Genomic DNA, 55901 nt, shown 5'->3' with positions numbered 1-55901 from the left:
CGCGGCGAAGTCGGTGTCCTGAATCCGGCTGCGGGCTTGTTGCATGTTGGTGCTGGTGGTAGTCAACGAGCTTTGCGCATTGGTGAAGCGGTTCTGCAATGCGCCCAAGTTGGCGCGCAATCCGTTGATGGTGTTGATCGCGGAATCAACAATCTGCAAGGCATTGTTTGCGCCTGTCGGGATGCCGCCGGTCATCGATGTGACGTCAATGCTGGATACTGCTTGCAGCGAGCTTGATATGGTTGCTGCGGAGAGCAATCCTGTACCGCCTGTGTTGACCACATTGAAGCTGCTCGAAGAGTTGAACGTGATTACGCCACCGACGGTGGAACTGTCGGTACCAACGGCTGCCCCCAATACTGCACCTGCGCCCGAGGCGCCGGTCAAAGTGGTGGTAGCAGCCGCCGTAGTGGAGTTGAGGAAGTTCTCAACAGAGATGTCATAACCTTTTGCCGAGGTTAACGCAATCGAGCCGCTCACCACCGCAGCCGTAATGCCTGTGGTGGTCGATTGGGCGTTGATTGCGGTGACCAAGCTGCCATAGTCGGTTGTATTGGCCATCGTTGCCGAAATAGCCACGGCAGTTGCGTTGGCGCCATACAAGTTGAACGACACCGTTCCGCCTGCCGAGAAGCTACCTAAGGTTGCAGTGGTCAGAGCAGTGGCCGTCACGCCTGTAGTGTTGTTTGCAGCTGTGTTAACCGCTTGTGCCACAGTATAGGCTGAGGAGCCGGCGGGGATGGTTCCTGTGGGTATCGTGAGCGTTGCGCCGTCTCCCGAGATGATCAGAGGCGCCGCAACCGTGTAGCCGTTGGCTGCTTTTGTCGCGCCTGCTGCTGTAGCAACGGCCATGACCGCTGCGTTGCCGGAAGAAACGCTGTTGTTGCCAATCGCGTTGGCTTGCGCATTGCCAATGGAAGCCAAGACGGTTTGGTTGGCATTGGCACCGACTTGGAATTGCACATTGGACAGTGTGCCGTCCAGCAAATTCAAGCCGTTATATTGGGTATTCTGGGCAATCTGTGAGATATCTGCTTGCAACTGGGTGATACTTGCCTGAATGGAGGCGCGGTCACCAGAAGAGTTGGTGCCGTTTGCGGCTTGGACAGACAGGTTGCGCATGGTTTGCAGGTCGTTGGTAACTTGTTGCAACGCCCCTTCGGCAGTTTGGGCCAGAGAAATACCATCATTGGCATTTTGAGCAGCCTGAGTCATGCCGCCAATCTGTGAAGTCATGCGCGCGGCGATCGCCATGCCTGCCGCATCGTCCTTGGCGCTATTGATGCGCAGGCCGGAAGACAGGCGCTGAATCGAAGTGGCCAATGCGCTTTGCGAATTGGCAACGTTGTTCTGCGCATAGAGCGAGGCGATGTTGGTATTGATGAATAGGGACATTTTAATTCTCCTTAGTGTGGCACTTTGATCCGGTTTTTTGCCGTTTACCTTGGTTGGTGATGCACATCAACCGCGGTATGAACCAGTTATCGGAGATTTATGGGAAAACTTTAGGGCTGAACAGGATTGCGTGCCGGATAGGTGTCTCATTCGGCAGCCACCACGCGATTCTTCCCGGTCTGTTTGGCCTTGTACATGGCCTTGTCGGCACGGCCGATGAGGTCTTCGCTGTCTTCGTTCTCGCGCCGCAGGGCAACGCCGGCGCTGAACGTGACCAGAACCCGCTCATTGTTGTGCAGGAAGAACTTCTTGGTCAGATCCCGTTGCAGGCGCTGCATGGCCTCGATCCCGGCTTTCAAATCGGTATCCGGGAGCACGATGAGAAATTCCTCGCCGCCGTAGCGTCCTACACTATCGGCAGGGCGCAGCGTTTCTTTAATGACCTGGGTCAAATGTTTCAGTGCGCGGTCGCCGGCCTGGTGTCCGAGCGCGTCATTCAGTTGCTTGAAGTTGTCGATGTCGAGCAGGGCAACGCTGACGGCCGACTGGCCGCGTTCGGCACGCTTGATTTCGCGGTCTATGGTTTCGTCCAGGCCGCGCCGGTTGAGAGCGCCGGTCAGCTGGTCTTCCCGTACGAGTTCGCTGACTTGTTCCAGTTCAAGTTCCAGTTCCTTGATGCGGGCATCGGCCTCATCGGCCTGCTTCTTGTGGGCGAGCAGTTCTTCGTGCGAACGCATGGTGCTGGTCTGGATGATGCGGGTGTCGTGCATCACATCTTTAAGAATATGGCTGAGTTCGGTCAGGTTATCGGCCTGGCCGATCTTCTGGCTGTAGCCTTCTATCTTGTTGTGGTACTCACCCGTACTGGCCGTCAGGTCACCCAGGCGGTCGATGAAAGTGGTCATGAGGCTCTTCAGGGTTGCCTTGGCATCGGTCAGGCTTTGTTTGAGTGTGCTCTGTTTGATAATGACATCGCGCAAATTGCGCTCTGCATCGGCGATGGAGCGCTTGTCCATCGGTTCATTGATGATCAGCTGAAGTGCGGTGATCTGCCCGCGCAGCCACTTGTCGTCTTCCACCATTTCGCTGACATTTTCGACCAACAGGCGCAACAGGCGCAGCAGGCCTTCCTGTATCTTGACCTTGTCTCCTCCGCGCAACTCCAGTTTGAGCCAGAACTGGCGCAGTTGTTTGGCAAGGTCGTTCAGGCGATTCTTGTTGTCTGTGGCCCGTATTTGTTCCACCAGCGCCTGTATTTCGCTGCCCAGCTCGGGTTGGGTAGAGAGGGTGTTTTCCAGGGTTTGCGCCAAGAGCTCGCGCAGTTGAACGATCAGTTCGTTGTTATCGCCCTGTATAGGCACAGGGGCGGAAGTTGCGACTGATTGAGGCGAGGTAACGACGGGTGAGGCGTCCGGCATGACGGACGGAACCAGTTCGCTGGCGCTGGAGCCTGTCGGAGCCGTAGACCAGGAGCGCAGCAGGCTTTGCAATTTGCCGAACAATACTTCCGGATCCTTGGAGAATTTTGTCAGCACGGTATCCACGCCGTCCTTCTTGCGGGTGATGGTGATGCCTTTGTGCGGTGTTTCCAGTTGGCGCAACAAGTCCCGGATCAATTCCGACCAGGCGGGAACGAGCTTGCCTTTGCTGGTTGTTGCACCGATGTCGGCGGAAGGGGCTTGTACGGTTTCGCCGCTGATTTCCCGGTACATCTGTGCATAATGTTCCGGCGTCGGCGCGAGTTTGCGCGAGGCGAGCGCAGTCAGTGTTTCGCGGGCGATTTCAGAAGGATTTTTGGGTTTGGTCATGGGCAGATATTCGGTGTGGGTTCATGCGGGGCATTATCCGGTTGTGTGGCAGTTGCGAAACAGGGAATAGCGGCTGTTTATCGCTCCAATTTGAGCGGGTTATTCGATCAGGTGATTGCTGATCGCGTAATGGATTGCCTCGGCATTGTTCTTGAGTTTCATCTTTTCAAGCAAACGGGAGCGATAGACGCTGACGGTCTTGGGGCTGAGCGACATGATATCCGCCATCTCGCTCAGTTTCTTGCCCGAGGCCATCAGGCATAGTGTCTGGTATTCGCGGTTGGACAGGGTCTGGTGCAGCAACTCCTGATAGCCTTGCGACAGTCCGTTGGCCAGTTGCTCGGCCAATTCCGTGCTGATGTATTTCTTGCCGCTGGCGACCTGGCGGATGGCGGTGACCAGTTGCAGCGGGGCGCTTTGCTTGTTCAGGTAACCGGCCGCTCCGGCTTTCATCGAGCGCAGGGCGTATTGCTCTTCCGGATGCATGCTGAGCATCAGCACGGGCAATTGGGGTTTGTTGGCCTTGAGCTGTTTGAGAACTTCGACGCCGTGCTTGTCCGGCATGCTGATGTCGAGCAAGACCACGTCGTAATCCGTTTCTTCCGCCATGCGGATGGCCTGCATGCCGTTCTCTGCCTCGCCGGTGACGCGCATGTCATCGGTGTCGTCAAGCAATTGCTTCAGGCCCTTGCGGATGAGTGCGTGATCATCTGCTATCAGCACTTTTATCATAGGGTATCGCTTTTCAAAATAGATTCTGTTGTGACAACGGGTCGTCCGTCGCTGTGAGGCCAGCTTCGCGCGGGATATACACACCGATCTGCGTTCCCTGGCCGAGGGCGCTTTCGATTTCCACCCTGCCGCCGAAATATTCTACCCTTTCGCGGATGCCGCGTAAGCCGAATGAACGGGGTTTGGTGCGGTCGGCTTCCGTGAATCCGCGGCCGTTGTCCAGTACCTTCAGTTCGATAATGCCGTCGCGGTCGTGCATGAGAACCACCACTTCGTTGGCCTGGGCATGTTTGGTGATATTGGCCAGTGTTTCCTGAAAGATTCTGAAAAGAGCGATCGAGATGTCGGGCGAAATGTCTTCGATGGATGGGTCATGCTCGAACACGCAGGAGATGCCGGTACGCTGCTCGAATTCACCCGCTTCCATCTCGATCGCGGCGACGATACCGAATGTGTCCAGTATGCTGGGACGGAGGCTGCGCGAGATGTTGCCTGCAGCCGCGAGGCATCTGTCCACCAGCACTTCAATGTTCTTTGCCTTTTCGGCAAGCGCGGGCTTGTCGGCCAGGCGGCCGCCCAGCCATGCGATATCCAGCTTGATCGCGGTGAGCGTGCTACCCATGTCGTCATGCACCTCGCGGGCGATGGCGATGCGTTCCTGCTCGCGCACATCCTGTATGTGTGAAGACAATTCGCGCAACTGGGACTTGGAACGCAGGATTTCCAGCTCGGCCAGTTTGCTGTGGGTGATGTTGAAGATGATGCCTTCCCATTGAATGCCAATTACCGTCTTGCGCGGACTGCAGCGCAAATTGATCCATTTGACCTCGTTGTCCGGCATGGTGAGGATGCGCCCCTCCCAATTCCAGAACGACAGATTTGCTGCCGAGGCGTGCATGCTTTGCTGGTAGGACTTGAAATCTTCGGGATGCAGCAAGGCTTCGAACAGCGACGAGTTGTAGGTCAAGTTTTGCGGAGTGATGCCCAACAGGGCTTGGCATCCTTCGCTGACGTAAGGGAAGGTGATATGCCCGTCATTACACAGCAACATCTGATAAGCCATGCCCGGCAGGTCGGCAATGAAGGCATGCAGTCGGGTCTGGTTTTCCTGCAATGCCAGCTGCGCATCGCGGTGTTCCTGCCGGACGCGTGCTGCGTGCAGGTTATGTTCAATGGAAGATGCAAGACGATTCAGGCTGCCCTTGAAGATGTAATCGTCTGCGCCGCACCTCATGGTGTAAATGATGGTCTCTTCGCGCAAGTCATGGGACAGGAACAGGAAAGGCAAGTCAACGCCGCTGTGTTGCATCAATTCGAGCGCGGCCAGCCCGCCGAAACCGGGGGGATCGTAGCTGCACAGCACAAGGTCGAACTGCTCTCCGGACAGGGCCGTTTTCATATCCGTTGCGTTATCCACATGCCGGCAATCGGGCAGATAGCCCGAATGTGACAATTTATTCATGGTGTGCTGGGCATCTGCGTGCGAAGATTCGACCAGCAATATTCGGAGTTTCTTGGCTGTCATTCTGTTATTCCGTACAGGTGCTCCGATTATAAGCGGCGTCCGCGCTGCACACTAGGCTGGATATTACGATAGAATGCCGCCGGTTAACGAACTCGCCACATCATGTCTTCCGTCCGATCCCTTGTTACTCCAGAGAAGCTGCTGCGCCCGGAAGTGCTGGCGTTGCATGCCTATCACGTTCCGCCAGCCGGCGGAATGATCAAGCTGGATGCGATGGAAAATCCTTATTTGTTGCCCCAAACGCTGCGCGATGAGATCGCGCGGCTGGTGGCGGACGCCGAGATCAACCGGTATCCGGATGCCGCTGCGCGGGAACTCAAGGCTGCTATCTGCAAAGTGACAAATTTGTTGCCCGGCATGGATATCCTGCTAGGCAACGGTTCCGACGAGATCATTCAATTGCTGGCGCTGGCCGTCGCCAAGCCTGGCGCAGTGCTGTTGAGCGTAGAGCCTTCCTTCGTCATGTACAGAATGATCGCCACTTTCACCGGCATGAGATATGTCGGCGTGCCGCTGACTGAAGATTTCTCGCTTGATCTGCAAGCAACGCTGGATGCCATCAAACGGGAACAACCCGCACTGGTGTTTCTGGCTTATCCCAATAACCCCACCGGCAACCTGTTTGACGCGGCGGCGGTCCGGCAAATCATTCAGGCAGCGCCCGGCCTGGTGGTGGTGGATGAGGCTTATTACGCCTTTGCCAGCGACAGCTTTATTCCGCATCTGCCAGACTACGACAACCTGTTGGTCATGCGCACCTTTTCCAAGCTTGGCATGGCCGGACTGCGCTTGGGTTTTTTGGCGGGCTCTGCTGCATGGTTGAGCCAGTTGGAAAAACTGCGCTTACCGTATAATGTGGGCGTTCTGCCGCAACTGGTTGCGACAAGGTTGCTTGAACATCACGATGTACTACTGGCACAGGCAGAGGACATCAAGCTGGAGCGGGCCGGGTTGCTGGCCGCCCTGGATGAGATCAGCGGTGTGCGGGCTTATCCCAGTGCTGCCAATTTCATCCTGTTCCGTGTGGCAAAAGCCACGCGGATATTTGAAGGGCTGAAGCAACGCGGCGTGCTTATCAAGAACCTGGATGGCGGACATACGGCATTAACCGATTGTTTGAGAGTGACAGTGGGTACGCCGGCCGAGAACCAAAAATTTATTGCAGCATTGCAGGACGTCATTAACCAACTCGCATAAGGCGAATCATGCGTAGCGCAAAAGTCAGTCGCAACACCCTGGAAACCAAGATCAGCGTCGAACTGAATCTCGACGGTAACGGCAAAGCCAAACTGGATACCGGATTGCCTTTCCTTGAGCACATGCTGGATCAGATCGCGCGCCACGGCCTCATCGACCTGGAAATCAATGCCAAGGGTGATCTGCACATAGACGCGCACCACACGGTTGAAGACATCGGCATCACGCTGGGTCAGGCATTCAATCAGGCGGTGGGCGACAAGAAAGGTTTGCGTCGTTACGGACATGCTTATGTGCCGCTCGATGAGGCGCTGTCGCGTGTGGTGCTGGATATTTCCGGCCGCCCCGGGCTTGTTTTCAATGTTGAGTTCGTGCGTTCCAATGTGGGCGAATTCGACGTCGATCTGATCCGCGAATTCTTTCAGGGCTTCGTCAACCACGCTTTGGTCACGCTGCATATCGACAATCTTGCGGGCGGGAATGCCCACCATCAAGCCGAGACTGTCTTCAAAGCGTTCGGTCGCGCACTGCGCATCGCGGCAGAGCTGGATCCGCGCATGGCCGGCGTCATGCCTTCCACCAAGGGAACTCTGTAGCCACGCCATGGTTGATATCGCAGTCGTCGATTACGGTATGGGCAACCTGCGTTCGGTGCAGCAGGCCGTGCGCAAAGTTGCGCCCGGGGCGGACATTGCGGTTACCGGCGAGGCCGATGTGATTGCTTCTGCCGGACGGGTGATCTTTCCCGGGCAGGGTGCTGCCCCGGACTGCATGCGCGAAATTCATACTCGCGGTCTCGATAGCGTGATTGCGGGCGTAATCAGAGAAGGGAAGCCATTTCTCGGTATATGCATGGGCCTGCAGGTGCTTTTCGAACACAGCGAAGAGGGAGATACACCTTGTCTGGGATTGTTCTCCGGGCAGGTCAGGCGCTTTGCTTCAGGCCAGCAGGATGTGCAAGGCAGCAAACTCAAAGTGCCGCACATGGGCTGGAACCAGGTCAGGAGAGTCAATACTCTCGCGTCCCCGCGCGGGGAGGCGACGGTTGCTCCCTCTCCCCCCGGGGGAGGGTTGGGGTGGGGGAATACTCCCGAGCATCCCCTATGGTCTGGAATCGAGCAGGATGCGCGTTTTTATTTCGTGCACAGTTATTATGTGGAGCCGAGGGATTCGAGTCTGGTGCAAGCCACCAGCGACTATCCGCAACCCTTCGTCTGTGCGGTGGCCAAAGAGAATTTGTTTGCGGTGCAATTTCACCCGGAAAAGAGTGCTGCTGCAGGATTGAAACTGCTGCAGAATTTTATCAACTGGAATCCTGCTTAATCTGCTAATCATGGATACTAAAACGCTGATCATCCCTGCTATCGACCTGAAAGACGGTCATTGTGTGCGCCTCAAACAAGGTGTGATGGAGGACGCAACAGTCTTTTCAGAAGATCCCGCCGCCACGGCCAAGCATTGGCTGGCACAAGGCGCGCGACGCCTGCATCTGGTGGACTTGAACGGCGCTTTCGCCGGAAAACCCAAAAACGAAGCAGCTGTGCGCAGCATCATTGATGCCGTGGGCGGAGATATTCCGATACAACTGGGCGGCGGTATTCGCGATCTGGAAACCATAGAGCGCTACCTCGATATCGGGGTCACCTACGTCATTATCGGCACCGCTGCCGTCAAAGTGCCGGGCTTTCTGCACGAGGCATGCGATGCATTCCCGGGGCACATCATGGTCGGCCTTGATGCCAAGGGCGGCAAGGTCGCAGTGGATGGCTGGTCGAAGCTTACCGGACACGATGTGGCCGATCTGGCGAAACGCTTTGAAGACTATGGCGTGGAAGCCATCATTTACACCGACATCGGTCGCGACGGGATGTTGTCGGGTGTGAATATCCCGGCTACTGTCGATCTGGCGCGGCCATTGCATGTGCCGGTCATCGCCAGCGGTGGCATCACCAATCTGGATGATGTGCGTGCCTTGTGTGCCGTGCGTTCGGAAGGTATCACCGGCGCGATTACGGGCCGTGCCATCTATGAAGGCACGCTGGATTTCAAGGCAGCCCAGGCCTTGGCCGATGAGTTGTCGCCGAAACTCTAAATGCTCGCCAAACGTATCATTCCCTGTCTTGATGTGACCGCCGGTCGGGTGGTCAAAGGCGTCAGCTTTGTCGAACTGCGCGATGCGGGAGATCCAGTGGAGATCGCGCGCCGCTACGACGAACAGGGTGCGGACGAACTGACTTTCCTCGATATCACGGCGAGTTCGGATGATCGCGGCATCATCTTCCGCATCATCGAACAGGTGGCAGAGCAGGTTTTCATTCCGCTGACGGTTGGTGGCGGGGTGCGCGAAGTGCAGGATGTGCGCAATCTGCTCAATGCCGGCGCAGATAAAGTCAGTATCAATACTTCTGCCGTGGTCAATCCGCAGCTGGTGGCCGATGCTTCGGCGCGTTACGGCTCGCAATGCATCGTGGTTGCCATCGATGCCAAGCAAACTGCACCAAACAAGTGGGAAGTGTTTACCCATGGTGGACGCAAGGCTACCGGCCTGGATGCGGTCGAATGGGCGAAGAAGATGCAAAGTCTGGGCGCAGGAGAGATACTGCTGACCAGTATGGACAAAGACGGACAGAAAAGCGGCTTCGACCTGGCGCTGACCCGCGCCGTGACCAATGCGCTGGAAATACCGGTGATCGCCAGCGGCGGCGTGGGCAATCTGCAACATCTCGCCGACGGCGTGAAACTGGGCGGCGCGGATGCGGTGCTGGCGGCCAGCATCTTCCACTTCGGCGAATACACGGTGCAGCAGGCGAAGCAGTTCATGGCACAACAAGGTATTGAGGTGCGGCTGTGACAGATAGTTGGTTGAACAAAGTTAATTGGTCCGAAGACGGTCTGGTTCCGGCCATCGCGCAGGATGCGGCGACCGGGCGCGTGCTGATGGTGGCGTGGATGAACCGCGACGCCCTCAAACGCACGGCAGAGACCGGCGAGGCGATATACTGGTCGCGTTCGCGCAAGAAACTCTGGCACAAGGGTGAGGAGTCCGGCCACATTCAGAAGGTGCAAGAGATACGTCTGGATTGTGATAGCGATGTGGTTTTGCTGCAGGTGGAACAAAAAGGCGGCATCGCTTGCCATACCGGGCGCGAGAGTTGCTTCTATAGCAAACTGGAACAAGGCCGCTGGGTAGAAACGGATGTGGTTCTGAAGTCGCCCGACGAGATTTATAAAAAATGAGCAACGAGATTCTGCAACGACTGACCGGGACGATTGAGGCGCGCAAACAGGCCGCAGCCGATTCGTCTTACGTCGCAAAACTGTTCAGCAAGGGCGAGGACGCCATTCTGAAAAAAGTGATCGAAGAGGCGGGTGAGGTTTTACTGGCAAGCAAAGAGGCAGACAGGCAACATTTGGTATACGAAGTTGCCGATCTATGGTTTCACTGCATGGTGTTGCTGGCGCAAAAAGGATTGAGCGCCGACGATGTGCTGAAGGAACTGGCGCGACGCGAAGGCGTGTCCGGAATTGAAGAAAAAGCGAGCCGGAAATGAGCGACAACTGCATTTTTTGCAAAATTGTGCACGGCGACATTCCGAGCCGCAAAGTGTATGAGGATGACGAGGTATTTGCCTTCCACGACATCAATCCGGTCGCACCGGTACACTTCATGCTGGTTCCCAAGCTGCATATTGTGTCGCTGCTGGAGGCTGAAGAAGTCCATGCAGCTTTGCTTGGCAGGATGTTGTTGCTGGCGCCGAAGTTGGCGCTGGAGCAGGGTTTGAAAAACGGTTTCCGCACCGTCATCAATAGCGGCAAGGGCGGTGGGCAGGAAGTATTTCACCTGCACATCCATGTCATCGGCGGCGGCAACATTCCGCCCATGGTTAAACGAGATTAAACGAGGAGAGTGAAATGGGCTCAATGAGCATATGGCATTGGTTGATCGTGTTGTTGGTTGTGGTGCTGATATTTGGTACCAAGAAGCTGCGCAACATCGGCGAAGATCTGGGTGGGGCGGTGAAAGGCTTCAAGGACGGCATGAAAGGCGAAGAAGAAGCTCACAAGCAGGTCACGCATGACGGCAAGACCATCGAAGGCGAAGCGAAAGAGAAGACTCAAACCAAGGTTTGAGCCTGAAAATTACTTATGTTTGATATCGGTTTTTCCGAACTGGTGGTGATCATGGTGGTGGCGCTAATCGTCATCGGCCCAGAGCGCCTGCCCAAAGTGGCCCGCACCATGGGCTTGCTGTGGGGCAGGGCGCAACGCTATATCAACGGTGTGCGCGCCGATATCGAGCGCGACATGCAGATGGACGAACTGAAACAACTCAAGCAGAAAGTGGAGCAGGAAGCCGCTGCGGCGATGCAAGCTGCAAGCCAGGCCGGTCAGGCGGTGGATAATCATTTGAAATCGCTTGAGCAGGAAGCAGCCTCGGTCGAACAGCCCAAGCCGCGTAGTGCCCCCGCAGTTGGCAACACCCCAAAAGAACAGCCAGCTCCCGAACAGAGGCAGTTTCCGATTGACTAATTTCTTCTTTTTATCGTGAGTACAAGCGAAAACCTGATCTCACACCTGATTGAGCTGCGCACGCGCCTGCTCAATTCCGCCGTCGCCCTCTTGCTGGTCTTCATCTGCCTGTTTCCGTGGGCGTCCGATCTCTACAGTTTATTGGCCCGTCCGCTGCTGGCCAAGTTGCCCAAGGGCGGGCAAATGATCGCGACAGATGTCACGACGCCGTTTTTCGTGCCGCTCAAAGTCGCGATGATGGCGGCTTTTCTGATCGCGCTTCCCTACATCCTTTATCAGTTATGGCGCTTTATCGCACCTGGCTTGTATCTGAACGAGAAGCGGTGGATATTGCCGTTGCTGGTTTCCAGTGTGATTCTTTTTTTCTGTGGCATGGCCTTCGCCTACTTTGCGGTCTTTCCCGTGGTGTTCGGTTTCATTACCGCCGCCGCGCCCAAGGGTGTCGCCGTCATGACCGATATCGACAAATATCTCAGTTTCGTGCTGAGCATGTTCGTCGCTTTCGGATTGGCATTCCAGGTGCCCATCGCCGTGGTGCTGCTGGTGAAGACCGGCATGGTGACGACAGCCAAATTGCGCGAGGTTCGCCCTTACGTCATCGTCGGTGCATTTGTCGTCGGCGCGATCTTCACTCCGCCGGATGTGGTTTCCCAGTGCATGCTGGCGATGCCGCTGTGGCTGCTTTACGAAGCCGGCATCGTGGTGGCGGGGTGGACGGGGGGAAATCAGTTTGATCCCCGTCCTTCAGGTTTATTCCTGAGCTTTGGGTTTGGGGCGTTTGCCGACCTTGACCTGAACTTCCACTTCAGCCTGGTTGCGCAGCAACTTGAGCGAGGTGACTTTGCCCGGTGGCAACGATGAGATGGTTTCCAGCATGATGGTGGAATCCGTCAGCGGTTTGTCCGCGATGCTGAGCAGGATGTCTCCCGGTTTGACGCCGGACTTGTCTGCGGGGCTGCCGCGCACCACTTCGGCGATCAGAACGCCCTGCACATCGCCGAGCTTGAACGATTCCAGCAATTCGGGTGTGAGATCCTGTACCGCTACGCCGATCCAGCCGCGTGTGACCGATCCATTCTGAATGATCTGTTCCATGATCTTCTTGGCCGTGCTCACCGGGATGGCAAAACCGATCCCGAGCGACCCGCCGTTGGGCGAATAGATCGCACTGTTGATGCCGACCAGATTGCCTTCCACATCCACCAGCGCACCGCCCGAATTGCCGGGGTTGATAGCCGCATCGGTTTGAATGAAGTTCTCGAAGGTGCTGAGCCCGAGGTGATTGCGCTTCAGTGCGCTGACGATACCCATGGTCACGGTCTGGCCCACGCCAAACGGATTGCCGACGGCGAGTACGATGTCCCCGACATGCGCCTGATCGGACTGGGCGAAAGTGATCGCGGGCAGGTTATTGCCAATATCGACCTTGATGACCGCGAGGTCGGTGTCAGGATCGGAGCCGACGATGTGACCCTTGGCAGTGCGGCCATCCGAAAGGGCAACTTCGATCTGATCCGCACTCTCGATGACGTGGTGGTTGGTGAGGATGTAGCCGTCATGGCTGACGATGACGCCGGAACCTAGGCTGGAGGTTTGTTGCGGAACGTTATCCTCGAACTGGTCGCCGAAAAAGAAACGGAAGCGCGGATCGTCCATGAACGGATGCGCTTGCGGTTTCACCTCGCTGCTGGTGAAGACGTTGACCACCGCCGGCATCACTTTCTGGGCCGCCTTGCTGAAGCCCACGGCCGGCAGGTCGCCGCCGTCCTTGACATTATTCTCGTACAAGGTCACGACGCCGCTACGCGCTGCATTGGGCAGCAGCGACGGCCTGAGCGTGTGGATCACGAACAGCATCGCGAGACCGACGGTGGTAGCTTGGGCGAACAGGAGCCAGAATTTGCGCATGGTATGATTTGAGCCGCTAAAAATTATTGGGACGAACCCGATGCGATTGAATGATTTGCGCGATTATATCGGAAGCGAGCTTGCAGTCAGCCGTTTTCGTGACTACTGTCCGAACGGCGTGCAGGTGGAAGGGCGGGCCGAGGTGAGGCGCATTGCGACCGGCGTGACAGCCTCGCAAGCCGTACTGGAAGCCGCCACGGCATGGGGCGCGGATGCCATCCTCGTTCATCACGGCTATTTCTGGCGCAACGAAGACGCCGCGATCGCCGGTATCAAGAAGCGCCGCATTGCCCATCTGCTGCAGCACGATATCAGTCTGCTGGCCTATCATCTGCCGCTGGATGCCCACCCGGAATTCGGCAACAACGCGCAGTTGGGCAAGGTGCTCGGTTTCGTCGAACAGGGCCGATTCGGTGATCAGGACATCGCCATGCATGGCGTTCTGGCGCGCCCGCAGACCCTGCAGCAACTCACCCAGCATATTCAGCATACTTTGCTGCGTGTGCCGCAAGTCATCGCTCATGCCAATCCCAACATTACCCGCATCGCGTGGTGCAGCGGCGGGGCGCAAGGCTACTTCGAACAGGCGGTGGCACTGGGCGTGGATGCATTCCTGACAGGCGAGATTTCAGAACAGAACGTGCATGTCGCACAAGAGACGGGTGTCGCCTTTATCGCAGCCGGGCACCATGCCACCGAGCGTTACGGCGTGCAGGCGTTGGGTGAACATCTTGCATCGCAGTTTGGATTGGAGCACCAGTTTTTTGATCAGGACAATCCGGTATGACGGTCAGCTGAAGATTGGCTGGCTTTATGCAAAACCGGCATCAAACCGGATTTTCACGTCTTGTCTCGCATTTCCAGGTTTTGGGTGGCCAGATAGATTTCGCGGAGGAAACATAACAAACCCGAAATCAGGGCCAGCATCGCTGAGATGAAGAACAGCGAAACGGCGCGCGAAGGATCAACCCCTATCTCCGAGCCCACAAATAGTGCCGCGATCACAATGCAGATGAAAAGAGCGGACATTGTGCAGAGACTCACCGCCCAATGTACCCAGCGTACCCGCCTCGAAAGCATCGCCATTTCCTCCATCTGGGCAGGCAGCTTGGGATCGCTTGAGTTCCTCAATACTCTTGAGCGATCGACGATGCGGGCGATACGATTCGTTATCACGGAAAGCATCGCGCCGATGCCGGTAAGCAGAAAGACAGGCGCAACCGCCTGTTGAATCACGCGGGCGACAGTCATAATTTCAGCAGGATTTTGCATGGCAATTCCTTAAATTTGGCATTCATGAAACCTGGTAACGAGGGACAAAAAATGTGTCCGCCGCGAATGTCAGTTCCTTGCATGCGAGAGAGAGAAGTTTTCTACGCCTTGCAATGTGGTGAGCCCGCTGGCCAGTTCGTTCATCGATACGCCGCTGCTCTTGCTCAGAGCGATGGCGACGAAGTGCCATTCAAGTTTTTCGTCGCTGGAGCGTATGGCGAAAGAACCTGAAGCGACTTCATAACCGTTGGAGTAGACGACTTCGCGCAGGGTGTGTTCCAGCGGCACAAAATTCTTCTGGAATTCAAGGGTGACGGCGATGGCGGGGCGCGAGGGCAACCAACTCTCCAGCTTGGAAATCCACATCATGCACAGCGCGGAAAGAATGGTGAGCATGATGGCCGAAGCGTAGAAACCGACGCCGACCATGACGCCGATGGCGGAGCAGGTCCAGATGGAGGCGGCGGTGGTGAGGCCGCTGATGTTGAGGCCGTCGCGCATGATGACCCCGGCGCCAAGAAACCCGATACCCGTGAGGATGCCCTGAATGACGCGGGTGGGGTCTCCGGCAAGATAGGTGTTCACATGCCCGCCGAACCAAAATGAGGGATAGCCGGCGATGACGGTGACAGCAGCAGCGGCCATGCAGACCAGTCCGTAGGTGCGCATGCCGGCTGCGCGGCCGTGGTAGGAGCGTTCATATCCAACGATCAGGCCCAGTACCAGTGCGCCAAACATGTTGAAAAATACAATCATGTTGGTCGCCACTTCCGGCGCAGACCAGTAAGCCGACAGATTGGCAAACGATAACGCGTCCATGTCCGTTCTCCATTTTTATTTGTAGGGAGTGTACAAGAATCGGCGCCGGATTACTGCCGCGTTGTTATGCGCCTTCCATGACGGCCAACGCATCCGGAGATGGCTTTGCTAGCCGGCAGATTTGCCGCGCAACTGGTCCAGCGAGATCGTTGCGCTGCGCGGCACTTCATTCAGGGCAAGGTTGGCAAGGCGCAATGGCTCACCAATTTCATCCAGCAACGCGTGCCATGGCCGCATCGCATCTTTCAGCAATTCATCTGGCTGTACCGAGAATCGCAGCAGGAAATCTTTGCGGCGCGGATACCAGGAAGACCATTGCCACCCAAGGAAGCTGTCGCTGTGCTTGAATCCGGTCGCGCCCAAAAGTGCGCGCAGTGTGTCCACGGCAGGCAAGTTTTTCTGGACAGGTTCGGGTGCTGCGTTCCACATCAGTCCGTAATAGATGCGATAGTTCTCGCCCAGCAGTTGCTGTTCCATGAACGGGCGCAGGAAAGTGCGCTGACTGAAGAGCGGTTCAAGCCGCAAACCGACGAGGCAGTCTTCGGTATTGCGATCTTCAGTGAGTTCGCTCTGCCACGGCAGGGCATTTTTCACGAGCAAAGCATCGAGTTGTGCGCTCAGCGCTTTCCAGAATCGATTGTTGTACTGCAACCGGATTTCATCCAGATGTTCGGCGGTGATTAACGCGAGCGAAAAATTTTCTTCCTGTGAAAAAAAATTGAGTACGGAATGTTCTTCGTTCATTTTTGAAAGCTTCGAAAAATTAAAATTTGCGACCGGAGTTTACAGCCAAAAATCGGGACTCGGATGGAAGAAATTTTTTCTCCTTCAAATCCCGTCTTGACGTGTCCTTGACCTTGAAGGCCGCATCTTAACGCGTCCTTAACTTTATAAAATTTGCCGCGCGAATATAAGCAAATACTTCAATACCTTGTCTGCTCTAGCTTGGGGAATAGGTGGTGCAGAAATGTTGAGCAGGATGGTTGACATTATTTTTTAACATCGACATTATTCATCGCGTGTAGTCGCAACAGCTGGCAATGGAGGCTGATGAAATCACATCTAAATCACAAGAACAGCGACCGCATGCGTTTTGGATAAATCCGTTTTTCCGTAATTTTTCCGGCCGAAATATTGCCGGCGTCTGAATATTGTTTTGTTGGGGGAGCTACATACGATGAAGTGTTTTTTACGTTCACTTACGCTGCTCGTTGGCCTGTTTTTTTATGCGAGCAGTCATGCAGCCGATGCGCTTCCGACTCTCACGACACCTGACGACGTAGGTCCGGCAGTCGAACAGCCTATCGAGTTTCCGCATTTTCGCCATGCAGGCGATGCCAAGGACGGCGGCATGCAGATCAACTGCATGTATTGCCACACCTACGCTCGCCGCAGCATGGTGGCCGGCATTCCGCCGATACAGAAATGTATCGGATGTCACCAGAGTATCGAATCGGTGCGGGACAAACCGCGCATCCAGAAGCTGTTCGAATACTGGGACGCCAAGAAACCGATTCCCTGGAAAAAGGTGCACGATCTTCCCGATTTCGTGCGGTTCAATCACGAGCGCCATATCCAGCGTTTCTATTTTCAGCAGGACCGCCCCTATCAGGAGGTGTGTGGTTACTGCCACGGCAATGTGAAGGCCATGACGGTAGCGCAGCGCCAGAAACCTCTCACCATGGGTTGGTGTGTCAGTTGCCATCAGAAGGATCACCTGGTCAGCGCCAATTCAAGCGTGACGGGACATGGTCCCAACGATTGCTTCACATGCCACAAGTAAGCGGCGTGACGTTTACTACGAGCAAGATTTCAGGGGATTTAGCGATGACAGAAAACGATTTTAATCGGCGTGATTTTTTGAAGGTGCTGGGGTGGGGCGGAACAGCCGTCGCCTTGAGCGGTTGCGGCAATACCTCGATTCAGGATGGCAAGGAAACGGTCACTTCCTATGTGACCCTGCCTTCCTACGTCACTCCCAGCATTTCAAACTATTTCAATTCGACCTGTGCGCAATGCGATGCCGGGTGCAACATCATGGGGCGCGTGCGCGAAGGCCGCGTGCTCAAGGCGGAAGGCAATCCGAATTCGCCGATCAACCGCGGCAGGATGTGCGGTCTCGGGCTGTCGGGCGTGCAAGCGCACTACAACCCGGATCGCGTGCGCGAGCCACTGCTGCGTACCGGCGACAAGGGTGAAACCATCACCTGGGACAAGGCGCTCGGACTGATCAACGAGAAATTGAACGGCGCCAAGGGAGCGGAAATCGCTTTCGTCACCGGCGGCATGAGCGGTCATGTGCAGGCGTTGCTGGGCAATTACATGGACGAACTGGACAGCAAGAACCATTTCTCCTATGAAGCGATCTCTCCTGCCGTACTGCGCGCCGCCAACAAGAAAGCCTATGGCGTGTCGATGCCGCGCTATCGCATCGACAAGGCCAAGGTGGTGGTGTCGTTCGGTGCCGACTTCCTCGGCGCATGGATTTCTCCGGTGTATTTTTCGCAACTGTATTCGCAGTTCCGCAAGGGTAACCGTCCGGAAGGCCGCGGCGTGCTGGTGCAGATCGAACCGAAAATGACGCTGACGGGTGCGAATGCGGATCGCTGGATTGCGGTTCGGCCGGGTACTGAAGGTGTGCTGGCGCTGGGTATCATCAATGCGCTTGGTAAAGCCGGTCTGTCCATTCCTGCAGATATTGCCGCGGTAAGCAATGAATATACGACAGAGCGCACGAGCAAAGAGACCGATGTTTCTGCCGAACAGATCGAAAAACTGGCGGCCCTGTTGAAGGACCGAACACCGAGCCTGGTGTTGGCGGGTGGCGCGGCAGAGGGTTATGCGCACGGTTCGCAGAATGCGGCAGCCATCGCCTTGCTCAATCGGGTACTGGGCAACATAGGCAAGACTGTTGAAGCATCCGCCAGCGTGCCGTTCCCGCAAATCGCGCCGACCGTAGGCAACCGTTCCTCGCTGATCGGCCTCAACGACGGCCTGGCTGCGGGCAAATACAAGGTGGTGTTCAGCTACGGTGTCAATCCGGTGTTCAGTGCCCCGGCTTCGATGAAGTTCAAGGAAAATTTCGCCAAGGCCGACTTCAAAGTGGTGTTCGCGCAATACATGGACGAAACCGCGCTGGCGGCCGACTTGATTTTGCCGCTGGACTCGGCAATGGAAGACTGGGCCACCGTGGTGCCCGAGTACATGGCAGCGCCGGAAGGGGAATACTCAAGTACTTATACGCAGATGAGTTTCCGCCAGCCCATGATGGAGAAAGTGTTTCCGGATACCCGCGGTGTTGGCGACATCCTGCTGGCCCTGCTCAAGCAGCGCAAGGCCGACAAATACAAGGAATTCGACGACTTCTATTCCTACTTGCGCAGCGCTGTGCTGAAGAACAAGGTTGCGCTCGGCGGCAAGGCCGGTGATGACGACGAATTGTTCTGGAACGAAACACTGAGCAAGGGCATTGTGCCGTTGAAAGGCATCTCCAGCCCGGTGTCGGCCAAGGCATCTGCGGCGGGTTTGAAATTGCCGGCGTCTGCCGATGCCGATCCGTCCTATCCGCTGCGCCTGATTCCGGCAGTGTCGGCCAGCATGCGCGACGGGCGCAATGCCAACGAGCCGTGGTTGCAGGAATCGCCAGATCCCTTGACCACCATCGTGTGGGATTCCTGGGTCGAGATCAATCCCAAGACGGCAGCCAAACTCGGCATCGTTGAAGGTGACATCGTCGAAATCGCTTCCAAGAGCGGCTCCATCAAGACGCAGGCTTACCTGTTCCCGGGCATTCACCCCGATGCGGTTTCCGTGCCGGTCGGTTACGGCCACGAAGCGATGGGACGGTACGCCAGGGGTGTTGGCGCCAACGTGTTCGGCATACTGGATTCGGTATTCGACAAGGAGACCGGTGAACTGGCCCTTAACGAAACCAACGTGAAGATCAGCAAGACCGGCCAACGCGTCATCATTGTCAAGGAAGAGGGCCCTGCAGGCGGTAGCCAGGCGGGCAAACAGAAGATTGCGGTCCAAGTATCGGCAGACAAAGTCGATCTTTCGAAGGAGGTCTAAAGCATGTCAGTTTCCAATCTGTTAGAAAACTGGTCGAAATTTCGCCATACCCACCCGGTCGAAGACAAAGGGTACCCCGACTGGGAGGCTTATCCATCCGACATCAAATGGGCAATGAGCATAGACCTCGATGCCTGTACCGGTTGCAATGCCTGCAGCGTGGCTTGCTACGCCGAGAACAACCTGCCGGTCGTGGGCAAGGAGAAATATTCACACGGTCAGGCCATGCACTGGATGCGTGTCGAGCGCTATTGGGACGAGACCGACAACGGCTTCGAGGCCGAACAGGGTGCGCGTTTCCTGCCGATGATGTGCCAGCAATGCGAGGCAGCACCGTGCGAAACGGTGTGCCCGGTCGGCGCCACCAACCACACTGAGGACGGCCTCAATTCGCAGATCTACAACCGCTGCATCGGTTCTCGCTACTGTTCGGCGAACTGTCCGTACAAGGTGCGTTACTTCAACTGGTACAACTATCCGGAACAGGAGAACGCCTGGCCTGAGCCGTTGAACCAGCAGCTCAATCCGGATCTGACCGTGCGTACCAAGGGTGTGATGGAAAAATGCACATTCTGCAAACAGCGCACTTACACCGCCCGCAACAACGCGAAGACTGAGGGCCGTCCGGTGCAGGACAGTGACGTGCAGACCGCATGCCAGGAAGCGTGCCCGGCCGGTGCGATCACGTTCGGCAATCTGCACAATCCGGAATCGCAGGTCGCCAAACAGTGGCAGAGCCAGCAGGTCGACTTGATTAAGGACATTCAGGAAAAGGACGAGAAGGAAGGCAACCGTTTGCGCGGCTACCGCATTCTGGAAGAACTGCGTCCCTATCCTTCGGTGATGTATCTGGAGCGGGTGCGCGAAAGCGCCGTATAAGGCAAAAGGGAAGGAAAAGAAAAATGGGAAAAGATATCCGCGAAGACATCGCTTGGGCACAGATCAACACTGATGTGCTCAAGAGCCTGGAGTCGCCTCGCAAACTGTACTGGGTCATCATCTTCGTGGCACTGCTGGTTTTCAGTGTGGGCGTCGGCTGTGAGATTTACCAGTACAACACCGGCATGGGCGTGGCCAACATGGACAATCCGCATGTGTGGGGTTTGTACATTGCCTCGTTCATTTTCTGGATCGGCATGAGCCACTCCGGCACTTTGTTGTCTGCGATTCTGCATTTGATGCATGCGGACTGGCGCAAACCGATCTACCGTTTTGCCGAGGCGATGACCACGTTCTCGCTGATGACGGCTGGTTTGTTCGTGGCCGTGCACTTGGGCCGTTTGTGGCAGGTTTACTACGCGCTGCCCTATCCGAGCGAACGTTGGATATGGCCCAACTTCCAGTCGCCGCTGCTATGGGATGCGATGGCGATCTTCACTTACCTGAGCTCGTCCGTCCTGTTCCTGTATATCGGCTCGATTCCTGACCTTGCGATCTGCCGCGACAACATCCATCAGGGCTGGCGCAAGAAGCTGTACACCCTGCTCGCACTGGGATGGGAAGGTACCGACCGTCAGTGGCGCAATTTCCGCATCACCTATCTGACCATCGCATGCTTCCTGATCCCGCTGGCGGTGTCGGTGCACTCCATCGTGGCATCAGACTTTGCCATGTCGCAGCAGCCCGGCTGGCACGTGACATCGTTCCCGCCGTACTTCGTGGCAGGTGCGTTGTACTCCGGCTGTGCGGCGATCATCACGCTGTTCATCATCCTGCGCTACGTGTTCAGGTTCGAGGAATACATGACGCTGCCGATCCTGAAAAAGACGGTGCGCCTGACCTTCGCGATTGCCATGGTATGGACTTACCTGAACTGCATCGAGTTCGCTTCGGTGTGGTACAGCCATGACCAGGTAGCCAAGGACGTGCTGATCCAGAAGGCGACCGGAACCTATGCACCGTTCTGGTGGGCGATGATCTTCTGTGGTTCAGTAGTGCCGTTCGCGATGATGGTCAAGAAGTGGCAGACCAACATCCCGGTGATGTTTGCGGTGTCGTTGCTGCTGAATCTCGGCATGTGGCTGGAGCGCTGGATGATTGTGGCGCCGACTTTCTCGCACGGCTACTACCCGTGGACATGGGACCACGACCAGTGGCCGAGCCTGATCCAGTGGGGCATCGTGTTCGGCAGCTTTGGCTGGTTCACCCTGCTGTTCATGGTGTTCTGCAAGATCGTGCCGTCCGTCTCGATGTATGAAGTGAAGGAGATGGTCTATCACCGCAGCCTGGCGCGAAAGAAGGAAGAGCTGGCTGTGCAGGATGAACTCGCTGTGAAGGGAGCCCACTAAATGAGCAAACGTTACTTGCTGGCCCTGTACAACAATTTCGACGAAGCCGAAGCAGTCGTCCGCGAGCTGCGCAACTCCGAAATCAAGGGTTTCAATGCGGCTGACGACCTGGTGGTCAAATCGCCCATCGAACACCCGGAAGTCGAGGAGTTTCTCGGCGAAAAGTCGGTGAAGGTGCAATGGTTTACTTTGGGAGGGGCTCTTACGGGCGGATTGCTGGCTTTCTCGCTGATTTCCGGATCGCAGGCCAGCTTTTTCTCCCAGATGAAGGGCGGCAAACCGATCGTGCCGATTCCCCCCGACCTGGTATTGACCTATGAAATGTTCATTCTGGGAGGGGTGTACATCACCGTGCTGGGTTTCCTGATTTGCGCCGGTTTGCCGGCCAGGCGTTCGCCGCTTTACAGCGCCAAGGTGTCGGAAGACCAGATCGGTATCCTGGTGAAGGGTGACGATGGTTCTTTGGCAAAACTCAGGGAGATTTTTACCAGGCACAAGGCATTGGAAATTCAGGAAGAGGCTGGCAGATGAAAAAAATAACTTTAGCAATTGCTTTGCTCGTTGCGCCTGCGGTGGCGCAAGCATGGCCATGGTCCAAGGATATGTCGGAACAGATCAGCATCAAGCCGCAGGAAAGCGTCGATCCGGCTCATCCAGGCATGGCAACCTATCCGGAGCGTTCAGTACCGGTTCCCGGCACGAACAGTTTCGTGAAGGATATGGAAGCCGCCGACAAGCAGAAAAACCCGGTGGTTGCCAATCAGAAATCGATCGAGTTCGGGGGCAGGCTGTTCGGTATCTACTGCACTCCGTGCCACGGCTATGCAGGCAAGGGTGACGGGCTGGTGGGGCAGAAGCTGGTATTGCAACCCTACAATTTGACCGCAGACCATGCCAGGGAAGTCAGCGACGGTTATATCTGGGGAATGATGACATTCGGGGGGGCGGTGATGCCGTCCTATGCAAACGACCTGTCGCCGACCGAGCGCTGGAATGTGGTCAATTACGTGCGCAAGGTGCTGCAACAGGGTGGAACTGTGCACGCCAATGTCAACGGCCGCTAATTAAAGGGGATAAGCATGATTTCTTACAGTAATTGGTCGGTTCTTACCGCCAGCTTCATGGTGGTGACTTACTTGGCGCTGAGCGGCGTGGCCTTGTGCTCGGTGCTTTATCTGGTTGGTGCCAAGTGGCGCTTTCAGGTACGCCCGCTGGCAGTGTCCTTGTATGCACTGTTTCCACTGGCTTTTGCGTTGTTGGTGATTTTGCTGATCGGCGGCAATCAGACTTTCCCCTGGATCGGCCACGTTTCGCACGGCGAGGATGTGCATATGCCTGGCTGGTACACCCTGCCGCTGCTGGCTGCGCGTGAAGTGATCGGCATGCTGGTGATCATGTTCGTGTGGCGTACCTTCATCAAGCGCCAGGAAGTCGCCGAGCGTAGCGAGGAAGACCGTGTGAAGTTCCATCATGTGGCCTGCTGGATCCCGTTCTTCACCGTGCTGTATGCCACCATGATTGCGTGGGACTTTGAGATGACGCTGAAGCCTTCCTGGCACAGTGCGATCTACGGGATGCAGAACCTGGTCAGCAACTTCGGCATGTTCCTGGCTTTCCTGTTGATCTGGATTTATGTGCTGAACACCCGTGACGCGCTGGTGAAACGAGTGGACGAATTCATTTACAACTACCTGGCGCAAATGATGCTGGCGTTCACCTTGCTGTGGATGTACACCTTCTTCGCGCAATACCTGACGATCTGGTACGGCAACCTCGGGGATGAGCGCGACCGCATAGACGCAATGCAGAATGGTGATTTCAGCGCGATATGGTGGTCCATGATAGCGTTGAAGTTCGTGATCCCGTTCATTTCGCTTTGCTTCCCGATAACCCGGCACAATCCGAAGCTGACGGTGACGATTGCCGTGGGCATGATCATCGGCACATTGTTCGAGCGTTTCATCTGGATTGCAGGCATAAACGGTACCGGAACGATCCCTGTTCTGTGGGGAGGGCTGGTCAGCATAGGTGTCATCATGGTAGGGTATCAACTGGTGCGCAGCACAATGGCGCGTAACCAATTGATAAAAGGATAATTTGCTACATGATGACATTGTATTCGGGGACAACTGATCCCTATAGCCACCGCTGTCGCTTCGTTTTATTTGAAAAAGGCATGGATTTCCAGGTCATTGATGTGGACGTCTTTAACAAGCCTGAAGACCTGGCGGTGATGAACCCGTATAACACCGTGCCGGTTCTGGTTGAGCGTGACCTGATCCTGTACGAGGCTAACATCATCAACGAATACATCGACGAACGTTTCCCGCATCCGCAATTGATGCCGCCGGATCCGGTGATGCGTGCTCGTGCGCGCCTGTTTCTGCATCGCTTCGAGAACGAGTTGTTCTGCCATATTCCGGGTCTGGAAAGCAGCAATACGAAGATTGCGGAAAAGGCGCGCGCTGCCGTGCGCGAAAACCTGACCCAGATATCGCCCGTGTTCACCAAGCAAAAGTTCATGCTGGGCGATGAATTTTCCATGCTCGATGTGGCGGTCGCTCCCTTGCTTTGGCGTCTTGATCATTACGGAATCCAACTGGACAAGGAAGCCGCGCAGTTGATGAAATATGCAGAGCGTTTGTTCTCGCGCCCTGCCTACATCGAGGCGATGACGCCTGCCGAAAAGGCAATGCGCAAGTGATTTCAGGTTTGGTATGAGCGAGCCATCCACTAAACCCTACCTGATCCGCGCCATTTTCGACTGGTGCGCCGATGCCGGATACACGCCGTACCTGGCGGTGCAGGTAAACGAGTACACGCAAGTGCCGATGGCCTACGTCAAGGACGGCAAGATCGTCCTGAACATCGGCATGGACGCAGTGCGCAATTTGCAGCTGGGCAACGAAGATATTACCTGCGGCGGACGTTTCGGCGGCGTGGCACACCAACTTATCGTTCCGATGTCGGCAGTGATCGGTATCTTCGCCAAAGAGACCGGGCAGGGGCTGGTGTTTCAAGGGCAGGAGTCTTCTCCCATGGGCGCGGTGACAGGTGCGGGCGAACCGCCAGATGGGCCGTCTCCACAGGGCAAGCCTACTCTCAGAGTTGTGAAGTAATAAAAAAGCCGCAGAAGAAACTTCCGCGGTTTTTTCTTTGGCTAATCCAGATCAGGCAGTTGCAGGCAAACCAAACTGTGACTGCATCTTGATCAGTGCCTTTTGCTCGATCTGGCGGATGCGCTCGGCGGAAACATTGAACTCGGCAGCCAACTCATGCAATGTTGACGAATGCTCTTCCTCTTCGCGCAACCAGCGTGCTTCCACGATGCGGCGACTGCGCTCATCCAGGCTCGCCAAGGCTTGCGCCAAGCCGGAAGTGTGCAAGTGTTCGCGTTCCGCTGCTTCAAGGATGTATGAAGGTTCGTGCTCCGCATTGTCGGCAAGATAATTGATGGGCGAATAACTCTCATCTTCGTCGCCTGCAAGCGGTTCGAGCGCGATCTCATGTCCGGCAAAGCGGGCTTCCATATCCACCACATCATGCTCGCTCACGTTGAGTTGCTGGGCGATCTCGCTGACTTGCTGCGGCTTGAGCGGCTCCAGTCCCTGTTTCATGCTGCGCAGGTTGAAGAACAGCTTACGCTGCGCTTTGGTGGTGGCGATTTTGACCATGCGCCAGTTGCGTATCACGTACTCGTGAATCTCGGCACGTATCCAGTGCAAGGCAAACGATACCAAACGTACGCCACGCTCCGGGTCATAGCGTTTTACCGCCTTCATCAAGCCTATATTACCTTCCTGAATCAGGTCGGCCTGCGGCAGACCGTAACCGGCATAACCCCGTGCTACGCTGACCACGACGCGCAAGTGAGAAACTACTAGCTGACGCGCCGCCTCCAAGTCATTTTCTGACTTGAAGCGGTTAGCCAGGGACAACTCCTCTTCATGCGACAGTACCGGAAAGCGATTCACGGCCTGAACATAGCCCTCCAGACTGCCTACGGCAGAAGGTATCGGCAAACTCATGGTTGCATTCATGGCATTTCCTCCTATTTGTTTAATTCTAGCACTCGGACCGTATGAGTGCCAGATGGCAAAAAGGTTCGAACAGCAGGGGTAAAGACGGGACGAGCCCGTCTGTCAGGGCTTCATTCCGGCATGATAGAATTCGCGCCTTCATAAATTTCTAACCTTTACGGATAATCACCATGTTCTCCAGCAAAAACACCATCGCAATCACTGACCCTGAACTTTGGGCCGTGATCCAGAATGAAAATCGCCGTCAGGAAGATCATATCGAACTGATCGCCTCGGAAAACTACACCAGCCCGGCGGTGATGGAAGCGCAGGGGAGCAAGCTGACCAACAAATATGCAGAGGGTTATCCGGGCAAGCGGTACTACGGCGGTTGCGAATACGTTGATGTGGCCGAACAACTGGCTATTGACCGTGCAAAATCCCTGTTCGGTGCGGAATATGCCAACGTCCAGCCGCATTCCGGATCCCAGGCCAATCAGGCGGTGTACGTATCAGTCCTGAAGCCCGGCGACACGATCCTGGGCATGAGTCTGGCGCACGGCGGCCACTTGACGCATGGTGCCTCGGTGAACATCAGCGGCAAGTTGTACAACGCCATCCAGTATGGTCTGAATGAAAAAGAAGAGATTGATTACGATCAGGTGCAAGCCTTGGCAACGGAGCACAAGCCGAAGATGATCGTGGCCGGTGCCTCCGCCTATGCGCTTGTCATCGACTGGAAGCGCTTCCGCGCAATCGCCGACAGCGTTGGCGCCTACCTGTTCGTGGACATGGCGCACTATGCAGGCTTGGTTGCGGCCGGCTATTACCCCAACCCGGTCGGTATTGCCGACTTTGTGACAACGACCACGCACAAGACGTTGCGCGGCCCCCGCGGCGGCCTGATCCTGGCCAAGGCCGAACATGAGAAAGCACTCAACTCTGCCATTTTCCCGGCACTGCAAGGCGGCCCGCTGATGCACGTCATCGCCGCAAAAGCCGTAGCCTTCAAAGAGGCTGCGAGCAAGGAATTCAAGGAATATCAAAAACAAGTCATCGACAATGCACGGGTAATGGCCAAGGTATTGCAAGAGCGCGGAGCACGCATCGTGTCCGGTCGTACCGACAGCCATGTGTTCCTGGTCGACCTGCGTGCCAAGAAACTGACCGGTAAAGAGGCGGAAGCCGCCCTGGGCAAGGCGCACATCACCGTGAACAAGAACGCCATCCCCAACGACCCGGAAAAGCCATTCGTCACTTCCGGAATTCGTATTGGTTCGCCCGCGATGACCACGCGTGGTTTCAGGGAGCTGGAAGCCGAAAAGCTGGCTCACCTCATCGCCGACGTGCTGGATGCGCCGAACGATGATGCGGTGATCGCGCGCGTGGTGGGTGAAGTGAAAAAGCTGACGACGCAGTTCCCCGTGTATGGCTAAGCAGGATACAGGAGACGGGATACTGGATTCGGGGGAAACCGCCCGTTCCTGTGGCCTGTATGCCGTATCCCGTATCCTATGAAATGTCCTTTCTGCAAGCATCCCGGCACCCAGGTCGTTGACACTCGCGAGAACGAGGAGGGCGACAGCATTCGTCGGCGCAGGCGGTGCGTATCCTGCGACAAGCGTTTTACGACTTACGAAGTAGTCGAGCTGCGTATGCCGCAGGTGGTCAAGCAGAACGGCATGCGCAGCGAGTTCGATGAAGAAAAACTGCGCACCAGCTTTACCCGGGCGCTGCACAAGCGTCCCGTTCCAACCGAATTGGTCGATGCCGCCATCGATAATGTCACGCAAAAGGTATTTGCGATCGGCGAACGCGAGATCGGTTCGCGCCAGATAGGCGAGATGGTGATGAAAGAGCTGCTCAAGCTCGACAAGGTCGCCTACATTCGTTTCGCCTCCGTGTACAAGAGTTTTCAGGATGTCGGCGATTTTTCAGATGCGATCGACGCTGTCAAAAATCCCCGGCGGCGCCAGAACGAAAAAAAATGAATGTTGCCGACAGTCAGTGGATGGCTCAGGCGCTGCGTCTTGCAGAGCGGGGGTTGTACACGACCAGCCCCAATCCCCGTGTTGGCTGCGTGTTGGTCCGTGACGGCAAGGTAGTCGGGGAGGGCTGGCACGAGCGTGCCGGCGAGTCGCATGCCGAAGTTCATGCCTTGCGCGCGGCTGGTGATGCGACACGCGGTGCGACAGCTTACGTCACGCTGGAACCGTGCAGCCACCACGGCCGCACGCCTCCCTGTGCCGATGCGCTCATCGCGGCAAGGATCCGGCGCGTGGTTATAGCGGTACAGGATCCGAATCCCCAAGTAGCAGGACAAGGCATCGCCAAATTGCGTGCGGCCGGAATCGGGGTCGAAAGCGGTTTGATGGAAGCTGCCGCGCGCGAACTGAACATCGGGTTTTTCTCGCGGATGACGCGCGGCACGCCCTGGATACGCAGCAAGATTGCAGCGAGTCTGGATGGCCATACGGCGCTGGCGAACGGCACCAGCAAATGGATCACCGGCGCAGCGGCGCGACACGACGTGCAACATTGGCGCGCACGTTCCTGTGCCGTACTCACGGGTATCGGTACGATACTGGCGGACGACCCGCAGCTTGATGTGAGGGATATCCCGACAGAAAGGCAACCGTTGCGTGTGGTGCTGGATAGCCGGTTGCGCATTCCGCCCAAAGCCAAAATCCTGCAGAGCGGAAAGACGCTTATCTATACCGCCTGTTCGGATGCAGAAAAGCACCAGGCAATAAAGACCAGTGGCGCGGAAGTAAAAATTCTGGCAACTGCGGACGGCGAAATCGATGTGCCCGGCGTGTTGCGCGACCTCGGGAAGCGCGGCATCAATGAGGTGCTCGTGGAAGCGGGGCGCACATTGAACGGGGCGCTGCTGAAGGCAGGGCTGGTGGATGAATTGGTGCTGTATCTCGCACCTAAGTTGTTGGGCGATGCCGCGCGGGGGCTGGCGGACCTGGGAGAGCTGACGCAGTTGCAACAAGGGGTTGCGCTGCAATGGAACGATGTGCGGCAAGTGGGCGGCGATCTGCGTATCGTCGCAAGAATATCAAAGGAGAAATGATCATGTTCAGCGGAATCGTGGCCGACGTCGGTCTCATCAAATTGGCGCAGGACCGGGATGGCGGTTTGCGCCTGACAGTGGCGACTGAAGTGCTCGGCATGGACGACGTACAGCTCGGTGACAGCATCGCCGTGAACGGTGTCTGCCTCACCGTGGTGAAGATAGCCGGAAGCGACTTTACGGTGGACGTCTCGCGCGAAACCTTGAATTGCACTACCGGACTGGAAATGCAGGGCGGCCATGTCAATCTGGAAAAGGCTTTGCGCTTGTCCGACCGCCTGGGCGGGCATCTGGTCAGCGGTCATGTGGACGGTGTGGGTACGGTGATCGCGTTCAACGATATCGGTGAAAGCTGGAGACTGATCGTGCGTGCACCGCAACAATTGGCAAAGTATATTGCAGTGAAAGGATCAATCACCATCAACGGTGTCAGTCTGACGGTCAACCAAGTGTCGGGGGCGGAATTCGAGGTGAATCTCATTCCGCATACGCTGGATGTGACGACATTGAACGAGCTGACGGTCGGAGCGAAAGTCAATCTGGAGATCGACCTGATCGCGCGCTACGTCGAACGCATGATGACCGCGGACGCCGGGTGATTCATGCCATGAACGGAATGAAGCGCTTGGTGCGTTTCATGTATTCCCGGTATTGCGCGCCAAAATAGCGGATGTTCTCGGTCTCTTCCACTAGCGAGGTAATCACGAGGAAGAGACAGGCGAACAGCGCAATACCGCCGCTCAGCCAGGACATGCGTTTGAAAAACAAGCCCCAGTCCAGAAAGATCAGCGAGCTGTACATCGGGTGGCGGATATAACGATATATTCCGTGGGTGACGAGTACGGAAGTTTTCTCGAACACCATCAGCGCCCCGTCATTGCGACTGTCGTCCCTCTCACCCAGCAGGCGCAATATCCCGTAGCCCAGAATGATCACGATCAGCGAAATGGCCATCAATATTCCGCTGATCGTCTGGTCGAACGAAACTGGCACGACATACCAGCCGTCGATGTTCATTACGATCAGAAGCAGCATCAGCTCCCACGCGAAAAACCGATAGAAACCGTGCGACCTGGGGACGCGCAGCGAGGCTCTCGAAACGTAAGCCAATGCCATGGTGGCGAGCGTAAACACGATACCTTCCAGCAACGTCAATCTCCTGAAATGAATGCCACGTCGCTTTGCGGTATTCCGGCTCCGGACACGTCATTTGCGGATGACGAACCCCACCAGCGAGCTGCGCAAGTCTTTCCCTTGCAGGAAAAACCAGGGTCTTCGTTCTGCGGCAATTCCGGATAGGCGAGCGCACCCGAAATGGGCAAGGTCGGCAACAGATAGAGCACGATGGCCCGGTTGCGGATTGCCCATTTTGAGAGGTTCAGTTGCGGCATAGGAAAGGCTGTGAAGACGATGACCGGATTATAGGGGGTATCGCAGCCTGATGTGAAATGCGAATACCGTCCGAAGGCAATGCCGGGGGCGCTGACAGAGGCGGCAAGGATTATTGCCGATGGTGTTAAAATCCCTGTCCCGCGATTTCGCGATACCCAAAACTGAGCCGCAGACAATGACTGACATCGCACCGATAACCGAAATAATCGACGAGATACGCGCCGGACGTATGGTCGTCCTGGTGGACGAGGAAGACCGTGAGAACGAGGGCGACCTTCTGTTCGCCGCCGAATTCGTCACGCCCGAAGCCATCAACTTCATGATCCGCCATGCGCGCGGCCTGGTCTGCCTGACGCTGACCGAGGAGCGCTGCCGCCAGCTCGGCATTTCGCACATGGCGCGCGAGAACAAGAGCCCGCTGGGCACCAATTTCACCGTTTCAATCGAGGCGGCGGAAGGCGTGACCACCGGCATCTCCGCGTCCGACCGCGCCACGACCATCAGGGCCGCGGTGAAGAGGGACGCCAAGCCGGCCGACATCGTTCAGCCCGGCCATATCTTTCCCATCATGGCGCGACCGGGCGGTGTGCTGGTGCGTGCAGGACATACCGAAGCGGGTTGCGACCTGGCGCAAATGGCCGGCGTGATGCCGGCAGCGGTGATCTGCGAAATCATCAAGGAAGACGGCGAGATGGCCCGCCTGCCGGATCTGATCCCGTTCGCCAAGGAGCACGGCCTGAAGATAGGCACCATCGCGGATCTGATCGAGTATCGCATCCACAACGAGACGCTGGTCGAGCGCGTCGCACGACGCACGGTGCAAACCGCCTACGGCGAATTCGAACTGGTGACCTACACCGACAAGACCACCCAGCGTACCCATCTGGCGCTGGTGAAGGGCAACATCCAGCCGCAGATCGAGACGGTGGTGCGCGTGCATGAACCCTTGTCCGCGCTGGATTTCATGGAACAGGTCAGCCTGCCGAACACGACCAGCGTGCATGATGCGCTGAAGAAGATCAGCGAATCCGAGGCGGGCGTACTGGTGATGATGCATCATACCGAGACATCGGCGAGCCTCCTGGCCCGGGCCGCAGCCAAACCGGAACCCGATCACGCGCGGTGGGATCCGCGCAGTTATGGCATCGGCGCGCAGATATTGCGCGATCTCAACGTCGGCAAGATGTGCCTGATCGCCACCCCGCGCAAATTGCCCAGCATGACCGGCTTCGGGCTGGAAGTGGTGCGTTACTGTCAATGCAAGGAAACAAAATGAAAGAGATCGAACAGAACCTGAACGGCAAGGGCCTGCGCATCGGCATCGTGCAGAGCCGTTTCAACGAAGTCGTGTGCGAAGGGTTGCTGGCTGCATGTCGCCAGCAACTGGTACTCAGCGGCGTCAGCGAGAACGACATTACACTGGCCACCGTGCCGGGCGCACTGGAGATACCGCTGGTGCTGCAAGCCATGGCACAGAGCAAGAAATTCGACGCGCTGGTTGCGCTGGGTGCGGTGATACGCGGCGACACATATCATTTCGAGGTCGTTTCCAACGAATCGGCGCGGGGCGTGGGTGAAGTGCAACTGCACAGCGGTGTGCCGGTCGCCAACGCCATCCTGACCACCGATACAGACGAACAGGCTGAAGTGCGCGTCAACGTGAAGGGTGCGGAAGCGGCGCTGGTTGCCATCGAGATGGTGCACCTGCTGAAAGCGCTCGCATGAGCGACGCCAAACAGCACAATCCCGCCAAGAGCCTGCGCCATCGTGCGCGCGAACTGGCGATGCAGGGAGTCTACGAATGGCGGCTTTCCGGCAAAAATCCGGCACTGATCGAGAAAGGCACGCTGGCCGAAAAGAGTCTGGGACGTTATGACATGGAATTCTTCGGGCAATTGCTGAAAGGCGCGGTCGCCGAGAGCGAGGCATTGTCCGCACAGATCGCCCCGCATCTGGATCGTGCCGTGAATGAATTGAGCCCGGTCGAATTCTCGGTGTTGCTGCTGGGAGCGTACGAATTGACTCACCATCCCGAAGTGCCCTATCGCGTCGTCATCAACGAGGCGGTGGAACTGGCCAAGACTTTCGGCGGCAGCGACGGACATAAATTCGTCAACGGCGTGCTGGACAAGCTGGCGGCACAAGTGCGCGCGACCGAGGTCGCCGCGAAATAATCCATCGGAGCCGCCTTGTCGGAATTCGATCTCATCCAGCGCTATTTCACCCGTCCCGCGCCGAATGCGATCCTCGGCGTGGGCGACGATGCCGCACTGCTCCGCGTCGCGGAGGGCATGGAGCTGGCAGTCTCCACCGACATGCTGGTCAGCGGCACGCACTTTTTCCCCGATGCCGATCCATTCCTGTTGGGCCACAAGACGCTCGCGGTTAATCTCTCCGATCTGGCGGCTATGGGCGCAGTCCCGCGCTGGGCGACGCTGGCCCTGGCTTTACCGGGTGCCGACGAGAACTGGCTGCGGCGGCTCAGCGAGGGCTTCTTCGCCTTGGCCGATGAGTATGGCGTGGAACTCGTTGGCGGCGACACCACACGCGGCCCCCTGAACCTGAGCGTGACCATCATGGGCGAGGTGCCGCGGGGTCGGGCATTGCGCCGCAGCGGCGCCAACGCCGGTGATGACATCTGGGTGTCCGGAACATTGGGCAAGGCTGCATTGGGGCTGGCACACCTGCAGGGCCGGTTTGCACTGCCTGAAAATGCCCGTCTTTCCTGCCTTGCAGCCTTGCATCAACCCCGGCCACGTGTCGCGCTGGGGTTGGCCTTGCGCGATATCGCCAACAGTGCCATCGATATTTCCGACGGCTTGCTTGCCGATCTCGGGCATATTCTGGAATGCTCGCAGGTCGGTGCGGAGATCGCGTTCGCTGCCATTCCGGCAGTTGAAACGCACGGCATTGATGATGCGCTGTTGCGGCATTGCGTCCTGTCCGGCGGCGATGATTACGAATTGTGTTTTACCGCATCCGCCGCGAAGCGCAGCGAGATTGATGCGGTTGCGGCAAAACTGCAACTGCCGCTCACGCGCATCGGCAGTATCAGTGCGGCACAAGGTTGCACAGTGCGCGCAGCGGACGGCAGCGTGATGAAAATAAAGGAAAGCGGCTATGACCACTTCGCATGACCAACTGAAATTCCAGCCGGACTGGCGCTTCCTGTTCAGCCATCCGGCGCATTTTCTTTCCTTCGGTTTCGGCGCGGGTCTTTCTCCGCGCGCGCCCGGCACGGCAGGCACGCTGATCGCCTTCCCCATGTATTGGTATCTTGCGCCGCGCCTGACCGACGCGTTGTTCATACTGGTGCTGATCTGGGCTTTCGCCTTCGGTGTGTGGGTGTGCGACAAGACGGGCAAGGCGCTGGGCGTGTCAGACTACGGCGGCATCGTGTGGGATGAGATCGTCGCGTTCGTGCTGGTACTCTTCTTTACGCCGGAGGGCTTGGCCTGGCAGTTGCTCGCGTTCCTGTTGTTCCGGTTCTTCGATATCGTCAAACCGCAGCCCATCCGTCATTTTGACCAGACCTGGCACGGCGGCCTGGGCGTGATGTTCGACGACATCCTTGCGGCGGGATACACCCTGCTGTGTCTGGCGGCGATCAAGAGTTTTATATGAAAGCGCTCATCGCGCTGTGTTGCTGCCTTGCGCTGGGCGCACAGGCAGAGACTTTCAGCGCCAGGGTGATCGTCGTGATGGATGGCGATACTGTGATGGTCCTGCGGGAGGGTGGCGGCGAAGCTGCCGGGTCCCCACCGGCGTCCCCCTTGCGGGGGTTGCGCGACGGCCAAAAAATCAGGATACGCCTGGCCGATATCGATGCACCGGAAAAAGACCAGCCTTTCGGCAAGCAATCGCGCGATTCTCTGCTGGAAATGGTGGGGAAGAAACAGGTGCAGATCGACAGCCGGGCCGTCGATCAATACGGGCGCACTGTCGGTTTCATCTCGGTGGAAGGACGCAACGTCAACCAGGAGCAGGTGCGACGCGGCATGGCGTGGGAGTATTCGCACTATCACACCGATAAAACCTACATCGGCTTGCAGAGCGAGGCTCAACATGAGCGGCGCGGGCTCTGGTCGCGGAACAGCCCGCAGCCGCCCTGGCAGTGGCGCAAGCAGCACCCCTCTGTCAGACCTGTCCTGCCAGCCCGGCAGGGCAGCATCTTCCATCAGGCGACTCCCGTGATGTTGTACGACCTGGAATGCGGCAAGAAGCGGCGCTGTTCGCAAATGAGCTCATGCGACGAGGCGAACTTCTACTTCACGCGTTGCGGTGTGAAGACACTGGACGGAAATCACAACGGCATCCCTTGCGAGAGTCTGTGTGCGGAAAGCAGATAGTGGGCATCCTGATGTGCCGCCGCCGTGGTCGTGCACGCTGGTAAGATCAACTTTGAGACTGATGTACACCGTGACCGGATTTGTGCTTGTTTGTCCGGTATTCTGGTCAATAACGGTGGCGATGAATGGCAGGGTGTTGATCGTCGAGCAAATGGATGGCCCGACTTCGCTGCCGTCTGAGAGGGGGAAGGTAAGGCTTCTCGGCAGTTCATTTTCCTGTTTTTGTGTTGAAGTGACAGAATCTCGGCGGACGAGCAACTGTACGCACTAAAGCAAAGATTGATGCCCGCCGCCCAAAGTGCAATCAGGGATTAATTCCGCTCTTTCCCTCTATCACCCACTTCATATTCGTGTTCATGCTCCATTCGCTTGAGTACATACCTCAAATCGAAGTCCAAAACCCGTGCTGCTAGGCGGTCGATGGTTAAACGTGTAGCCGCTTTGTGTTCGGCTGTATCTTCGTGATCTTCTTCATCGTGGTCCAAGTAGTTGTGTTCGTGTTCCAACAGCTTGCGCACAGATTCAATATCTTCTTTTCCGACTTTAGGTTGGTTGCTGCGATAGGCATTGGCTGCGGCAACTATGTAACGATCCAACTGGGAGGCAAAAGCAGGATCAAGTAATTGCATGCCAGTCCAAGTGAGCATTTGCGTATGGATACTATCGAGAAGAACTGCAGCATCGAAGGGTATCGGAGCAGCGATAGTGGGAACAGCTGCGTATCGAGTCACAAAATCATTTTGCGTTAGATTTTCCAGTTGGTTTGCGATTTCTCCACTTGGTCCCTCATCAACAAAACCAAGTATTGGAGAATGTCCGCTAAATTGTGCCATTACAATTCCCGGAATATTTTTACTTGAATACCCAAATCCGTTTTGTGTTGAACCTGCAATTAACCCCGCATTAGGCGAATTCAAAGATGCAAACATCCAGCCAATGCGCAATCCAACTGCATCACTTGTTGTGACACTCCCATACCAGCCATGGGGTGTAGTAAGGGAATTTTTTCCAATATCGTCAATCTGCGCAATTGTATTAATATCGACATCCTCATTGCGTTTAGGCAAAGGTACTGCTGAAACAATATCGCTTACAGGATCAAATAAGAATGAAGCCAAAGATTGTCGGCTGGTAGAGCCATTTCTCACACGATAGGAATAAACAACATTATCTTCTCGCAGTATGAAAGTAGACCCAATGACTGGATTTATTTTCGTGGCAGGGACAAATGTTGTTGTACGCAATGGTTTGACTTTCTTGTTTCCGAGACTCCCTGTTCCAAGGTAAGTAATTTTATAATCCCCTGTATTGGGATCAAGAACAATACTTTCACCAGTAGCCCCAGAAGCTTGCAAAGCAAAAATTGAAGAAACCATGAATGCACAAACTACACAAAATAATGAACGCATTTTCATCCCCTTTTATTTAGCAAGCGTAAGTGGAAATGTTGACCTGTAGAATCCCCTTCAAAATAAGGGTCCACTTTTAACTGTTTTGCCATTTGTTTGAAAGCAGCATAATCTGCTGCTGGAATGGCTCCTGGATTAGAATTCGCGCGCACATCAATGACAATACCGCGTCTATGTTCTGCATGTGGCTCATCCCAATCCGTATCAAGATCAAAAATACCACCCCATTTCAGACTGCCATCGTTTAAATGCAGCAGTATTGGAGTCTTCACGCCATTCTGTATCTGATAATTATAAAAATCAGCGGCTAATCGCCAAAGTTTCATTGATGCTGCAGTGGTCAGGTAATGGTTATAGACATGATCTGTCGTACTACCGATGACTTTAGAACTACCGTCTTCAGTTAACGCATAATATCCAGAGTCCGGTATCGGCCAAAGTCCATCAACCTTCACATCCACATTCGCCGTTGCAGTATTACTGCATCCATCGCAAGTAGCCGTGATGGTATGCGTACCGGATGCATCCGTCGGGTTGAAGTTAAACACCACCGCACCGTTGGCTGTTGAATTCGACCAGCATTCTGCATCCGAAGTGCAAGTCTGCACTTCAGCAATACCGCCTCTGGGTCGTGTGCTGTCGCCGTGGTCGTGTCCGCCACTGGTTGGATCAACTTTGAGGCTGATGTGCACGTTGACTGGGTTTGTAGTCGGTTGACCGGTATTTTGATCAATAACGGTGGCGATGAACGGCAGGGTGTTGATCGTTGAGCCATTGGATGGCTCGACTTCGCTACTGCCTGAGAGGGTGATGGTAAGGTTTTGCTGCGTTACACAAAAATTGCCAGTGGGGTCCAAAACAGTATTACTTGGACAAACAAGATTACCAATAGGCAATGCATAATATGCACTCCATAACCAGCCGTTTTCGTAATCCATCCTTTCCATACAAACGTAAGCACCTTTACCAACTGAAGGGATACTTTGAAAAAGCATAGTCCCTAGAGTAACTATTTGCCCCGTGTGAGAGGAAGGATCAGGTCCAGTCACGTTATTATTAAGACACCAAGCAGCAAAAGCGGACAAGGAAGCAGTTTCTGTTTGAGAGGGAGACATGTCAGTACAAGTATTCTCCCCCAAATTGTAACAATAGTAGAGATTAGTTGGGTATTGTGGCTGAGTGACTGTAGTTGCACTAACAGTGCCGATTACTGACATCCCTCCGCTCATAATGATAAAAAAATACAGGGCAAGAGTTTTCGTAAATCGAGCAATCTCTTTAAGATCAGAGAATAGAAATTCATTGGAAATTCCATGTTTCTGCCTCCACATATTCATTCTGCACTCCCTGTGACGTGAACAATGTGCGCGACAGTAATCTAGCCAAGAAGAGTGTCAATATGCCATTCGGTCTAGATAGTGGCCTATGCACTATCAAACGAGATAGCCACACATGGCAGGTACCAATGAAAGCATGACAGAGCGGTACGCTGACGGCGTATGGACAGAAGCGGCTTCTCAAGAGTTTCGCCAATGCTCTGACTGCGTAGTCGAACCGTCGTCGACAAGAGTATTGATGTCGCCAACAGTTGCATGGCTTTCAGTATAAGCCTGAACACCTGGCCAAAAAACAATCACGTCCATTCTCTGGTTTGGCTACAGATAGACCCAACGCTTACGCCTCTTGTCTATCGAGGAAAACAGTGCCGGATAAAACGGTGCGAATCCCAACCTCTCCCTGAGCAGGGGTTGGAGTTCATAGTAGAGACTCAGTGCAGTTTCACTCAATTCAGGCGAAGCAATTTCTTCTGAAATCGCCACCCGCAATACTGCTGCCACCAAGGAATCAAAACAGCCAAGCGCCACTATGCGTGCTTTGCATTCGGCATCAAAAGATTTTGGGAGTAGCTGGGTCTCATGCTCAAGCAGTTCCGGCTCAAACAGGATTTCCACCACTTCAGACTGCAGTAACCAAAAGCGCGCTCGATAACAAAGCGATCACAGCGTTCACCGCGCGCAGTACAAGCCAAATCGGACTACTGTTGGTTTCCGCAATAACTATTCCTAGATGTCCCGCTGCTGCTTACTGCAAATCACCATTCAACAGTTCAGCTACCCGCTCGGCGATCATCATCGTGGGCGCCGCGGTATTGCCCGAGGTGATATAGGGCATCGCAGAGGCATCGACGACGCGCAAGCCACCGATTCCCTTCACGCGGAGTTCGGAATCCAGCACGGACGTCGGGTCATCGGTGCGTCCCATCTTGCAGGTGCCGACGGGATGAAAGATCGTGGTGCCGATATCCCCAGCCGCCTTGACCAGTTGCTGGTCGGTTTGATGCTGGTTGCCGGGTTTGTATTCTTCCGGCGCATACGGCTTGAAGGCGGGACTGGCCAGTATCCTCCTGGTCAATCGCAGCGACTCGGCAGCGACCCGGCAGTCCTCCTCGGTGGACAGATAATTGGGCTTGATCTCCGGGGCGGCATCGATATCGGTTGAAGTGATATGGACGCTTCCGCGCGAGGTGGGGCGCAGGTTGCAGACGCTGGCCGTGAAGGCATTGAAGCTGTGCAGCGGTTCACCAAATTTTTCCAGCGACAAGGGCTGCACGTGATACTCCACATTGGCCCGTGCCTGGTCGGGTGAGGTGAAGGCGAACGCTCCCAATTGCGACGGTGCCATCGCCATGGGGCCGGAACGTTTCATCAGGTACTCCAGCCCGATCATGGCTTTCCCCCACAAGGAATTGGCCTTGGTGTTCAGGGTGGTGATGCCGTTGACACGATAGACCATCCGCAGCTGCAAATGGTCCTGCAGGTTCTCGCCAACACCGGGTAGATCGCTGTGCACCTGGATGCCCAAGCGATCCAGGCGTTGCGCGGAGCCGATGCCCGATCGTTCCAGTATCTGCACGCTGCCGATCGAACCTGCGGTCAGCAGCACCTCTTTCCCGGCCTCTGCCAGATGGACGCTGCCATCCTGTATGTATTCGACGCCAAGACAGCGCCTGGTTGCCGGATCGATCTTCAGCTGCTTGACCAGTGCGCCGGTCCGTAACGTCAGATTCGGTCTCTTTGCGGCTTCTTTCAGAAAGGCGCGAGACGTGTTCAGGCGCCAGCCGGAACGCTGATTCACATCGAAATAACCCACGCCGAAGTTATCGCCGCGATTGAAGTCGTCCGAGAACGGGATGCCCGCTTCTTTGGAGGCATGCCGGAAGACTTCCAGTATCTCCCATTTCAGGCGCTGTCTTTCGACGCGCCATTCTCCACCCTGGCGATGCCATTCGTTATCGCCGCCGTGATAATCCTCGAACTTCTTGTAGCGCTTGAGCGCCTCGGGCCATGACCAGGCGGAATCGCCGGTCTCGTTAACCCAGCGCTCGTAATCGGCATCCTGTCCGCGCATGTAGATCATGCCGTTGATGGAAGAGGAACCGCCCAGCACCTTTCCTCTCGGATAGATCAGGGACCGCCCATTCAGACCGGGCTCTTCCGTCGTCCTGAAGCGCCAATCGGTCCTCGGATTGTCGATGCAGTACAGGTAGCCGACGGGAACGTGGATCCAGATATAGTTGTCCCGCTTGCCGGCCTCCAGCAGCAAGACCCTGGTATCGGGATTCTCCGTCAGCCGTTTGGCCAATAGACAACCGGCACTGCCCGCGCCGATGATGATGTAATCGAATTGCCGTTGATTCATTCTTCCGTTTTCCCCTGTAAGCCTGCCTGTTCAAACAACCACGACCTGAATGCGGCCACCTTGTTCAACATGATCTTGTTTTTCGGCATCACCAACTGGAAGCTGAGATCGGTGGGGATGCTGTGATCCAGTATTTGCACCAACTTGCGTGACCTGATGTCGTCTGCCACCAGGCTATGCCATGCCAGGGTGACGCCCAGTCCCGTGACTGCAGCCTGAAGCGCCAGGTCCGTATCGCCGAAGCGCCGGATATTCAGCGGAGCGCCGGCAACACCGAGGGAGGCAAGCAATGTTTCCCATTCCGGGAAAACGCCGCGCATGACATGCCAATCATCCTCGATGAGTTTGGCGCACGCCAGGTCGGACGGCTTTTTGACGGATCTCGCCAACCTGGGTGCGGCCACCGGAACGATCATCTCCGGCATCAGGCGTTCCACGCTCAGTCCGGGATGCATGTCGCTGCCGAAGCGGATCGCCATGTCGACTTCTTCCATCGAAAAATCCACGACGCGCTTGGTGGCCAGCAGGTGGATCTCCACGTCGGGGTAGCGCGCGTAAAAGTCTCCCAGGCGCGGGACCAGCCAACGCGCGGCAAACACCGGCGGTGCCGACACCGTCAGCGGCCCGGCGATACTGCCGGAACGCACCCTCAGCATCGCGCGCTCGAGCTGGTCGAACGCGTCCGAAACCAGATTCAGCGCATCGGTAGCGGCCTCGTTCACGACCAGCGTCTTGCCGCGCTTGAACAAGGTGACGCCGAGATGGTCCTCGAGCAATTTGATCTGCTGGCTGACCGCCGCCGGGGTGACATGCAATTCTTCCGCCGCACGGACAAACGAGCGGTGCCGCGCGGCAACCTCGAAGAATCGCAGGGCATTGAGCGGAGGAAGGTGACGTGCCATTAGTTTTCCTTAACGGGCCTTCAAAAAAGTCTAGCTTGTGACCGGCCATTGCTGCCATTAGAGTCGTGCCACATCGAACAATCTTACTGGAAACGACCATGAGAATCTCTACTGTCTATCTGCTTGTGACGGCTTCAGCATTTTTCTGGGGAGCCAATTTTGTACTGGCCGGGCCGATTCTTGCCGATCTGCCCCCATTATGGGCGGCAGCCGTACGCTTCGTGCTGGGCGCCGCGCTGATGTTCATCGTCGCCCTAGCCCGCCGCGAGAAACTCCTGGCGCCGCTGAAGCGGCATGCGGGGATCTATCTGCTGCTGGGGGCGGTCGGTATCTGCGGCTTCAACCTGTTCTTCTTCTATGCGCTTCGTACCACCTCGGCTAACAGCGCCTCGCTGATCATGGCGACCAATCCCTTGCTCACCGCCTTGCTGGCAGTGGCGTTCCTGGGCGAGCGGCTGGCGACCCGGCATCTGGTCGCACTGCCGCTGGCGCTGATCGGCGTGGCGGTGGTCATTTCGCAGGGCGATATGCACAAGCTGCAGTCGCTGAGTTTTGCACAGGGCGACCTGTTGATGCTGGTCGCCGATCTGTCCTGGGCGATGTATAACGTCCTCGTTCGCCGTTACATGCCACAAGGCTCACCCATCGTGCACACCAGCTGGGTCATGGCGGCAGGCGCCATCTTGCTGGTTCTTGCCGCGCTCGATAGCGGAACCCACATGAGCCCGCTTGATGGCAAGGCTGCAATTGCGATGGCCGTCATGGTCGTCGGCGGCACAGTACTGGCCTATCTGTTCTGGGGCGTCGGTATCGCACGTTTGGGAGCAGCGCGCGCTGCGATCTTCCTGAATCTCGTTCCGGTGTTCGCCATGCTGGTCGGCGGCTTCCTCGGCACGCTGCCGACCCCGACGCAACTGGTCGGCGGCCTGCTGGTGCTGGGGGGTGTGAGCGTATCCATGTTTCCATCACGTCGCGTGGCGACGGCATAAGGAATTTTCTGCAGTATGGTAAAGTTTTTCAATATTTCATTTTCCAGGAATTGACATGGCTCACCTGTTCGAACCCCTCAAGTTGCGAGGTATCGTCCTCTCCAGCCGCATCGGCATCCCGCCCATGTGCCAATACTCCGCCCATGACGGCATGGCGACCGACTGGCATTTCGTGCATTACGGCAGCCGCGCCGTGGGCGGTGCCGCGCTGATGATCGTCGAGGCGACGGCCGTGACACCGGAAGGGCGGATCAGCCTCGGGGATATGGGCATCTGGGATGACAGGCATATCGAACCTTTGTCGCGCATCGCACGCTTTGCACAGCAGCAGGGCTGCGTGGCCGCAATACAGTTGGCGCACGCCGGTCGCAAGGCAAGCGTCGGGCTGGGTTGGCAGGCGCAGAGCACACTGAGCGAGGCCGACGGAGGCTGGAAGACGGTGGCGCCGTCGCCTGTGGCTTTCGGCCCCGGTTATGCCGTACCGGGTGAACTCGATACGGCCGCTATTCCCGGGGTGATCGCGAATTTTGCGGCGGGTGCGCGCCGTGCATGCGAAGCCGGATTCCAGACAGCGGAGATCCATGCCGCACACGGCTACCTGCTGCACCAATTCCTGTCCCCGCTTTCCAACCAGCGCAAGGATGCCTACGGCGGCAGTTTCGAGAACCGTACCCGTCTGGTGCGTGAAGTGGTCGAGGCGGTCCGCGCGGAATGGCCCGAGCGACTTCCCCTGATGATCCGCCTGTCTGCGACCGACTGGGTCGACGGCGGCTGGAATGCGGACGAGACGGTCGAACTGTGCCGTATCCTGAAAGGACTGGGAGTCGATCTGGTGGACGTCTCATCCGCAGGCCTCGTGCCTACGGCGAAGATACCTGCCGGTCCGGGTTTTCAAACCGAATTTGCCGCGCGGGTGCGGCACGAAGCCGGTATCGCCACGGCTGCCGTCGGCCTGATCACCTCGCCGGCGCAGGCCGATCACATCATCCGTTCGGGGCAGGCCGATATCGTGCTGCTCGGCCGTGAGATCCTGCGCAACCCTTACTGGCCGCTGGCTGCCGCCCAGGCGTTGGGGCAGGAGGCTACCTGGCCGCACCAGTACCTGCGTGCCGCACCGCCCGGTTCAAAGGGGCGCTAGGCGATATTTTCTTGCCAGCATATCCGCGCTGAAATGTACGTTCGAGATTCAATCGGTCGTGAAGGATCATCCATGCAACGACCAATCAATATAAAATGCCGGCGTTGATCGCAGCATCAACGCATGTTTATTGGGTTTAACACACGGACAGGGAAAGCATGAACAAAGAAGAAATCACCAGCATCATCGAAAACGCGCTCAAGAGCGGCGACAAGACACCGGGAATATTCGATCTGGCCAAGATCATGGCCATCAAGGCGGAGATTCAATCCTGCACCACGGTCAATGCCGTACTGGGGTTGATCGAAGAGCACCGCGACCTGATCTCCAAGGCTTTCGGCCTGAGCGAGGATGTGATCGAAGAGACAGTGCAGAAGATCAGGGCGATAGAAGGCTGATTTCTATCACACTCAATCCGAGTTGGAACTCAAATCGGCTGAACGCAGAGGCACGGCTTTTTCAAGCCGGGGTGACGATCCGGAGCGCGAGCAGTTCGGCCAATTTATTTTCCAGTTCGTCTATAGGCTTGGGCTTGGCAAAGAGATATCCATGATATGTCTGGCATCCGCGCAGTTCTGCGGTTTCCACGCCTTCGGCAATCCAGGGATCGTGCGGTGGAGTTTCTGCCGGTCTATCCCCGTCGCGATCTCTTGCGATTAATGAGATATAGGCCTGTTGAGTACTGCTGAATTAATGCACAAGTCACCGCGTTAACAATAATGTCAGACGTAGCTTCGCCGGTGTTCAGGTGCCGCGCAGTTACGCCTTGATTGGAACGCTGACGTGCAGCAAATACAGTTCTTCCACCCGTTTTCGTGCCCACGGCGTCCTGCGCAAAAATTTCAAGCTGGATTTGATGCTGGGATCATGCGTAAAACAGCGCACCGGCACAGCCGCTGCCATCGCTTCCCAGCCCATGCTCTCGGATAGCCTGGTAACAATCATTTCAAGGGTAATGCCGTCCAGGTTCGGAAGATTGGCTGTTTTTTTATTGGTGTCCATGTGCTGATTTTACAGAGGTTGGGCAGACCTGAGCGTTTACAATGCGGTTTCCTGTTTTCACGCAGCAACACACATGAAAGAGCCGGTCCGTCTCGCCAAACGCCTTGCCGAATCAGTACCCTGTTCACGCCGTGAGGCCGAGCTTTATATCGCGGGAGGCTGGGTGACGGTGGACGGGCTGGTGGTGGAAGAACCGCAGTTCATGGTGTCGCAGCAGAAGGTCGAACTGCATCCCGAGGCGACTCTCGTTCCCGTTGCGCCGGTGACGATCCTGTTTCACCAAGCCGCCGATACGGACATGAGCATCAGCTCCGCTCAGCAACTGATTCGCGCAGAAACGCGTGCGCTTGAGGATCATTCCGGCATCCATTTGCTCAAGCAACACTTTGTCCGCTTGGTCCCGTGCGTGCCATTGGAGACGAATGCGAGCGGTTTGTCGGTATACACGCAAGACTATCGGGTGACGCGCAAGCTGACTGACGATGGTGCCACGATCGAGCAGGAATATGTCGTGGAAGTCGCGGGCGAATTGCCTGCCGAAGGGCTCAAGCTGCTCAACCACGGGCTCACTTTCAATGGCAAACCTTTGCCCCCGGTCAAAGTCAGCTGGCAAAATGAGACCAGGTTGCGCTTTGCGCTCAAGGGTGTGAAACCGGGCCAGATCGCGCATATGTGTAAAAGCGTCGGGCTGCAGGTGTCGTCCATGAAACGGATCCGGATCGGGCGCGTGTCCATGGCCAAATTGCAGGCAGGGCAATGGCGCTATCTGATGCCGTATGAACGGTTCTAGATCCGGCAGGCAACGATGAATACAGAACATCTGGAACTTTTGCTTACCCGCGTCATGCCTTATGGCAAGTACAAGGGCAGGGTGATTGCCGACTTGCCGGGGAATTACCTGAACTGGTTTGCGCGCAAAGGCTTTCCGCCCGGCGAGATCGGAAGACTGTTGGCGTTGATGCAGGAACTCGATCACAACGGCCTTTCGTCACTATTGAACCCACTTAGAAAGCGCGGATGAAGACACCGAAAAGACTGCAGGCACTGGTCGAGGATGGCCTGGTCGACGAGGTCGTCCGCCAGCTCATGAGCGGCAAGGAAGCCACGGTCTACGTGGTGCGCTGCGGCGATGAGGTTCGTTGCGCTAAAGTTTACAAGGAAGCCAACAAGCGCAGTTTTCGCCAGAGCACGGATTACACCGAAGGCCGCAAAGTCAAGAACAGCCGCCGTGCTCGCGCCATGGAAAAAGGCACCAGCTACGGGCGCAAAGCGCAGGAAGAAGCCTGGCAGAATGCCGAAGTGGATGCCCTGTACCGTCTTGCCGCCGCCGGAGTGCGCGTACCCAAACCGTACAACTTCCATGAAGGCGTGCTGCTGATGGAACTGCTGACGGATAGCGAAGGCAACGCCGCGCCCCGGCTCAACGATCTGGTGCTGACGGCTGAAGTGGCGCGCGAATACCACCGCATCCTGATCACGCAGGTGGTGCGCATGCTGTGTGCCGGGATCATTCACGGCGACCTGTCCGAATTCAACGTGCTGGTGGACAGTGTTGGCCCCGTCATCATCGATCTGCCCCAGGCGATCGACGCGGCTGCCAACAATCACGCCCATCAGATGCTGCTGCGGGATGTTGCGAACCTGGCCAATTACTTCGGTCAATTTGCCCCGGAACTGCTGACCACGGATTACGGCAACGAGATATGGTCGCTCTATCAGAGCAGCCAGCTTAGTCCGGAGAGTCTGCTGACGGGGCATTTTGAGCGCGTTGAGAAACCGGTGGACTTGAACAGTGTCATGCGCGAGATCAGTGACACGCTCAAGGAAGAGGAGGCGCGGCAGCTTGCGATTGCCATACGCTTGAGTCGGGAGCGCGCCGGATAGCATTTGTAACGCCATACCAGGCGATACCGGATGGTGCGAGCCACGGTCAGGTATCATGTATTTTTAACCGATTTTCTGCGCAATTAATATCTCATGTCGTCTTCCCATTCCCGTGAACGCTGGCTATTGCCGTTGGCTCTTTTTGTTCTTTCCGTCACCTGGGGATACACCTGGGTGCTGGCGAAGCAGGCGCTGACTTATGCGCCTCCCTTTGCTTTTGCGGCAGAGCGTTGTGTCGTGGGCGCGTTGGCTTTGCTGTTGGCGGTCAAACTCAAGGGCAAGCCTCTCAAATTGCAGGCTCCCGGCCCGACCCTTGCCATCGGGCTGGCGCAGGTGACGGGATTCATGCTGTTCCAGACCTGGGCGCTGGTGGAAGGCGGCCCGGGCAAGACCGCGGTGCTGATCTTTACCATGCCGATCTGGACGCTGCTCATCGCGTGGCCGGTTCTGGGAGAGCGCATCCGCGGCAAGCAGTGGCTGGCCGCCCTGAGTACGCTGACCGGCTTGCTGCTGATTATCGAGCCGTGGAACATGCACACCAGTCTGTTCAGCAAATTCCTGGGTGTGATGGCGGCATTGTGCTGGGCCATCGGCACCGTTCTGGTCAAGCGCCTGCGTTCGCGGCAAAAGGTCGACTTGCTTTCATTGACCACCTGGCAAATGCTGCTGGGATCGGTGCCGCTGGTGCTGCTGGCGCTTGTGATCCCGGAACGTGCCACGGACTGGTCGGCGGCCTATGTCGGCATCCTTGCCTTCATGTCCGTGATCAGCACAGCCATGGGCTGGTGGCTGTGGATCATCATCCTCGACCGGGTGCCTGCATGGGAAGCCAGCCTGTCGGTGCTTGGAACGCCGGTAGTGGCGATCATTTCTTCGCGTGTGATGATGGGAGAAGAATTCAAGTTGAGCGAAATGACGGGAATACTTCTCATTGGTTGCGGCCTGGCACTGTTGACCCTGGTTGGCTGGGCAGCCAGCCGCCGGAGCCAGAACAAATAGACCATGGTGACCGGCTGCCCGGGCGGTCAGTTCAGTGCAGCGACCATGTGCGTCACCTTGGGAAGTTCGCTGTCCAGATGGAACGAGCGTGCCTTTTCGGTCACTTCACGATCTGCCACCGTTGCCCGTTCATGCTGGCGCAAATGCTCCAGCCATGATTCGACCATGAAGCATTCCACCATCCGGTCCGGCTGTTCAGTGTCGCTGAACAGTTCCCACATGAAAGCGCCGTCGCGCCGCCTGATCCTGCGCACTTCCTGCATGAGGCTGCTGAATTCGGCAACTCTGGACAGATCGATGCGATATTCCACAGTCACCATGACCGGTCCCCGGTCACTTTCGACTTCTTCGATCGGCATCGGGGGCGGCCAGTGCACGGATAGCGAACGATCATCAGCGTCGTGCCGTCCGATGCGGTATTTCCATGTCGCGGCGATGCCGAGCAAGGCACCGGCAGCAGATGCCGTGAGTGCATAAGGAATTCCGATCCATGTCGCGACCTGGCCCCAAATCGCGCTGCCTGCCGCCATGCCGCCCGTGAAGACGACCCAGAAGAGCGCCAGGCCGCGTGCCCGTACCCAGCCCGGCAAGGCGGTCTGGGCGGCCGTCATCAATGACGATACGACGCAAATCCACGCAAGGCCCGTCAGCAGCATTGCTACTCCGGCCGCGAACACATTGCCGCTATGTGCCAGCGCCAGCATGGCGATGGCATAAAGCCCGGTGGCACCGGCCACGATCCTGTCGCGCGACAGGCGGGCAAGCAGACGGGGCAGCAGCAACGCACCGCCAATCGCGCCTATGCCCAGACAAGCCAGAAAGAGTCCGTAGGTGCTGGGACCCCGCTTGAGTTCCTGTCTCACGATCAGCGGCAGCAGGGCCCAGGAGGCGCTGGCGAATACAAAGAATGCGGCACCGCGGGTGAGCACCGCACGCAATTCGGGCGAATGGCGCGCATAGCGCAACCCGGCACGTATCGCTCCGATGACGCGTTCGGCAGGCAGCTCGCTTTGTTTTGGTGTGCGCTGCCATTTCAGCAACGCCGCAATGACGGCAAGAAAGGAGAGCGCGTTCAGAATGAAGACCACGCCCGACCCGGCAGCGGCAACGATCAATCCGGCCAGCGCCGGGCCGACGGAGCGGGAGAGGTTCATCCCTATCGTGTTCAAACCGATGGCTGCGGGCAGTTCCGGGCGCGCTACCAGTTCCGGCGTTATTGCCCCCCAAGCCGGCATCATCATCGCGGTGCCTATGCCCAGCGCGAAAGTGAAGGCCAGCAGGATCGGTGCGGTCGTGATCCCCGCCAGTGTGAGTACGCCCAGCGTACCTGCAGCAAACAGCATCCATATTTGCGATGCGATCAGGTAGCGACGCCGGTCGACAATGTCGGCCAGCGCTCCCGCCGGCAGTGCCAGCAGAAACACGGGGGCTGACGTGGCCGCCTGTACCAGCGCCACCATCAACGGAGTGGGCGAGAGCGAAGTCATGAGCCAGCCAGCCCCTACTTCGTGCATCCAGGTGCCGATATTGGAGACGACCGAAGCGATCCACAGCATGCGGAAGATCTTGTGCCGCAATGGCGCCCAGGGAGATATGGCTGTTGCGTTGACCGGATTGGTATTCATGATCGTTTTGCGTCAAATGCCTTCCAATGCCTTCTTCCAGCTGCGCAACGGGATGCAGGTCTGCAGGCGTTGAATGGCACAATTTGCGAGTACCGCGTTGATCTCGTGCCCCACAGTTGATGCGATATCCAGTGTGGCATCGCCGTCCAAATCCGTGAGTCTTGCAAAAGCAACCTCTGCATGAAAAACAGGAATCACCGGATCATTCTCCCCGTGCAGCAAGTGCAGGGTCGTCAATTCGGGCGCTTTTTCGGGAAGTTGCGCAAAGCGGCCCGAGAATGCAAGGACTCTGCCCACTCCGCCGTCATGAACGATGCTGAATTCCAGGGCCATGATCGCACCCTGGGAAAAACCGACCAGTGCCGTGTCCGACTGCAAAACGTTGAAGCGATCCTGGGATTGTTTCACCAGCGCATGCAGCCCCGGCATGGCCTCGGCGACCCGCGCTACCCGATTTGCTTCGGTCACACCTCTAATGGAGAACCATTGCCGACCGGGGCCGCCGCCATCGAGCGGATAAGTTCCTTCCGGAAGCAGGAACGCGGCATCTGGAAATACTTTTTTCAGTTTGCTCGACAGCGGCAGCAGATCGGAAGGTCTTGCACCGACACCATGCAACAAAATGAAGAGCTGCTTTGCGGTCCCGGTTTCGGGCAGCAACTCGATACCCTGAAAGGTTTGTTCAGTCACTTGTGTTCTCCAATGACCTGTTCAACAGATGTGCAAGTATGCCGGAAATTCAGGATTGAGAGACTGGATCGCATGTCAGACAGAGAATCTGGTGATTGGAATTTATAAGGATGGTGAAAACGACTCGACTCCGGTATATTTTTATTGAAAGAGTCGGCATTATTTTACTTGCCCCATGCTCTTTCAGTTCGTATTACTATGCAAATTCAACTTCACGAGGAGAATAGTCATGGCAAAAGGTCAGCAAAGAAAAAACAAGGAAGTAAAGAAGCCCAAAAAGAAACCGACTCCCGCTATCTGAGTTGTTGGTTCCTTGAATTGATCGCGGTTGCAGGCCGCCAAGGCTTGTTGTGTTGAAAATTCAAAATTCACGCGGCTTGATGATTTTGCGAATTGAAGGTGTATCAGCAAATTGCACCTGTTCAGTACTGAGCAGGGCCCTTGGCGGTTCGTATTTTGCCCATTACTGAAGGGAGAGGAACGCGGATTTTTGGTATTGAAAAATATTAAAGCTCGACCATATGCCAATGGTGCATTTCCCTGGACGAAATGACCAGTTTATATCGTAAACGTTTATCACGATCCGTATAAAAATGGCATTTATAAAAAAACGGCTGGACCAGTTTGTCAGACAGAGTTTTCTTCCGACGGATAATGCTGACTTGCGGCTCAAGAAAGTCGCATTAACATTGGTGCCGTTGATCATAGGGCCGGCGGCTTTCATCTGGGGGGTGATCTATTGCCTGTTGGGGCATTTTCTATCCGGTTCGATCCCTCTGTCCTACGCGATCATCTCCGCGATCAGTCTGACTTATTTCTTCAAGACCAAGGAAACGCAGTTTATTCAGTACAGCCAGCTGGTTTTGGTACTGCTGTTGCCGTTTCTTCTAATGTGGTCCCTGGGTGGATTTTCGGCAGGCAGCATGGTGATGATATGGGCGATTTTCGCGCCCGTTGCCGCACTCATGTTTACGGGCAAGAGAACCGCCATGATGTGGTTCCTCATGTACCTTGCGTTAATTCTGGTATCGGTACTTATTGACGATTACGTATCTGGAAATGTACCCCAATTGCCCGATTGGGTCAGGCATGTTTTCTACCTCTTGAACCTGGGATGCGGATCCGCAGGGCTTTACATGCTTCTGTTGTTCGCCTTCAGTGAAGAGAAAAAATTAAACGAAATCAATCTGCGCATAGCTGCGTCAGCCTTTGAGTCGGATGAGGGAATCCTGGTCACAAATGCAAGCAACGAAATTCTGCGCGTGAACCGGGCTTTCAGCGCCATCACCGGTTTCGCCGCCGAAGAAGCTGTGGGGCAGGATCCGAATATACTCAATTCAGGCAGACACAACGCTGATTTCTTTTCCTCCATGTGGGATGCCATCTCTAAAAATGGCACGTGGGAAGGGGATATCTGGAACCGGCGAAAAGACGGGGGAGATTTTCCGGCGCACGTCATTATCACCGCGATTAAAGACAGCGATGGCAAGGTCACGAATTATGTTGGCACATTCAGCGATATTACCGAACGCACACAGTCTGAAGCAAAACTGAATGATGCGCATCAGAAAATGGCATCTCTGCTCAATTCGATGGCAGAGGGGGCATACGGTGTCGACTTGAATGGATACTGTACATTTGTGAACCAATCGTTTTTGCGTATTCTCGGTTACCAAAGCGCAGATGAAGTCGTCGGCAAACATATACATGGACTTATCCATCATTCACATGCCGATGGAAGCCCCTATCCCTCACGGGAATGCAAGATGTACAAAGCCTATCGCCAAAATCTGAACATACGGGTTGACGACGAGGTGTTCTGGTCTAAAGACGGCGTTCCCATACCCGTTGAATACTGGTCACAACCTATCAAGAGTGAAAATGTCATACAGGGTGCGATAGCCACTTTCATTGATATCACCGAGCGCAAGCGTGCAGAAGAGAATCTTCGTATTACCGCCAGTGTGTTCGATATCAGTCAGGAAGGGATATTCATCACCGATGCTGAAAATATTATCATCGATGTCAATCCGGCCTTCAGTCTTATTACGGGCTACAGAAGCGAAGAGGTGATTGGCAAGAACCCCAAGCTGCTCAGTTCAGGGAATCAAGGCAAAGAATTTTATGAAGCAATGTGGCAAGACCTGAAGATGAACAAGTCTTGGCGCGGCGAGATTTGGAACCGGCGCAAGAATGGGGAAATCTATCCCGAGATTTTATCGATTTCCGTCCTGTGCGACGCTGAGGGCAAGGTTCTGCGGCATGTTGCGGTTTTTTCCGATATCAGCAACCTCAAGGAACATGAAGCAGAACTGAATCGTATTGCTCATTTTGACTCTCTGACGGGAATTCCCAATCGAATTATGCTGGCTGATCGGATGAAGCAAGCCATCGCCCAGACATCACGCGAACAAAACATGATGGCCCTTTGCTACCTTGATCTCGATGGATTCAAGCCCATCAATGACACCTTGGGGCATCAGGCGGGAGATGAAGTATTGGTCGAGATTGCCAGGCGCATTGGCAACACCATACGCGGGGGAGATACAAGTGCACGTTTGGGTGGGGATGAATTCGTGATCTTGCTGCTGGGGCTGAGCAAGGGCGAAGAATGCGTGGCAACGCTGGAACGCTTGCTTGCTTCCATCTCTCAACCTATCCTGGTCAAAGACAGGTCTGTTTCGGTCAGTGCCAGTATCGGGGTCAGTATCTATCCAATGGACGACGAGGACCCGGACACGCTGTTGCGGCATGCTGATCAAGCCATGTATATCGCCAAGCAATCCGGCAAAAATCGGTTCCATATCTACGATGTTTCTCTGGATCGGCGTGCCCGGGATCAGAATGAATTCCTGAAAAGTATCCGCCATGCGCTGGAACATAACCAATTTGAATTGCATTACCAACCCAAGATCAACCTGCGGACCAAAGAATTGGTGGGGGTGGAAGGTCTGATCCGTTGGCGGCATCCTGAGCGTGGGCTGCTTTCCCCTGCCGAATTTATGCGCTACATCGAAAATACCGGCCTCGACATCGAGATCGGGCAATGGGTGACTGCTACCGCTCTCGACCAAATCGATCAATGGCGAAAACAGGGAATCGACATCGAGATCAGCATCAACATCTCCGGCTACCACCTGGAGTTCCCGGGGTTCGTCGAGAAACTGAAGGAACAGCTCGGACGCTATCCCGATATGCCGTTCGGCAAGCTGCAGATCGAAGTGCTCGAAACGGTGGCGTTGAATGACATCAATATCGTTCGGGAAATCATTGGTGCATGCCATGAATTAGGGGTTGGGTTTGCGCTGGATGATTTTGGGACGGGCTATTCTTCGCTGAGTTACTTGAGCGGACTGCCGGTGGACGTACTCAAGATAGACCAATCATTCGTGCGGGATATGCTTGAGGACAAGGGCGACAGAGCCATTGTTCAGGGCATTATTGCGTTGGCGCAGGCTTTTGAGAGACAGACCGTGGCTGAGGGAATAGAAACTGACGCGCAATACCAAATGTTGCTTGATATGGGATGTGAGTTGGGACAAGGTTATGCCATCGCTCGTCCGATGATGGCAAGTGAGATAGTGAATTGGCGAGCAACCCGTGGCAACTAGCAATGCGTGTTACGGGCGGACCGATCGGACGTTTAATATGCTTATCGTTCGAATCTGCCATATGAACCGCAGTTATGCGGCGGAAAAATAAGTCATGACAAAAATCGAGGCAGGCATTGGTCTCGCATCCGAAAACGACCTGGGCGGTATTGTCGCCCTCCAGGCGGAAAACCAACCCGACCGCGGGGGCACGCTTTCCACCTGTCTCCCGTATTCAAGAATCGACGTGATGATGCGCGAGATGCCGTTGATCGTTGCGCGCCGCGGTGATCGCATTACGGGTTATCTCATGACCAGCACACGCGCAATGAACGCTGATGTTCCCATCATCAACGCAATGCTCGCCGCGTATCCGGGCACGGCCGATGCCTATGTCTATGGCCCGATCTGCGTGAGTGCCGAAGAACGCGGCAAAGGACTCGCACAAGCGATGTTCTCGGAGTTGCGGCGCCTGGTGCCGGGGCGCGAGGGCATTCTCTTTATCCGGCGCGATAACCCGGCATCACTGCGCGCCCACGAAAAAATGGGCATGCGCGAAGTCGCCGGCTTCATGTTTGGCGGAAGCGAACTTGCCGTTCTTTCCTATATCGGGTGAGGCTGTCCAGCTTTGCAAAAAGCGCCAGCTCTGCTTCGTGCAATAACCAGAAAAGATTCCCTGTATTCCTCCCGGAGAATTAGTTCATGCGCCCGAAGCCGCCACCGAATTATCTAGCAGGCTATCCAGTCGCACTGGCCGCCCAGGTTCGACTGTTGATCGAGCAAGATCGACTGGCTGAGCTGTTGCGGCAGAAATATCCGCTGGCGCACGACGTACGCACGGACAAGGCGCTTTATGACTACGTTTCAGAAATCAAAAACAAATATCTGCGCAACGCAGGACAACTGAGCAAGGTTGCGTTTGACAGCAAGCTGCATGTCATCAGCAATGCACTTGGCATCCATACCAGCATCTCGCGGGTGCATGGGACCAACCTCAAGGCCAAACGCGAGATACGCATTGCGACGGTGTTCAGGGAAATGCCGCTGGCGTTTTTGCGCATGATCGTGGTGCACGAACTGGCGCACATGAAGGAACGTCAGCATGATAAGGCGTTCTACCAACTCTGCCAGCGTATGGAACCGGATTATCCGCAACTGGAATTCGATTTGCGGGCTTATCTGACTTACCTTGATGCGGGAGGCACAAAGCTATGGGGCGGGGTTGGTGCAGTTTTATAAGGCCTGATGTAACTGGATAAAACGAAATTTAAGTCACAGAAAAAATGGTTGAATCGAGGAGGAGTGATCCGCTGGGAATTGAGTTGCCCAAAGTAGACGGTCGCGACCTGCGGGAATTAACCCGTTGCTGTCTGCGACGACCGGCCGCTATCGGGCAGTGAATGCAATGCTGACCTTCTCTTCTCAATCTAAAGCAGACCGTCAAGAGGATTTCAATGAAGGCACACTTCTCGGCCTTAGCAGACCGTCGCTTCAGTTCGGATTGAGCTAACTATGAGCGTCCGCTATGTGTCATGCTGCTAGCGGACAATAATATTACCCAACTGAGAGAGAGCATTTCATACCTGAATTGGAACGTATTCAATTTGTCACATTAGGAGGCTATGACACTGAAACATGCCCAAGACATAGGTACTTCTAAAAGGGTATTGAGCATTGGCATGCTGCAAGTTTGTGGAGTGCTTGTGTCTTAATTCTTCATCTGGGATTCTATTCAATAAGGAAATAGCAGCCTCTCTATTTAATTCATACAAGTCAGTTAGCGCAAGTGCAAATGTCTGAGCGATGTCATGTTGATTTTGAAGTCGTGTATAAAACAGCGAAGAAAATATATAGCCGACTATTTCTGCCTCATTCCATTGAGTGCCTACGACTGTACATTGTCGGTTGAGCAAAAATACTGAAGAAAGACCGACCCTTTCATTTGTGGTAAATGTCTTGTAATGGTTTCTTTCACTCGTGGTCCCGGTATTGCATCCATTCAACACAACTAAAGAAAACTGTAGATTCGAGCTTGCTCTCTGTATTGATTCGAGATCAATACCATTTTTTCCCAATTCGTTCGAAGTTGACACAAAAAGTGGATCGGTAAAATTATTGGCTGGCATGCTGTGTGAGGCCAAATGCAGTATGGACGAAATATTGGCAGGTGAATTATCAAAATCAATATTTGTTAACCGGAGATCGATTTCTGAAAAACTTTGATCACCAAAAACATCTGTGATATTCGTTTTTTCCGCCTGTGCTAATTTCAAATTATCTTCGCTATTAAATACAAAAAGTATCGAATTCCTAGAATTCAAATTCGGCTTCCCTTCTTTAAGTGCTGGGGTGGTTCTAAACTTAAGCGCACCTTGCTTTATGCGCTTACGAAGAATATCGCTACGAATTATGGATGAGAAAATTGGTAGCCCTTCTGATAAATAATCAGGAATATATACAAGTTCAGAAAAATTACACGATTCAAGAATTGATAATATCTTCAAACCAGTTGGACTTAAGCTTGTTTCCAGTTCCATTTGTCGTTTAATAAAATCGTTTCTGGAAATCTCCCTTCTTTGATAAAGATATAAGGACTTAAAGTATTCAAATGAGGAAGTTCTAGAAAGACTAAAACGGTAATAGCGGTCATTTACAACAAGTGTTAAAAGACAAGCTTCATCATTGACGGATGAAAAAAGAAAAGCTACGCCAGAAGATAAACGCTTAGTAATTGTGGCAACAACGTGGTTAAACGCGGCATTCTTAAATGGCAAGTGGATATCATATGCCTCACATAATTCAGATGTTAGTTCATTAAATTCAGACCAAGGCCGACTCAAGTCGAACTGCTGCACTTGGAATTGTTGCTCTGGAGTTTGAGCATCCCAGTTAATGGTTTCAAACGGGTCGTCATATTTCTCTCTGAACCCTTGTGAAAATGGTGCGCCGTGTCGAATAACAGCCTCCTTCTTATTTAGTAACTCTTCTTTCTTTGCATCGGGAATTTCACCTGACTGTAATACGGTGTCTATCCAATCGAATAGAGTAAGCCAGTCAACTAAACCATTGCTGCTGCACAATACGAGTGCATTTAGTACATTATTCGAGGGACCTGAATCCTCAATTTCATTTAACAAGCCTTCTAAACGGTTAACGTATTTTTCACGAATACCCCGTCTGTAATGTAGTCGTTGATAACGATCAATTTGATGTTGGATATCAGTGCATGCTTCATTGAGACATTCAATAGCCTGCTGGTGGTTCTGAGTTCTAAAATATGACTTTGCTAAGGATAGCCAAGCTTCGGTCCGTGTTTCAGGATTGCAATCATGGAGATTTTCTCGGAGTAAAGGTTGTAGATGTATAAGGGACGCTGTGTCACCTAGTTCGCGGTAACAAATTAGAAGATTTGTCCTGATCTGCGCAACGCGAAAATAATCTTCTATGCCTAGCGCATCGTTGACTAGTGTCAGATATATTTCTTTTGCAGTTAAATAGTCTTTCATTCGCATCTTAACAAATGCCGCATTTGCTCTTAGTCGAAATGATGGGGGGGTTCCGAGTTTTTGGTTGATGGAAAAACATTTTGT

At 55.4% G+C, this 55901-nt stretch carries 62 protein-coding genes (2 of these 62 cut by a window edge); 41 read left to right on the top strand and 21 right to left on the bottom strand.

Features of this window, described 5'->3' with window-relative positions; all coding sequences use genetic code 11:
- From QOY30_RS14350 to QOY30_RS14335, 4 genes are all read right to left on the bottom strand, one after another.
- On the bottom strand, positions 1 to 1395 hold the 5' portion of the coding sequence (locus QOY30_RS14350) for a flagellin N-terminal helical domain-containing protein (protein ID WP_283745300.1). Its footprint begins 105 nt before the window's first position; only the first 1395 of its 1500 coding nucleotides appear in the window; it begins with the start codon at positions 1393 to 1395; the stop codon falls past the left edge of the window.
- Positions 1396 to 1541: 146 nt separating this feature from the next.
- Entirely contained in the window at positions 1542 to 3203 is a 1662-nt protein-coding gene (locus QOY30_RS14345; protein ID WP_283745299.1) for a GGDEF domain-containing protein, read from the bottom strand.
- A gap of 99 nt (positions 3204 to 3302) precedes the next feature.
- Positions 3303 to 3935 (bottom strand): response regulator, encoded by a 633-nt coding sequence (locus QOY30_RS14340; RefSeq protein ID WP_283745298.1) that lies wholly within the window; start codon positions 3933 to 3935, stop codon positions 3303 to 3305.
- A gap of 13 nt (positions 3936 to 3948) precedes the next feature.
- Positions 3949 to 5460: a hybrid sensor histidine kinase/response regulator gene (locus tag QOY30_RS14335; RefSeq protein ID WP_283745297.1), complete on the bottom strand. Its 1512-nt coding sequence runs from the start codon at positions 5458 to 5460 to the stop codon at positions 3949 to 3951.
- Between the two features lie 102 nt (positions 5461 to 5562).
- Between QOY30_RS14335 and hisC the strand changes: the two genes are divergently transcribed.
- Genes hisC through tatC form a run of 11 tightly spaced genes read left to right on the top strand, consistent with a single transcriptional unit; the run spans position 5563 to position 12048 of the window.
- The gene (hisC, locus tag QOY30_RS14330) at positions 5563 to 6657 is read left to right on the top strand and encodes a histidinol-phosphate transaminase (RefSeq protein ID WP_283745296.1); all 1095 of its coding nucleotides are present in this window, start codon (positions 5563 to 5565) and stop codon (positions 6655 to 6657) included.
- A gap of 8 nt (positions 6658 to 6665) precedes the next feature.
- Entirely contained in the window at positions 6666 to 7253 is a 588-nt protein-coding gene (gene hisB, locus QOY30_RS14325) for an imidazoleglycerol-phosphate dehydratase HisB (RefSeq protein WP_283745295.1), read from the top strand.
- Between the two features lie 7 nt (positions 7254 to 7260).
- Positions 7261 to 7980: an imidazole glycerol phosphate synthase subunit HisH gene (gene hisH, locus QOY30_RS14320; RefSeq protein ID WP_283745294.1), complete on the top strand. Its 720-nt coding sequence runs from the start codon at positions 7261 to 7263 to the stop codon at positions 7978 to 7980.
- A gap of 10 nt (positions 7981 to 7990) precedes the next feature.
- Positions 7991 to 8749, top strand: coding sequence for a 1-(5-phosphoribosyl)-5-[(5-phosphoribosylamino)methylideneamino]imidazole-4-carboxamide isomerase (hisA, locus tag QOY30_RS14315; RefSeq protein WP_283745293.1), 759 nt, complete (start codon positions 7991 to 7993; stop codon positions 8747 to 8749).
- Entirely contained in the window at positions 8750 to 9508 is a 759-nt protein-coding gene (gene hisF, locus QOY30_RS14310) for an imidazole glycerol phosphate synthase subunit HisF (protein ID WP_283745292.1), read from the top strand. It abuts the gene before it with no gap.
- Positions 9505 to 9894, top strand: a complete 390-nt coding sequence (gene hisI / locus QOY30_RS14305) for a phosphoribosyl-AMP cyclohydrolase (RefSeq protein WP_283745291.1) — start codon at positions 9505 to 9507, stop codon at positions 9892 to 9894. The genes hisF and hisI overlap by 4 nt, the downstream gene beginning before the upstream one ends.
- A complete protein-coding gene (locus tag QOY30_RS14300) occupies positions 9891 to 10208 on the top strand; it encodes a phosphoribosyl-ATP diphosphatase (RefSeq protein ID WP_283745290.1) in 318 nt (105 codons plus the stop codon). The genes hisI and QOY30_RS14300 overlap by 4 nt, the downstream gene beginning before the upstream one ends.
- Positions 10205 to 10555, top strand: coding sequence for a histidine triad nucleotide-binding protein (locus QOY30_RS14295; protein ID WP_283745289.1), 351 nt, complete (start codon positions 10205 to 10207; stop codon positions 10553 to 10555). Before QOY30_RS14300 ends, QOY30_RS14295 begins: the two co-directional genes overlap by 4 nt.
- A gap of 14 nt (positions 10556 to 10569) precedes the next feature.
- Positions 10570 to 10788 carry a Sec-independent protein translocase subunit TatA gene (gene tatA / locus QOY30_RS14290; protein ID WP_283745288.1) on the top strand — a complete coding sequence of 73 codons (219 nt, stop codon included), beginning with the start codon at positions 10570 to 10572 and terminating at the stop codon, positions 10786 to 10788.
- Positions 10789 to 10803: 15 nt separating this feature from the next.
- A complete protein-coding gene (gene tatB / locus QOY30_RS14285; protein ID WP_283745287.1) occupies positions 10804 to 11187 on the top strand; it encodes a Sec-independent protein translocase protein TatB in 384 nt (127 codons plus the stop codon).
- Between the two features lie 15 nt (positions 11188 to 11202).
- A complete protein-coding gene (gene tatC / locus QOY30_RS14280; protein ID WP_283745286.1) occupies positions 11203 to 12048 on the top strand; it encodes a twin-arginine translocase subunit TatC in 846 nt (281 codons plus the stop codon).
- On the opposite strand, the gene QOY30_RS14275 is transcribed toward tatC, so the two are convergent.
- A complete protein-coding gene (locus QOY30_RS14275) occupies positions 11938 to 13095 on the bottom strand; it encodes a Do family serine endopeptidase (protein WP_283745285.1) in 1158 nt (385 codons plus the stop codon). The genes tatC and QOY30_RS14275 overlap by 111 nt on opposite strands.
- Before the next feature lie 40 nt (positions 13096 to 13135).
- Between QOY30_RS14275 and QOY30_RS14270 the strand changes: the two genes are divergently transcribed.
- A complete protein-coding gene (locus QOY30_RS14270; protein WP_283745284.1) occupies positions 13136 to 13882 on the top strand; it encodes a Nif3-like dinuclear metal center hexameric protein in 747 nt (248 codons plus the stop codon).
- A gap of 53 nt (positions 13883 to 13935) precedes the next feature.
- Here QOY30_RS14270 and QOY30_RS14265 read toward each other — a convergent pair whose 3' ends face one another.
- From QOY30_RS14265 to QOY30_RS14255, 3 genes are all read right to left on the bottom strand, one after another.
- Positions 13936 to 14367: a DUF2721 domain-containing protein gene (locus QOY30_RS14265; protein WP_283745283.1), complete on the bottom strand. Its 432-nt coding sequence runs from the start codon at positions 14365 to 14367 to the stop codon at positions 13936 to 13938.
- A 69-nt stretch (positions 14368 to 14436) separates the two neighbouring features.
- Positions 14437 to 15186, bottom strand: a complete 750-nt coding sequence (locus QOY30_RS14260; protein WP_283745282.1) for an MgtC/SapB family protein — start codon at positions 15184 to 15186, stop codon at positions 14437 to 14439.
- A gap of 108 nt (positions 15187 to 15294) precedes the next feature.
- On the bottom strand, positions 15295 to 15930 hold the full coding sequence (locus tag QOY30_RS14255; RefSeq protein WP_283745281.1) for a hypothetical protein: 636 nt from the start codon (positions 15928 to 15930) through the stop codon (positions 15295 to 15297).
- 433 nt (positions 15931 to 16363) lie between these two features.
- Here QOY30_RS14255 and QOY30_RS14250 point away from each other — a divergent pair, with 433 nt between their 5' ends.
- From QOY30_RS14250 to QOY30_RS14210, 9 genes are read left to right on the top strand one after another with little or no spacing between them, the layout of a single operon-like run.
- On the top strand, positions 16364 to 16969 hold the full coding sequence (locus QOY30_RS14250; protein ID WP_283745280.1) for a cytochrome c3 family protein: 606 nt from the start codon (positions 16364 to 16366) through the stop codon (positions 16967 to 16969).
- A 44-nt stretch (positions 16970 to 17013) separates the two neighbouring features.
- Positions 17014 to 19257 (top strand): molybdopterin-containing oxidoreductase family protein, encoded by a 2244-nt coding sequence (locus QOY30_RS14245; protein ID WP_283745279.1) that lies wholly within the window; start codon positions 17014 to 17016, stop codon positions 19255 to 19257.
- A gap of 3 nt (positions 19258 to 19260) precedes the next feature.
- Complete coding sequence (locus tag QOY30_RS14240) at positions 19261 to 20136, top strand: 4Fe-4S dicluster domain-containing protein (RefSeq protein WP_283745278.1); 876 nt, start codon at positions 19261 to 19263, stop codon at positions 20134 to 20136.
- A 23-nt stretch (positions 20137 to 20159) separates the two neighbouring features.
- Positions 20160 to 21545: an NrfD/PsrC family molybdoenzyme membrane anchor subunit gene (nrfD, locus tag QOY30_RS14235; protein ID WP_283745277.1), complete on the top strand. Its 1386-nt coding sequence runs from the start codon at positions 20160 to 20162 to the stop codon at positions 21543 to 21545.
- Complete coding sequence (locus QOY30_RS14230; RefSeq protein ID WP_283745276.1) at positions 21546 to 22076, top strand: DUF3341 domain-containing protein; 531 nt, start codon at positions 21546 to 21548, stop codon at positions 22074 to 22076.
- The gene (locus QOY30_RS14225) at positions 22073 to 22609 is read left to right on the top strand and encodes a c-type cytochrome (protein ID WP_283745275.1); all 537 of its coding nucleotides are present in this window, start codon (positions 22073 to 22075) and stop codon (positions 22607 to 22609) included. Before QOY30_RS14230 ends, QOY30_RS14225 begins: the two co-directional genes overlap by 4 nt.
- A gap of 15 nt (positions 22610 to 22624) precedes the next feature.
- A complete protein-coding gene (locus tag QOY30_RS14220; RefSeq protein ID WP_283745274.1) occupies positions 22625 to 23641 on the top strand; it encodes a hypothetical protein in 1017 nt (338 codons plus the stop codon).
- A gap of 8 nt (positions 23642 to 23649) precedes the next feature.
- Positions 23650 to 24249: a glutathione S-transferase N-terminal domain-containing protein gene (locus tag QOY30_RS14215; RefSeq protein ID WP_283745273.1), complete on the top strand. Its 600-nt coding sequence runs from the start codon at positions 23650 to 23652 to the stop codon at positions 24247 to 24249.
- A gap of 13 nt (positions 24250 to 24262) precedes the next feature.
- Positions 24263 to 24664 carry a ClpXP protease specificity-enhancing factor gene (locus QOY30_RS14210; protein WP_283745272.1) on the top strand — a complete coding sequence of 134 codons (402 nt, stop codon included), beginning with the start codon at positions 24263 to 24265 and terminating at the stop codon, positions 24662 to 24664.
- Positions 24665 to 24715: 51 nt separating this feature from the next.
- Here QOY30_RS14210 and rpoH read toward each other — a convergent pair whose 3' ends face one another.
- A complete protein-coding gene (gene rpoH, locus QOY30_RS14205; protein WP_283745271.1) occupies positions 24716 to 25585 on the bottom strand; it encodes an RNA polymerase sigma factor RpoH in 870 nt (289 codons plus the stop codon).
- Between the two features lie 170 nt (positions 25586 to 25755).
- Here rpoH and glyA point away from each other — a divergent pair, with 170 nt between their 5' ends.
- The 4 genes from glyA (at position 25756) to QOY30_RS14185 (ending at position 29242) form a co-directional block, all read left to right on the top strand.
- Positions 25756 to 27000 (top strand): serine hydroxymethyltransferase, encoded by a 1245-nt coding sequence (glyA, locus tag QOY30_RS14200; RefSeq protein ID WP_283745270.1) that lies wholly within the window; start codon positions 25756 to 25758, stop codon positions 26998 to 27000.
- 78 nt (positions 27001 to 27078) lie between these two features.
- The gene (gene nrdR / locus QOY30_RS14195; protein ID WP_283745269.1) at positions 27079 to 27555 is read left to right on the top strand and encodes a transcriptional regulator NrdR; all 477 of its coding nucleotides are present in this window, start codon (positions 27079 to 27081) and stop codon (positions 27553 to 27555) included.
- Positions 27552 to 28643, top strand: a complete 1092-nt coding sequence (ribD, locus tag QOY30_RS14190; protein ID WP_283745268.1) for a bifunctional diaminohydroxyphosphoribosylaminopyrimidine deaminase/5-amino-6-(5-phosphoribosylamino)uracil reductase RibD — start codon at positions 27552 to 27554, stop codon at positions 28641 to 28643. Before nrdR ends, ribD begins: the two co-directional genes overlap by 4 nt.
- Positions 28644 to 28645: 2 nt before the next feature.
- Positions 28646 to 29242 carry a riboflavin synthase gene (locus tag QOY30_RS14185; protein ID WP_283745267.1) on the top strand — a complete coding sequence of 199 codons (597 nt, stop codon included), beginning with the start codon at positions 28646 to 28648 and terminating at the stop codon, positions 29240 to 29242.
- Between the two features lies 1 nt (position 29243).
- Here the strand turns inward: QOY30_RS14185 and QOY30_RS14180 are convergent, their stop codons facing one another.
- Positions 29244 to 29792 (bottom strand): methyltransferase family protein, encoded by a 549-nt coding sequence (locus QOY30_RS14180; RefSeq protein ID WP_283745266.1) that lies wholly within the window; start codon positions 29790 to 29792, stop codon positions 29244 to 29246.
- A 2-nt stretch (positions 29793 to 29794) separates the two neighbouring features.
- Entirely contained in the window at positions 29795 to 30034 is a 240-nt protein-coding gene (locus QOY30_RS14175; RefSeq protein WP_283745265.1) for a hypothetical protein, read from the bottom strand.
- A gap of 176 nt (positions 30035 to 30210) precedes the next feature.
- Here QOY30_RS14175 and ribBA point away from each other — a divergent pair, with 176 nt between their 5' ends.
- Genes ribBA through QOY30_RS14145 form a run of 6 tightly spaced genes read left to right on the top strand, consistent with a single transcriptional unit; the run spans position 30211 to position 34384 of the window.
- On the top strand, positions 30211 to 31311 hold the full coding sequence (gene ribBA, locus QOY30_RS14170) for a bifunctional 3,4-dihydroxy-2-butanone-4-phosphate synthase/GTP cyclohydrolase II (protein WP_283745264.1): 1101 nt from the start codon (positions 30211 to 30213) through the stop codon (positions 31309 to 31311).
- Entirely contained in the window at positions 31308 to 31760 is a 453-nt protein-coding gene (ribH, locus tag QOY30_RS14165) for a 6,7-dimethyl-8-ribityllumazine synthase (RefSeq protein ID WP_283745263.1), read from the top strand. Before ribBA ends, ribH begins: the two co-directional genes overlap by 4 nt.
- Complete coding sequence (gene nusB, locus QOY30_RS14160) at positions 31757 to 32209, top strand: transcription antitermination factor NusB (protein ID WP_283745262.1); 453 nt, start codon at positions 31757 to 31759, stop codon at positions 32207 to 32209. The genes ribH and nusB overlap by 4 nt, the downstream gene beginning before the upstream one ends.
- A gap of 15 nt (positions 32210 to 32224) precedes the next feature.
- The gene (gene thiL, locus QOY30_RS14155; RefSeq protein WP_283745261.1) at positions 32225 to 33172 is read left to right on the top strand and encodes a thiamine-phosphate kinase; all 948 of its coding nucleotides are present in this window, start codon (positions 32225 to 32227) and stop codon (positions 33170 to 33172) included.
- Positions 33156 to 33659: a phosphatidylglycerophosphatase A family protein gene (locus QOY30_RS14150; RefSeq protein ID WP_283745260.1), complete on the top strand. Its 504-nt coding sequence runs from the start codon at positions 33156 to 33158 to the stop codon at positions 33657 to 33659. The genes thiL and QOY30_RS14150 overlap by 17 nt, the downstream gene beginning before the upstream one ends.
- A complete protein-coding gene (locus QOY30_RS14145; protein WP_283745259.1) occupies positions 33656 to 34384 on the top strand; it encodes a thermonuclease family protein in 729 nt (242 codons plus the stop codon). The genes QOY30_RS14150 and QOY30_RS14145 overlap by 4 nt, the downstream gene beginning before the upstream one ends.
- A 311-nt stretch (positions 34385 to 34695) precedes the next feature.
- Here the strand turns inward: QOY30_RS14145 and QOY30_RS14140 are convergent, their stop codons facing one another.
- From QOY30_RS14140 to gcvA, 5 genes are all read right to left on the bottom strand, one after another.
- Entirely contained in the window at positions 34696 to 35793 is a 1098-nt protein-coding gene (locus QOY30_RS14140; RefSeq protein WP_283745258.1) for a hypothetical protein, read from the bottom strand.
- Positions 35794 to 35795: 2 nt separating this feature from the next.
- Positions 35796 to 37130 carry a hypothetical protein gene (locus QOY30_RS14135; protein ID WP_283745257.1) on the bottom strand — a complete coding sequence of 445 codons (1335 nt, stop codon included), beginning with the start codon at positions 37128 to 37130 and terminating at the stop codon, positions 35796 to 35798.
- Positions 37131 to 37448: 318 nt separating this feature from the next.
- Positions 37449 to 37748 carry a hypothetical protein gene (locus QOY30_RS14130; RefSeq protein WP_283745256.1) on the bottom strand — a complete coding sequence of 100 codons (300 nt, stop codon included), beginning with the start codon at positions 37746 to 37748 and terminating at the stop codon, positions 37449 to 37451.
- A 127-nt stretch (positions 37749 to 37875) separates the two neighbouring features.
- The gene (locus QOY30_RS14125) at positions 37876 to 39492 is read right to left on the bottom strand and encodes a GMC family oxidoreductase (protein WP_283745255.1); all 1617 of its coding nucleotides are present in this window, start codon (positions 39490 to 39492) and stop codon (positions 37876 to 37878) included.
- Complete coding sequence (gene gcvA / locus QOY30_RS14120) at positions 39489 to 40394, bottom strand: transcriptional regulator GcvA (RefSeq protein WP_283745254.1); 906 nt, start codon at positions 40392 to 40394, stop codon at positions 39489 to 39491. The genes QOY30_RS14125 and gcvA overlap by 4 nt, the downstream gene beginning before the upstream one ends.
- Before the next feature lie 98 nt (positions 40395 to 40492).
- Between gcvA and QOY30_RS14115 the strand changes: the two genes are divergently transcribed.
- The 3 genes from QOY30_RS14115 (at position 40493) to QOY30_RS14105 (ending at position 42919) form a co-directional block, all read left to right on the top strand.
- The gene (locus tag QOY30_RS14115) at positions 40493 to 41383 is read left to right on the top strand and encodes a DMT family transporter (RefSeq protein ID WP_283745253.1); all 891 of its coding nucleotides are present in this window, start codon (positions 40493 to 40495) and stop codon (positions 41381 to 41383) included.
- Between the two features lie 55 nt (positions 41384 to 41438).
- Positions 41439 to 42521 (top strand): NADH:flavin oxidoreductase/NADH oxidase, encoded by a 1083-nt coding sequence (locus QOY30_RS14110; RefSeq protein WP_283745252.1) that lies wholly within the window; start codon positions 41439 to 41441, stop codon positions 42519 to 42521.
- A gap of 158 nt (positions 42522 to 42679) precedes the next feature.
- Entirely contained in the window at positions 42680 to 42919 is a 240-nt protein-coding gene (locus QOY30_RS14105) for a hypothetical protein (protein WP_283745251.1), read from the top strand.
- Positions 42920 to 42980: 61 nt separating this feature from the next.
- On the opposite strand, the gene QOY30_RS14100 is transcribed toward QOY30_RS14105, so the two are convergent.
- Positions 42981 to 43109 carry a hypothetical protein gene (locus QOY30_RS14100; RefSeq protein WP_283745250.1) on the bottom strand — a complete coding sequence of 43 codons (129 nt, stop codon included), beginning with the start codon at positions 43107 to 43109 and terminating at the stop codon, positions 42981 to 42983.
- Between the two features lie 171 nt (positions 43110 to 43280).
- Positions 43281 to 43523: a VF530 family protein gene (locus QOY30_RS14095; RefSeq protein ID WP_283745249.1), complete on the bottom strand. Its 243-nt coding sequence runs from the start codon at positions 43521 to 43523 to the stop codon at positions 43281 to 43283.
- A 73-nt stretch (positions 43524 to 43596) separates the two neighbouring features.
- Here QOY30_RS14095 and QOY30_RS14090 point away from each other — a divergent pair, with 73 nt between their 5' ends.
- From QOY30_RS14090 to QOY30_RS14075, 4 genes are all read left to right on the top strand, one after another.
- The gene (locus QOY30_RS14090; protein WP_283745248.1) at positions 43597 to 44313 is read left to right on the top strand and encodes an rRNA pseudouridine synthase; all 717 of its coding nucleotides are present in this window, start codon (positions 43597 to 43599) and stop codon (positions 44311 to 44313) included.
- 15 nt (positions 44314 to 44328) lie between these two features.
- The gene (locus tag QOY30_RS14085; protein WP_283745247.1) at positions 44329 to 44544 is read left to right on the top strand and encodes a DUF3820 family protein; all 216 of its coding nucleotides are present in this window, start codon (positions 44329 to 44331) and stop codon (positions 44542 to 44544) included.
- Positions 44541 to 45407 (top strand): PA4780 family RIO1-like protein kinase, encoded by an 867-nt coding sequence (locus QOY30_RS14080; RefSeq protein ID WP_283745246.1) that lies wholly within the window; start codon positions 44541 to 44543, stop codon positions 45405 to 45407. The genes QOY30_RS14085 and QOY30_RS14080 overlap by 4 nt, the downstream gene beginning before the upstream one ends.
- A 93-nt stretch (positions 45408 to 45500) precedes the next feature.
- Positions 45501 to 46406 carry a DMT family transporter gene (locus tag QOY30_RS14075; protein WP_283745245.1) on the top strand — a complete coding sequence of 302 codons (906 nt, stop codon included), beginning with the start codon at positions 45501 to 45503 and terminating at the stop codon, positions 46404 to 46406.
- A 26-nt stretch (positions 46407 to 46432) separates the two neighbouring features.
- Here the strand turns inward: QOY30_RS14075 and QOY30_RS14070 are convergent, their stop codons facing one another.
- Both QOY30_RS14070 and ypfH read right to left on the bottom strand, forming a co-directional pair.
- A complete protein-coding gene (locus QOY30_RS14070) occupies positions 46433 to 48031 on the bottom strand; it encodes an MFS transporter (protein ID WP_283745244.1) in 1599 nt (532 codons plus the stop codon).
- Between the two features lie 12 nt (positions 48032 to 48043).
- Positions 48044 to 48721, bottom strand: coding sequence for an esterase (ypfH, locus tag QOY30_RS14065; protein WP_283745243.1), 678 nt, complete (start codon positions 48719 to 48721; stop codon positions 48044 to 48046).
- Positions 48722 to 49314: 593 nt separating this feature from the next.
- Here ypfH and QOY30_RS14060 point away from each other — a divergent pair.
- From QOY30_RS14060 to QOY30_RS14050, 3 genes are all read left to right on the top strand, one after another.
- On the top strand, positions 49315 to 52332 hold the full coding sequence (locus QOY30_RS14060) for a sensor domain-containing protein (protein ID WP_283745242.1): 3018 nt from the start codon (positions 49315 to 49317) through the stop codon (positions 52330 to 52332).
- Positions 52333 to 52426: 94 nt separating this feature from the next.
- Positions 52427 to 52927 carry a GNAT family N-acetyltransferase gene (locus tag QOY30_RS14055; RefSeq protein WP_283745241.1) on the top strand — a complete coding sequence of 167 codons (501 nt, stop codon included), beginning with the start codon at positions 52427 to 52429 and terminating at the stop codon, positions 52925 to 52927.
- A gap of 86 nt (positions 52928 to 53013) precedes the next feature.
- A complete protein-coding gene (locus QOY30_RS14050; protein WP_283745240.1) occupies positions 53014 to 53550 on the top strand; it encodes a M48 metallopeptidase family protein in 537 nt (178 codons plus the stop codon).
- A gap of 368 nt (positions 53551 to 53918) precedes the next feature.
- Here the strand turns inward: QOY30_RS14050 and QOY30_RS14045 are convergent, their stop codons facing one another.
- On the bottom strand, positions 53919 to 55901 hold the 3' portion of the coding sequence (locus QOY30_RS14045) for a CHAT domain-containing tetratricopeptide repeat protein (protein WP_283745239.1). 663 nt of this gene lie beyond the right edge of the window; the window shows 1983 of its 2646 coding nt (coding positions 664–2646); its start codon lies off the right edge, out of view — the gene reads right to left on this strand; the stop codon is at positions 53919 to 53921.

Origin of the sequence: Sideroxydans sp. CL21, from assembly GCF_902459525.1 — a bacterium.
Lineage (GTDB): Bacteria > Pseudomonadota > Gammaproteobacteria > Burkholderiales > Gallionellaceae > Sideroxyarcus.
Note: the sequence above shows the minus strand (reverse complement) of the source record. Positions and strands in the feature narration are given on the sequence as shown.

Coding starts and splice junctions, on each gene's coding strand:
- QOY30_RS14345 (WP_283745299.1), bottom strand. CDS start 3,203: ATGACCAAACCCAAAAATCCTTCTGAAATCGCCCGCGAAACACTGACT.
- QOY30_RS14340 (WP_283745298.1), bottom strand. CDS start 3,935: ATGATAAAAGTGCTGATAGCAGATGATCACGCACTCATCCGCAAGGGC.
- QOY30_RS14335 (WP_283745297.1), bottom strand. CDS start 5,460: ATGACAGCCAAGAAACTCCGAATATTGCTGGTCGAATCTTCGCACGCA.
- hisC (WP_283745296.1), top strand. CDS start 5,563: ATGTCTTCCGTCCGATCCCTTGTTACTCCAGAGAAGCTGCTGCGCCCG.
- hisB (WP_283745295.1), top strand. CDS start 6,666: ATGCGTAGCGCAAAAGTCAGTCGCAACACCCTGGAAACCAAGATCAGC.
- hisH (WP_283745294.1), top strand. CDS start 7,261: ATGGTTGATATCGCAGTCGTCGATTACGGTATGGGCAACCTGCGTTCG.
- hisA (WP_283745293.1), top strand. CDS start 7,991: ATGGATACTAAAACGCTGATCATCCCTGCTATCGACCTGAAAGACGGT.
- hisF (WP_283745292.1), top strand. CDS start 8,750: ATGCTCGCCAAACGTATCATTCCCTGTCTTGATGTGACCGCCGGTCGG.
- QOY30_RS14300 (WP_283745290.1), top strand. CDS start 9,891: ATGAGCAACGAGATTCTGCAACGACTGACCGGGACGATTGAGGCGCGC.
- QOY30_RS14295 (WP_283745289.1), top strand. CDS start 10,205: ATGAGCGACAACTGCATTTTTTGCAAAATTGTGCACGGCGACATTCCG.
- tatA (WP_283745288.1), top strand. CDS start 10,570: ATGGGCTCAATGAGCATATGGCATTGGTTGATCGTGTTGTTGGTTGTG.
- tatB (WP_283745287.1), top strand. CDS start 10,804: ATGTTTGATATCGGTTTTTCCGAACTGGTGGTGATCATGGTGGTGGCG.
- QOY30_RS14275 (WP_283745285.1), bottom strand. CDS start 13,095: ATGCGCAAATTCTGGCTCCTGTTCGCCCAAGCTACCACCGTCGGTCTC.
- QOY30_RS14270 (WP_283745284.1), top strand. CDS start 13,136: ATGCGATTGAATGATTTGCGCGATTATATCGGAAGCGAGCTTGCAGTC.
- QOY30_RS14265 (WP_283745283.1), bottom strand. CDS start 14,367: ATGCAAAATCCTGCTGAAATTATGACTGTCGCCCGCGTGATTCAACAG.
- QOY30_RS14260 (WP_283745282.1), bottom strand. CDS start 15,186: ATGGACGCGTTATCGTTTGCCAATCTGTCGGCTTACTGGTCTGCGCCG.
- QOY30_RS14255 (WP_283745281.1), bottom strand. CDS start 15,930: ATGAACGAAGAACATTCCGTACTCAATTTTTTTTCACAGGAAGAAAAT.
- QOY30_RS14250 (WP_283745280.1), top strand. CDS start 16,364: ATGAAGTGTTTTTTACGTTCACTTACGCTGCTCGTTGGCCTGTTTTTT.
- QOY30_RS14245 (WP_283745279.1), top strand. CDS start 17,014: ATGACAGAAAACGATTTTAATCGGCGTGATTTTTTGAAGGTGCTGGGG.
- QOY30_RS14240 (WP_283745278.1), top strand. CDS start 19,261: ATGTCAGTTTCCAATCTGTTAGAAAACTGGTCGAAATTTCGCCATACC.
- nrfD (WP_283745277.1), top strand. CDS start 20,160: ATGGGAAAAGATATCCGCGAAGACATCGCTTGGGCACAGATCAACACT.
- QOY30_RS14230 (WP_283745276.1), top strand. CDS start 21,546: ATGAGCAAACGTTACTTGCTGGCCCTGTACAACAATTTCGACGAAGCC.
- QOY30_RS14225 (WP_283745275.1), top strand. CDS start 22,073: ATGAAAAAAATAACTTTAGCAATTGCTTTGCTCGTTGCGCCTGCGGTG.
- QOY30_RS14220 (WP_283745274.1), top strand. CDS start 22,625: ATGATTTCTTACAGTAATTGGTCGGTTCTTACCGCCAGCTTCATGGTG.
- QOY30_RS14215 (WP_283745273.1), top strand. CDS start 23,650: ATGATGACATTGTATTCGGGGACAACTGATCCCTATAGCCACCGCTGT.
- QOY30_RS14210 (WP_283745272.1), top strand. CDS start 24,263: ATGAGCGAGCCATCCACTAAACCCTACCTGATCCGCGCCATTTTCGAC.
- rpoH (WP_283745271.1), bottom strand. CDS start 25,585: ATGAATGCAACCATGAGTTTGCCGATACCTTCTGCCGTAGGCAGTCTG.
- glyA (WP_283745270.1), top strand. CDS start 25,756: ATGTTCTCCAGCAAAAACACCATCGCAATCACTGACCCTGAACTTTGG.
- nrdR (WP_283745269.1), top strand. CDS start 27,079: ATGAAATGTCCTTTCTGCAAGCATCCCGGCACCCAGGTCGTTGACACT.
- ribD (WP_283745268.1), top strand. CDS start 27,552: ATGAATGTTGCCGACAGTCAGTGGATGGCTCAGGCGCTGCGTCTTGCA.
- QOY30_RS14185 (WP_283745267.1), top strand. CDS start 28,646: ATGTTCAGCGGAATCGTGGCCGACGTCGGTCTCATCAAATTGGCGCAG.
- QOY30_RS14175 (WP_283745265.1), bottom strand. CDS start 30,034: ATGCCGCAACTGAACCTCTCAAAATGGGCAATCCGCAACCGGGCCATC.
- ribBA (WP_283745264.1), top strand. CDS start 30,211: ATGACTGACATCGCACCGATAACCGAAATAATCGACGAGATACGCGCC.
- ribH (WP_283745263.1), top strand. CDS start 31,308: ATGAAAGAGATCGAACAGAACCTGAACGGCAAGGGCCTGCGCATCGGC.
- nusB (WP_283745262.1), top strand. CDS start 31,757: ATGAGCGACGCCAAACAGCACAATCCCGCCAAGAGCCTGCGCCATCGT.
- QOY30_RS14150 (WP_283745260.1), top strand. CDS start 33,156: ATGACCACTTCGCATGACCAACTGAAATTCCAGCCGGACTGGCGCTTC.
- QOY30_RS14145 (WP_283745259.1), top strand. CDS start 33,656: ATGAAAGCGCTCATCGCGCTGTGTTGCTGCCTTGCGCTGGGCGCACAG.
- QOY30_RS14140 (WP_283745258.1), bottom strand. CDS start 35,793: ATGCGTTCATTATTTTGTGTAGTTTGTGCATTCATGGTTTCTTCAATT.
- QOY30_RS14135 (WP_283745257.1), bottom strand. CDS start 37,130: ATGAATATGTGGAGGCAGAAACATGGAATTTCCAATGAATTTCTATTC.
- QOY30_RS14125 (WP_283745255.1), bottom strand. CDS start 39,492: ATGAATCAACGGCAATTCGATTACATCATCATCGGCGCGGGCAGTGCC.
- gcvA (WP_283745254.1), bottom strand. CDS start 40,394: ATGGCACGTCACCTTCCTCCGCTCAATGCCCTGCGATTCTTCGAGGTT.
- QOY30_RS14115 (WP_283745253.1), top strand. CDS start 40,493: ATGAGAATCTCTACTGTCTATCTGCTTGTGACGGCTTCAGCATTTTTC.
- QOY30_RS14110 (WP_283745252.1), top strand. CDS start 41,439: ATGGCTCACCTGTTCGAACCCCTCAAGTTGCGAGGTATCGTCCTCTCC.
- QOY30_RS14105 (WP_283745251.1), top strand. CDS start 42,680: ATGAACAAAGAAGAAATCACCAGCATCATCGAAAACGCGCTCAAGAGC.
- QOY30_RS14095 (WP_283745249.1), bottom strand. CDS start 43,523: ATGGACACCAATAAAAAAACAGCCAATCTTCCGAACCTGGACGGCATT.
- QOY30_RS14090 (WP_283745248.1), top strand. CDS start 43,597: ATGAAAGAGCCGGTCCGTCTCGCCAAACGCCTTGCCGAATCAGTACCC.
- QOY30_RS14085 (WP_283745247.1), top strand. CDS start 44,329: ATGAATACAGAACATCTGGAACTTTTGCTTACCCGCGTCATGCCTTAT.
- QOY30_RS14080 (WP_283745246.1), top strand. CDS start 44,541: ATGAAGACACCGAAAAGACTGCAGGCACTGGTCGAGGATGGCCTGGTC.
- QOY30_RS14075 (WP_283745245.1), top strand. CDS start 45,501: ATGTCGTCTTCCCATTCCCGTGAACGCTGGCTATTGCCGTTGGCTCTT.
- QOY30_RS14070 (WP_283745244.1), bottom strand. CDS start 48,031: ATGAATACCAATCCGGTCAACGCAACAGCCATATCTCCCTGGGCGCCA.
- QOY30_RS14060 (WP_283745242.1), top strand. CDS start 49,315: ATGGCATTTATAAAAAAACGGCTGGACCAGTTTGTCAGACAGAGTTTT.
- QOY30_RS14055 (WP_283745241.1), top strand. CDS start 52,427: ATGACAAAAATCGAGGCAGGCATTGGTCTCGCATCCGAAAACGACCTG.
- QOY30_RS14050 (WP_283745240.1), top strand. CDS start 53,014: ATGCGCCCGAAGCCGCCACCGAATTATCTAGCAGGCTATCCAGTCGCA.